Source organism: Actinomadura sp. NBRC 104425 (assembly GCF_030269545.1).
GTDB classification, from domain to species: Bacteria; Actinomycetota; Actinomycetes; order Streptosporangiales; family Streptosporangiaceae; genus Spirillospora; species Spirillospora keratinilytica.
Genome location: NZ_BSTN01000010.1, coordinates 170538 through 228208, shown reverse-complemented (window position 1 = coordinate 228208; position 57671 = coordinate 170538). Strand labels below are relative to the sequence as shown.

At 73.5% G+C, this 57671-nt stretch carries 47 protein-coding genes (2 of these 47 cut by a window edge); 21 read left to right on the top strand and 26 right to left on the bottom strand.

What is annotated here, in order from left to right; all coding sequences use genetic code 11:
* The 9 genes in view from QSK22_RS17950 to QSK22_RS17910 are tightly spaced (at most 17 nt apart) and all read right to left on the bottom strand, a layout consistent with a single transcriptional unit that may run on beyond the window.
* Positions 1–1408, bottom strand: partial view of a glycoside hydrolase family 43 protein gene (locus QSK22_RS17950; RefSeq protein WP_285495351.1) — the 5' portion only. Its footprint begins 182 nt before the window's first position; only the first 1408 of its 1590 coding nucleotides appear in the window; it begins with the start codon at positions 1406–1408; the stop codon falls past the left edge of the window.
* Positions 1393–2253 (bottom strand): DUF6807 domain-containing protein, encoded by an 861-nt coding sequence (locus QSK22_RS17945; RefSeq protein WP_285495350.1) that lies wholly within the window; start codon positions 2251–2253, stop codon positions 1393–1395. The genes QSK22_RS17950 and QSK22_RS17945 overlap by 16 nt, the downstream gene beginning before the upstream one ends.
* A complete protein-coding gene (locus QSK22_RS17940) occupies positions 2250–3395 on the bottom strand; it encodes a Gfo/Idh/MocA family protein (RefSeq protein WP_285495349.1) in 1146 nt (381 codons plus the stop codon). The genes QSK22_RS17945 and QSK22_RS17940 overlap by 4 nt, the downstream gene beginning before the upstream one ends.
* Entirely contained in the window at positions 3392–4699 is a 1308-nt protein-coding gene (locus QSK22_RS17935) for a pectate lyase family protein (RefSeq protein WP_285495348.1), read from the bottom strand. Before QSK22_RS17935 ends, QSK22_RS17940 begins: the two co-directional genes overlap by 4 nt.
* The gene (locus QSK22_RS17930) at positions 4696–5808 is read right to left on the bottom strand and encodes a mandelate racemase/muconate lactonizing enzyme family protein (RefSeq protein WP_285495347.1); all 1113 of its coding nucleotides are present in this window, start codon (positions 5806–5808) and stop codon (positions 4696–4698) included. Before QSK22_RS17930 ends, QSK22_RS17935 begins: the two co-directional genes overlap by 4 nt.
* The gene (locus QSK22_RS17925) at positions 5805–6713 is read right to left on the bottom strand and encodes a 5-dehydro-4-deoxyglucarate dehydratase (protein WP_285495346.1); all 909 of its coding nucleotides are present in this window, start codon (positions 6711–6713) and stop codon (positions 5805–5807) included. The genes QSK22_RS17930 and QSK22_RS17925 overlap by 4 nt, the downstream gene beginning before the upstream one ends.
* Before the next feature lies 1 nt (position 6714).
* Positions 6715–7662 (bottom strand): NAD-dependent epimerase/dehydratase family protein, encoded by a 948-nt coding sequence (locus tag QSK22_RS17920; RefSeq protein ID WP_285495345.1) that lies wholly within the window; start codon positions 7660–7662, stop codon positions 6715–6717.
* Between the two features lie 17 nt (positions 7663–7679).
* Positions 7680–8618: a carbohydrate ABC transporter permease gene (locus QSK22_RS17915; RefSeq protein ID WP_285495344.1), complete on the bottom strand. Its 939-nt coding sequence runs from the start codon at positions 8616–8618 to the stop codon at positions 7680–7682.
* On the bottom strand, positions 8615–9559 hold the full coding sequence (locus QSK22_RS17910) for a carbohydrate ABC transporter permease (protein WP_285495343.1): 945 nt from the start codon (positions 9557–9559) through the stop codon (positions 8615–8617). The genes QSK22_RS17915 and QSK22_RS17910 overlap by 4 nt, the downstream gene beginning before the upstream one ends.
* Before the next feature lie 389 nt (positions 9560–9948).
* Between QSK22_RS17910 and QSK22_RS17905 the strand changes: the two genes are divergently transcribed.
* The 6 genes from QSK22_RS17905 (at position 9949) to QSK22_RS17880 (ending at position 15556) form a co-directional block, all read left to right on the top strand.
* Complete coding sequence (locus QSK22_RS17905) at positions 9949–10974, top strand: LacI family DNA-binding transcriptional regulator (protein WP_285495342.1); 1026 nt, start codon at positions 9949–9951, stop codon at positions 10972–10974.
* Positions 10971–12002 carry an aldose epimerase family protein gene (locus QSK22_RS17900; RefSeq protein WP_285495341.1) on the top strand — a complete coding sequence of 344 codons (1032 nt, stop codon included), beginning with the start codon at positions 10971–10973 and terminating at the stop codon, positions 12000–12002. Before QSK22_RS17905 ends, QSK22_RS17900 begins: the two co-directional genes overlap by 4 nt.
* A 107-nt stretch (positions 12003–12109) precedes the next feature.
* Positions 12110–12955 carry an ABC transporter ATP-binding protein gene (locus tag QSK22_RS17895; RefSeq protein ID WP_285495340.1) on the top strand — a complete coding sequence of 282 codons (846 nt, stop codon included), beginning with the start codon at positions 12110–12112 and terminating at the stop codon, positions 12953–12955.
* Complete coding sequence (locus QSK22_RS17890; RefSeq protein ID WP_285495339.1) at positions 12952–13749, top strand: ABC transporter permease; 798 nt, start codon at positions 12952–12954, stop codon at positions 13747–13749. Before QSK22_RS17895 ends, QSK22_RS17890 begins: the two co-directional genes overlap by 4 nt.
* Positions 13707–14924 (top strand): sensor histidine kinase, encoded by a 1218-nt coding sequence (locus tag QSK22_RS17885; protein WP_285495338.1) that lies wholly within the window; start codon positions 13707–13709, stop codon positions 14922–14924. The genes QSK22_RS17890 and QSK22_RS17885 overlap by 43 nt, the downstream gene beginning before the upstream one ends.
* On the top strand, positions 14921–15556 hold the full coding sequence (locus QSK22_RS17880; RefSeq protein ID WP_285495337.1) for a response regulator: 636 nt from the start codon (positions 14921–14923) through the stop codon (positions 15554–15556). Before QSK22_RS17885 ends, QSK22_RS17880 begins: the two co-directional genes overlap by 4 nt.
* A 36-nt stretch (positions 15557–15592) precedes the next feature.
* Here QSK22_RS17880 and QSK22_RS17875 read toward each other — a convergent pair whose 3' ends face one another.
* Positions 15593–16585: an ArsR/SmtB family transcription factor gene (locus QSK22_RS17875; protein WP_285495336.1), complete on the bottom strand. Its 993-nt coding sequence runs from the start codon at positions 16583–16585 to the stop codon at positions 15593–15595.
* A 917-nt stretch (positions 16586–17502) separates the two neighbouring features.
* On the opposite strand from QSK22_RS17875, the gene QSK22_RS17870 reads away from it, so the two are divergent.
* Positions 17503–18048, top strand: a complete 546-nt coding sequence (locus tag QSK22_RS17870; RefSeq protein WP_285495335.1) for a GNAT family N-acetyltransferase — start codon at positions 17503–17505, stop codon at positions 18046–18048.
* A gap of 189 nt (positions 18049–18237) precedes the next feature.
* On the opposite strand, the gene QSK22_RS17865 is transcribed toward QSK22_RS17870, so the two are convergent.
* Genes QSK22_RS17865 through QSK22_RS17835 form a run of 7 tightly spaced genes read right to left on the bottom strand, consistent with a single transcriptional unit; the run spans position 18238 to position 25556 of the window.
* The gene (locus QSK22_RS17865) at positions 18238–18960 is read right to left on the bottom strand and encodes a cupin domain-containing protein (protein ID WP_285495334.1); all 723 of its coding nucleotides are present in this window, start codon (positions 18958–18960) and stop codon (positions 18238–18240) included.
* Positions 18954–19832: a DUF6807 domain-containing protein gene (locus QSK22_RS17860; protein ID WP_285495333.1), complete on the bottom strand. Its 879-nt coding sequence runs from the start codon at positions 19830–19832 to the stop codon at positions 18954–18956. The genes QSK22_RS17865 and QSK22_RS17860 overlap by 7 nt, the downstream gene beginning before the upstream one ends.
* Positions 19833–19849: 17 nt before the next feature.
* Positions 19850–20968: a Gfo/Idh/MocA family protein gene (locus tag QSK22_RS17855; protein WP_285495332.1), complete on the bottom strand. Its 1119-nt coding sequence runs from the start codon at positions 20966–20968 to the stop codon at positions 19850–19852.
* Entirely contained in the window at positions 20965–22413 is a 1449-nt protein-coding gene (locus QSK22_RS17850) for a glycoside hydrolase family 30 protein (protein WP_285495331.1), read from the bottom strand. Before QSK22_RS17850 ends, QSK22_RS17855 begins: the two co-directional genes overlap by 4 nt.
* A gap of 7 nt (positions 22414–22420) precedes the next feature.
* A complete protein-coding gene (locus tag QSK22_RS17845) occupies positions 22421–23281 on the bottom strand; it encodes a carbohydrate ABC transporter permease (RefSeq protein ID WP_285495330.1) in 861 nt (286 codons plus the stop codon).
* The gene (locus QSK22_RS17840; RefSeq protein ID WP_285495329.1) at positions 23278–24279 is read right to left on the bottom strand and encodes a carbohydrate ABC transporter permease; all 1002 of its coding nucleotides are present in this window, start codon (positions 24277–24279) and stop codon (positions 23278–23280) included. Before QSK22_RS17840 ends, QSK22_RS17845 begins: the two co-directional genes overlap by 4 nt.
* Positions 24276–25556 (bottom strand): extracellular solute-binding protein, encoded by a 1281-nt coding sequence (locus QSK22_RS17835; RefSeq protein ID WP_285495328.1) that lies wholly within the window; start codon positions 25554–25556, stop codon positions 24276–24278. Before QSK22_RS17835 ends, QSK22_RS17840 begins: the two co-directional genes overlap by 4 nt.
* 265 nt (positions 25557–25821) lie before the next feature.
* Between QSK22_RS17835 and QSK22_RS17830 the strand changes: the two genes are divergently transcribed.
* The 3 genes from QSK22_RS17830 (at position 25822) to QSK22_RS17820 (ending at position 30933) form a co-directional block, all read left to right on the top strand.
* Positions 25822–26844, top strand: a complete 1023-nt coding sequence (locus QSK22_RS17830; RefSeq protein ID WP_285495327.1) for a LacI family DNA-binding transcriptional regulator — start codon at positions 25822–25824, stop codon at positions 26842–26844.
* A gap of 184 nt (positions 26845–27028) precedes the next feature.
* Complete coding sequence (locus QSK22_RS17825; protein ID WP_285495326.1) at positions 27029–29395, top strand: beta-glucosidase family protein; 2367 nt, start codon at positions 27029–27031, stop codon at positions 29393–29395.
* The gene (locus QSK22_RS17820) at positions 29392–30933 is read left to right on the top strand and encodes a glycoside hydrolase family 43 protein (protein ID WP_285495325.1); all 1542 of its coding nucleotides are present in this window, start codon (positions 29392–29394) and stop codon (positions 30931–30933) included. The genes QSK22_RS17825 and QSK22_RS17820 overlap by 4 nt, the downstream gene beginning before the upstream one ends.
* Here QSK22_RS17820 and QSK22_RS17815 read toward each other — a convergent pair.
* Complete coding sequence (locus tag QSK22_RS17815) at positions 30911–31660, bottom strand: IclR family transcriptional regulator (RefSeq protein WP_285495324.1); 750 nt, start codon at positions 31658–31660, stop codon at positions 30911–30913. The genes QSK22_RS17820 and QSK22_RS17815 overlap by 23 nt on opposite strands.
* Positions 31657–32133, bottom strand: a complete 477-nt coding sequence (locus QSK22_RS17810; protein WP_285495323.1) for a cupin domain-containing protein — start codon at positions 32131–32133, stop codon at positions 31657–31659. The genes QSK22_RS17815 and QSK22_RS17810 overlap by 4 nt, the downstream gene beginning before the upstream one ends.
* Before the next feature lie 124 nt (positions 32134–32257).
* Between QSK22_RS17810 and QSK22_RS17805 the strand changes: the two genes are divergently transcribed.
* The 9 genes from QSK22_RS17805 (at position 32258) to QSK22_RS17765 (ending at position 43338) form a co-directional block, all read left to right on the top strand.
* Positions 32258–33361 carry an LLM class flavin-dependent oxidoreductase gene (locus QSK22_RS17805; RefSeq protein WP_285495322.1) on the top strand — a complete coding sequence of 368 codons (1104 nt, stop codon included), beginning with the start codon at positions 32258–32260 and terminating at the stop codon, positions 33359–33361.
* A 15-nt stretch (positions 33362–33376) separates the two neighbouring features.
* Entirely contained in the window at positions 33377–34351 is a 975-nt protein-coding gene (locus QSK22_RS17800) for an ABC transporter substrate-binding protein (RefSeq protein WP_285495321.1), read from the top strand.
* Positions 34348–35121, top strand: a complete 774-nt coding sequence (locus QSK22_RS17795) for an ABC transporter permease subunit (protein WP_285495320.1) — start codon at positions 34348–34350, stop codon at positions 35119–35121. Before QSK22_RS17800 ends, QSK22_RS17795 begins: the two co-directional genes overlap by 4 nt.
* Positions 35122–35155: 34 nt before the next feature.
* A complete protein-coding gene (locus QSK22_RS17790; protein ID WP_285495319.1) occupies positions 35156–36151 on the top strand; it encodes an NrtA/SsuA/CpmA family ABC transporter substrate-binding protein in 996 nt (331 codons plus the stop codon).
* Positions 36148–36888, top strand: coding sequence for an ABC transporter ATP-binding protein (locus tag QSK22_RS17785; protein ID WP_285495318.1), 741 nt, complete (start codon positions 36148–36150; stop codon positions 36886–36888). The genes QSK22_RS17790 and QSK22_RS17785 overlap by 4 nt, the downstream gene beginning before the upstream one ends.
* The gene (locus QSK22_RS17780) at positions 36885–39191 is read left to right on the top strand and encodes a molybdopterin-dependent oxidoreductase (RefSeq protein ID WP_285495317.1); all 2307 of its coding nucleotides are present in this window, start codon (positions 36885–36887) and stop codon (positions 39189–39191) included. The genes QSK22_RS17785 and QSK22_RS17780 overlap by 4 nt, the downstream gene beginning before the upstream one ends.
* Positions 39188–40303 carry an acyl-CoA dehydrogenase family protein gene (locus QSK22_RS17775; RefSeq protein ID WP_285495316.1) on the top strand — a complete coding sequence of 372 codons (1116 nt, stop codon included), beginning with the start codon at positions 39188–39190 and terminating at the stop codon, positions 40301–40303. The genes QSK22_RS17780 and QSK22_RS17775 overlap by 4 nt, the downstream gene beginning before the upstream one ends.
* 138 nt (positions 40304–40441) lie before the next feature.
* Positions 40442–42751, top strand: a complete 2310-nt coding sequence (locus QSK22_RS17770) for a WD40/YVTN/BNR-like repeat-containing protein (RefSeq protein WP_502872326.1) — start codon at positions 40442–40444, stop codon at positions 42749–42751.
* Positions 42752–42906: 155 nt separating this feature from the next.
* Positions 42907–43338: a pyridoxamine 5'-phosphate oxidase family protein gene (locus QSK22_RS17765; RefSeq protein ID WP_285495315.1), complete on the top strand. Its 432-nt coding sequence runs from the start codon at positions 42907–42909 to the stop codon at positions 43336–43338.
* 89 nt (positions 43339–43427) lie between these two features.
* On the opposite strand, the gene QSK22_RS17760 is transcribed toward QSK22_RS17765, so the two are convergent.
* Entirely contained in the window at positions 43428–46364 is a 2937-nt protein-coding gene (locus QSK22_RS17760) for a glycoside hydrolase family 48 protein (protein WP_285495314.1), read from the bottom strand.
* A gap of 153 nt (positions 46365–46517) precedes the next feature.
* Positions 46518–47564: a LacI family DNA-binding transcriptional regulator gene (locus tag QSK22_RS17755; RefSeq protein ID WP_285495313.1), complete on the bottom strand. Its 1047-nt coding sequence runs from the start codon at positions 47562–47564 to the stop codon at positions 46518–46520.
* A gap of 420 nt (positions 47565–47984) precedes the next feature.
* On the opposite strand from QSK22_RS17755, the gene QSK22_RS17750 reads away from it, so the two are divergent.
* Positions 47985–48821: a hypothetical protein gene (locus tag QSK22_RS17750; RefSeq protein ID WP_285495312.1), complete on the top strand. Its 837-nt coding sequence runs from the start codon at positions 47985–47987 to the stop codon at positions 48819–48821.
* A gap of 234 nt (positions 48822–49055) precedes the next feature.
* On the top strand, positions 49056–50765 hold the full coding sequence (locus QSK22_RS17745; RefSeq protein ID WP_285495311.1) for a glycoside hydrolase family 6 protein: 1710 nt from the start codon (positions 49056–49058) through the stop codon (positions 50763–50765).
* A 236-nt stretch (positions 50766–51001) separates the two neighbouring features.
* On the opposite strand, the gene QSK22_RS17740 is transcribed toward QSK22_RS17745, so the two are convergent.
* From QSK22_RS17740 to QSK22_RS17720, 5 genes are all read right to left on the bottom strand, one after another.
* Positions 51002–51466, bottom strand: a complete 465-nt coding sequence (locus QSK22_RS17740) for a hypothetical protein (RefSeq protein WP_285495310.1) — start codon at positions 51464–51466, stop codon at positions 51002–51004.
* Between the two features lie 60 nt (positions 51467–51526).
* Positions 51527–52522: a pectate lyase family protein gene (locus tag QSK22_RS17735; RefSeq protein WP_285495309.1), complete on the bottom strand. Its 996-nt coding sequence runs from the start codon at positions 52520–52522 to the stop codon at positions 51527–51529.
* Between the two features lie 26 nt (positions 52523–52548).
* Positions 52549–54414, bottom strand: coding sequence for a rhamnogalacturonan lyase (locus QSK22_RS17730; protein WP_285495308.1), 1866 nt, complete (start codon positions 54412–54414; stop codon positions 52549–52551).
* 262 nt (positions 54415–54676) lie between these two features.
* Complete coding sequence (locus QSK22_RS17725) at positions 54677–56203, bottom strand: alpha-L-fucosidase (protein ID WP_285495307.1); 1527 nt, start codon at positions 56201–56203, stop codon at positions 54677–54679.
* On the bottom strand, positions 56200–57671 hold the 3' portion of the coding sequence (locus QSK22_RS17720) for a beta-galactosidase (protein WP_285495306.1). 1414 nt of this gene lie beyond the right edge of the window; only the last 1472 of its 2886 coding nucleotides appear in the window; its start codon lies off the right edge, out of view; it ends in the stop codon at positions 56200–56202. Before QSK22_RS17720 ends, QSK22_RS17725 begins: the two co-directional genes overlap by 4 nt.

Here is a 57671-nt window from a genome sequence, read left to right as displayed (position 1 = left end):
ACTCGGCTCCGGCGCCCACGTGCACGGCCAGCCGGACCGGGCGCCCCGGGTCGGGCAGCGGGCGCCGCGGGGCCGCGTCCCGCTCCGGGCCGTCCGGGCGGGCGACGCGGTACACCAGGTCCACTCCCGCGGCGGTGCGTTCCAGGCCGATCCAGGCGTAGGCGTCGCCGAGCACCGTCAACCCGGCGCGGGCGCCCGGCTCGCCGGCGGTCAGGGTGAGGTCGGTGGCGGCGGTGAAGGTCTGCGCGGGCAGCCGCTGGCCGAGCACGCCGGGCAGGCGGCGCAGGTCGCCGGCGTCGGCGCTGCGCACGCAGGCCAGGCGGAGCCCGCCGCCGGGCGCCCGCCCGGTCCACGCCGGGTCGGGCACGCCCTGCCAGGTCCACTGCGGGCCGAACCGCCCGCCGGCGAAGTCGTCGCCGGCTGCGGGGGCCGCGGGCGGCTGGCCCGCCACGGGTTTGCGGTGCCGCCGGACGGGCGTGCCGTGCACGCCGATCTCGGGCCAGCCGTCCGCGCGCCACCGCATGGGCTGCAGGTGGACGACGCGGCCGTAGGCGCCCCGGTCCTGGAAGTGCAGGAACCAGTGCCCGCCGTCGGGGGCGTCCACCCAGGCGCCCTGGTGCGGGCCGTTGACGTCGCTGTCGCCCTGCTCCAGGACGACGCGGTGCTCGTAGGGCCCGAAGACGCCGGGCGCGCGGAAGGCGTACTGCCAGCCGGTGGCCACTCCCCCGGCGGGCGCGAAGATCCAGTAGTGGCCGCCGTGCCGGTACAGCTTGGGGCCCTCCAGGGTGCGGCAGCCGGGGATCTCGTCGCCGTCCACGACGACCGTGCCCTCGTCCAGCAGCCGGGTGGCGTCCGGGCTCATCCGGTGCAGGGTGAGCCGGTTGTTGAACCCGGCGCGGCTCTTGGCCCAGGCGTGCACCAGGTAGGCCGAGCCGTCCTCGTCCCACAGCGGGCAGGGGTCGATGAGGCCGCGTCCGGGCTTGAGCAGGCGCGGCCGCGTCCACGGCCCGGCGGGGTCGGCGGCGGTGACGACGTAGATCCCGCGGTCGGGGTCCGGGTAGAAGATCCAGAACCGGCCGGCGTGGTGGCGCAGCGCCGGCGCCCACACGCCGTGGCCCCGGCGCGGTGCCGCGTACGCCTCGGCCGGCTCGGGCTCGGGCAGCGCGTGCCCGATGATCGTCCAGTTGACCAGGTCGCGGGAGTGCAGCACGGGCAGGCCCGGCACGCGGTGGAAGCTGGAGGCGGTCAGGTAGTAGTCGCGGCCGACGCGGATCGCGTCGGGGTCGGACCAGTCGGCGTTCAGCACCGGGTTGCGGTACGTGCCGTCGCCCAGGTCGGCGGTCCACTGCAGCCGGGCCGCCGAGCCGGGCGCGTTCACCGAGCCGGGCGTGTTCACCGAGCCGGGCACAGGGCCTCCCGCAGCTTGCCGATCTCGGCGTCGGACAGGTGCCCGTCGGCGACGACCGTCACGATGCGCCGGGCCACGGAGCCGCCCGGGGGCACCTGGAGGGAGCGCTCCCAGGCCAGCGAGGACCCCACCCCCGGGTACTCGGCGACCCGCACGAACCACGGGTCGGCGGCGGTGGCGGCGTCGGCGGGCAGGAACGCCAGCGTCCAGGCGCGGCCGTCGGGTGCGGTGCCGGTCAGCGCCAGCCAGTCGGCGCGGGCGCCGTGCACGGCCTGCTCGCCCTCGGCGTGCGGCGTGCGCACCCGCAGGCCGGCGGACGCGCCGGGCGCCCGCCAGAAGAACCCGCCGTACCCGGCGCCGGGCCGCCCGTTGGTGGCGGGGCTGCCGATCCGCAGCGGCCCGCGGGTGGCGTTGGTGAGCGTGAACGCCACGTCCAGCGCCCAGTGGTCGCCCGCCGCGACCGCGCGCACGTCCCGCCGCTCCCGCAGGGCGGCCTCGCCGTCGGCGCCGATCCAGGCGAGCGTCTCGGTGAAGGCGCCGGCGGCGCGGCCCGCCCAGCTCAGGTGCCGCTGCACGCCGTGGTTGTCCAGCCAGGTCGGGCCGCGGCCGCGGACGAACGTGCGGCCGCCCCAGAAGTTGCGCCCGCCGACGTCGGGCACCGCGATGCTGACGCCGAGGTGGTGCCGGTGGTCGGCGGGCGTCAGCTCGGTGACCTCGGTCCCGGCGAAGGTGCGCACCGGGTGGAAGTAGGGGCGGGGCGACAGGGCCGCCGGCAGGTCCGGCCGGGTCACGTACTCGGCGACCACGCGTCCCGCGCAGGTCAGCTCCACCGGTCCGGCGGTCATCCGGGCACCTCCTCGCGGACCGCCCACGGCGCGCCCAGCTCCGAGAACAGGGCGAGGCGTTCGGCGCTGGCCGCGACCAGCGCCTCGACGCCGGGCAGCTCGCGCCGCTGCTGCCCGTCCGCGGTGGTGACGCGCTGCCGCCCGTCGGGGATGGGCAGCGGGTCCGGCGCGGTGCGCACGGCGTCCAGCACCCGCATGAACGCGGCGGTGCGCTCCGGCGGGACGAGCAGCTCGGCGTCGCCGCGCACGTGGGCGAGCAGGTTGTCCAGCAGGTCGGTGCGCGGGTGGACGGAGACGATCGGGTCGCGGCCGGGCCGTTCCAGGCGCACCTCGTCGCGGGTGTAGGTGAGCGCGATGCGCCCCTTTTCGCCGTGCACGATGAGGTACGGCTCGGTGCGCTTGGGCGCGCACAGCGTCGCCGCGACCGTGACGACCGTGCCGCGCGCGGTGCGCAGCCGCAGGCAGGAGGTGTCGTCGCTCTCGATCGGGAAGGCGTGGAACAGCTCCAGCTCGATGCCCGCGACGTCGCCGGGGCCCTCGCTGCCGTCCACCGCCAGGGCGGTGGCCACGGCGTGCGCGAACGGGTTGGTCAGCGCGCCGTCGACCACGTCGGTGCCGCCAGCGCGCCGCCGCCCGGCCCACGGGGCGCGGGCGAAGTAGGCGGACGTGCGCAGCCACGCCCCGGCGGCGCCGATCCCCCGCACCCGGCCGACCGCCCCGTCGGCGATCAGGGTGCACACCGCGGGAATCGCCGCGGAGCCCAGGCTCTGGAAGCCGATCTGGCAGGCGCGTCCGGCGTCCCGCACCCCGGCGGCGATGCGTTCGAAGTCGGCGTAGGTGGCGGCGGGCGGCTTCTCCAGCAGGACGTGCGCGCCGCGCGCCACCGCCGCCAGCGTCAGCTCCGCGTGGGTGGGGATGGGCGTGGCGACGATGACGACCTCGGCGCCGGTGCGGTCGATCAGCGCGGGCAGGTCGGGCGACTGCTCCGGCGCCGGGTCGAACCCGGCGAGCGCCGCCTCGTCCACCGGCCGCAGGTCGCAGACGCCGGCGAGGCGTGCCGTCCCGGCGGCGGCCGCCCGGCGCAGGTTGTCCAGGTGCCAGCGCCCGTGCCCGTGGGCGCCGACCAGGATGACGCCCGTCATGACACGCGGCCCGCTCCGGCCCGGGCGCGCACCAGGCCCGGGACGGCTGGGGCGGGGTCGATGCGGCCGTGCAGGGTGGGCGTCCAGCCGACGTCGCCCGACAGGTCGGGGTCGTTGGCGGCGTTGTAGGCGGCCAGGGCGTCGACGGGCCGGTTCCCCACGTAGGTGCCCTCGGCGTGGATCGCGGTCCCGCCCCAGTTGTAGATGATCTTCTCGGCGGGGGTGCCGGCGCTGAAGTGGTTGTTCTGCGCGTAGATCGCCGACTCCTTGCCCGCGCCCCACGCGTACAGCGACTGCGGCGACCACACGTAGGAGTTGTTGTAGACGTGCACCCGCCCGTACCGCACCCGCGGCACCCGCTGGATCAGGCCGCGGAACTCGTTGTGGTGCAGGGTGACGCGCAGCTTGCCGCGGTCGCCGGTGGCGCTGTCGCTGTTGCCCCACAGCAGCGACTTGTCATGGTCGGCGAACTTCGACCAGGAGACGGTCACCAGGTCGCTGCCGTTCACCACGTCGAGCAGGCCGTCGTGGTGCAGCCAGACCTTGCCGAAGTACTTGGGCTCGGCCGAGTCGGGGCGGTCGCCGTCGCCGAGGGTGACGTGGTCCACCCACACGTGCCGGGAGCCGGAGACGGTGATGTTGTCGAACTCGGTCTTCCAGTCCGCCCCCGACCAGCCGGGGAAGCAGTCGTAGGCGTCCTGCACGTCCAGGTTGCGGATGATGACGTTCTCGGCGTCCTGCACCATCAGGTTGATGCCGGTCAGCCGCGCGCCCTTGCCCACGCCGACGATCGTGGTGTTGGAGCCGACGCGGACGACGACGTCCTTGCGCTGGTTGTCGGTGGAGCGCTTGCGGGCCTCCTCCAGCGGCCCGGACGCGGGCCCGCTCCAGTGCGCCGGGTCGAACGCCTCCAGGTAGGCGTCGAGGCTGTATTCGGGGTCGGCGTAGGCGTCGCAGTCGTCGCCGCCCTTCAGGTGGCCCCGCACGTACACGATCTTCGGGGTGTCGCCGGCGACGGCGGCGGCCAGTTCCTGCCGGGTGCGGACGGTGACGACGTTCTCGGGGGCGGCCGCGGCGCCGCCGGTGGTGCCGCCCTCGGCGGCCGCCCACCCGTCGTTCGGCGCGAGCGTCTGGCGGCCCAGGTCGGTGCGGTGCCCCCCGCCCTGGGAGACGGCGCCCTGGGAGACGGCGGCCTGGGAGGCGGTGCGGGACGTGGCGGCGTGGGCGGCCGGCGCGGCGAGGGCGCTGCCGATGACGCTGCCGATGGTCAAGGCGGACGTGACGACCGTCGCGGTGAGCTTCACGAGTTTCCTCCGTCGTCGTCGAGCCGGGAGCTTTTCAGCAGGTCCGCGTCGAAGCGCAGCCCGAGTCCGGGGCCGTCGCCGGGACGCAGCAGGCCGTCGTCCCCGATCCGCACGGGCGGCGGGGCGGCGGTGTCGAGCAGGCCGAGCGCGGCGAACGAGGCGTCCTCCACGTCCTCGACCATCGCGGGCAGCGGCAGGCAGCACGCCAGCTGCCCGGACAGCTCGGGCAGCAGGTGCGGATGGACCGGCACGCTGAAGGCGCGGGCCAGCTCGGCGATGCGCAGGAACGGGGTGACGCCGCCGACCCGCACCACATTGGGCTGCAGGATGTCGCAGGCGCCCGCGGTGAGCAGGTCGCGGAACTGCCAGGGGGTGTGGGTGTTCTCGCCGAGCGCGATCGGCACGCCGGGCGCGCCCTCGCGCAGCCGCGCGTACCCCTGCACGTCGTCGGCGGGCAGCGGCTCCTCGATCCAGTACGGGTCGTGCGGTCGGAACGCCTCGATGGCGCGCAGCGCGCGGGGCAGGTCCCACAGCTGGTTGGCGTCCAGCATGAGCCGCACGCCGGGGCCGATGACGCGGCGGACGGCGGCGACGCGGGCGACGTCCTCGTCCAGATCCGCCAGCCCGACCTTGATCTTCACGGCGGTCAGGCCCCGCCCGACCCAGCGCCGGGCCTGGTCGGCCAGCTCGTCCACCGTGTAGTGGCGGTTGACGCCGCTGCCGTAGACGGGGGCGGCGTCGCGGCGGCGGCCGACCGCCTCGACCAGGCCGGCCGGGGCGTGCAGGTCCCACAGCGCCAGGTCGACGGCGGCCAGCGCGATCGTGGTCAGCCCGCCGCGCCCCGCCTCGTGCAGGTGCCACCACAGCCGGTCGTAGGCGACGGCCGGATGCGCGGGCAGGCCGATCGCCGCGTCGCGGATGTCGGACTCCAGCAGGGCGTGCGCGGCGCGCCCGCCGACGTTGGGCGCCCAGGTGAACCCGGTGCCGGCCCGCCCGTCGTCGGTGATGACGCGGGTGACGACCAGGTGGATGTGCGTGGTGTCCGGTCCCCACGGCCGCACCAGCGGGATCCGGTGGACGCTGCTGCGCACCTCCGCGATGACGCTCATGAGCCCGCCCCCACCAGCGCGAGCCCGGTCTTGACCAAGCGGGCCAGCTCGTCCAGGTGCTCGGGCGCGGGTTCGACCAGCGGCGGCCGCACCGCGCCGGCGTCCAGGCCGCGCAGCCGCACGCCCGCCTTGACCAGCGACACCGCGTAGCCGGGGACGCGGCTGCGCAGCTCCACCAGCGGCGTGTAGAACTCGGCGAGCAGCCGTTCGGCCAGTTCGGGGTCGTCGTGCTGGGCGCGCTGGTAGGCGGCGGCGACCTCGGGCACGAACCCGAACGCCGCCGAGGAGTACAGCTCGACGCCGATCGCCCGGTAGGCGGGCTGGGTCAGCTCGGCGGTCGGCAGCCCGTTGAAGAACGTGAAGTCGGGGCCGATCTCGCGGCGCACCGCCCGCACGATGCGCGCCATCCGGTCGATGTCGCCGACGCCGTCCTTCAGGCCCGCCACGCCCGGCACGCGGGCCAGCTCCACGGCGGTGTCCGGGTCGAGCACGACCCCGCCGCGCTGGTACACGATCACCGGGATGCCGGCGGCCCGCGCGACCGCCTCGACGTAGGCGCGCAGCCCGTGCCGCGGCCCCTGGGCCAGGTACGGCGGCATGAGCAGCAGCCCGTCGGCGCCGGCCGCCGCCGCGGCCCGGGCCTGGTCGAGGGCGGCGCCGAGCGGTCCGCCCGCCCCGGCGACCACCGGAGCGGCCCCGCCGGCGACCCGCACCGCCGTGCGCACCGCGCGGTCGTGCTCGGCGGGCGACAGCGACGGGAACTCGCCCGTCCCGCACGCGACGAACACCCCGCCGGGCCCGTGCGCGAGCCCGGCGCGCAGGTGCTCGGCGAGCACGGCCTCGTCCAGCGCGCCGTCCGCGCCGAACGGCGTCACCGGGAAGAACAGCACTCCCTGCAGCCGCATGTCATACCTCCGTGGACAGTTCGGTGCGCCAGCTGCGCTTGGGCCGCCAGCCGAGCAGCGCCTCGGCCTTGGCGGAGGAGAACGCGGGGGCGGTGCCGGCCAGAGCCGCGCAGTGCGGAGCCGCGGCGGGCAGGTGCCGGGGCAGCAGTTCGGCGAGCGGCTCGCGGGCCAGCGCGTCGGCCGCCCCGGCGAAGAACACCTCGCCGTTGGCCAGCGTGGGCAGCCCGTCCAGCAGGCACCGGACGAACTCGGCCGCGTCCCGCGCGTCGATGTAGTTGAACAGCGACATCCCGCCCAGTTCGGGGCGGTCGAGGCGTTCGTCGATGCGGTGGCCGCTCTGCGTCGGCGCGCCGTGCCACTCCTCGGGCGCCACCACGAAGCAGGGCCGCAGCGCCGCGTACCGGACGCGGTCGCCGTCAGCGGCGGCGAACATCCGCATGGTGTGCTCGGCGGCCAGCTTGGACAGGCTGTAGGCGTTCCACGGCGCCACCGGGTGCTCCTCGTCGAGCGGCAGGTACGACGGCGCCCACCCGTGCGGGGCGCCGTACCCGATGACGGTCGGGCTGCTGGCCAGCACGACGCGCTCCACGTCGCCGCAGTGCGACGCCGCCTCGCACACGTTGAACGCCAGCTGCGTGTTGACCCGGTAGGTGTAGGCGTCGGTGCGGCTGAACGGCGTGGCGATCGCGGCCAGGTGCACCACCGCCCGGGGCCGGAACCGCGCCATCGCCTCGAACGCCTCGCCGAGGTCGGTGAGGTCGGCGGGCAGCACGGCGGCCGCGTCGGCCGGGGTGCCGGGCGCCGGGTCCACGCCGATCACCTCGTGCCCCGCCTCGGCCAATGCCGTCACCACGCTGCGTCCCAGCCGCCCGGCGCTGCCGGTGACCAGGATCCGCGTCCCCGGCTCCAGCGCGCTCTCGGCGATCGCCGCCGTCGTGTTCTCGCTCACCGCTTCCCCTCGCACGCTCATCCCTTCACCGCGCCCGCGCTCAGCCCCTGGACGAGGTAGCGCTGGATGACCGCGAACACCAGCACGACGGGCAGGGCCGCCACCACGCCGCCGGCGGCCAGCGCGCCGAAGTCGGCGCCGTACTCGCCGATCATGTAGTTGAGGCCGACGGGGACGGTGTACTTCTCCTGCTCGCTGAGGAACATGAGCGCGAACAGGAAGTTGTTCCAGGAGTGGATGAAGGCGAACGAGCCGACCGCCACCAGGCCGGGCCGCAGCAGCGGCAGCACCACGGTGAGGAAGCCGCGCAGCCGCGAGCAGCCGTCCACCCAGGCGGCCTCCTCCAGCTCCACCGGCACGTTGCGGACGAACCCGCTGATCAGGATGAGCGACAGCGGCAGCTGGAACACCGTCTCGGCGATCACCAGGCTCCACAGCGAGTTGACCAGCTGCAGCTCCCGGAAGATCTCGAACAGCGGGATCAGCATCATGGCGCCGGGGATGAACTGGGTGCACAGCATGGCCACCAGGAACAGCGTCCTGCCGCGGAACCGGTAGCGGGCCAGCGCGTACCCGCCGGCCAGCGCGATCACCGTGGTGGTGATCAGCGCGACCACCCCGACCTTGAGGCTGTTTTGGAAGTAGACGCCGAACCCGACGCTGTTCCACACGGTGCTGAAGTGCTCGAACGTCAGCGGCCAGGGCAGGAAGCCGGTCCGGCCCGCCGGGCGGAAGGCGTACAGCAGCATCCAGTAGAACGGGATCAGCGTGAACGCCAGGTACAGGCCGAGCGGGAGGTAGATCTCCCACTTGCGCGGGCCGCCCGCGCCACCGCGCCGCCCGCGCCGGGCGGGGCGGCGCCGGGCCGGCTCGTCCGGCCCGCCGTCCGCCGGGGACGCCGCCGGGGCGCCGGCCGCGCGCTCGTCGTCCAGGGTCATGGTGGGACGGCGGCTCAAGACCGCTCACCTCCGAACTTGCTGAGGCGCAGGTAGAGGATGGAGAAGAACAGCAGGATCAGGAACGCCGCCGTGGTCAGCGCCGATCCGTAGCCGAACTCGTGCGCGACCGTCGCCTTCTGCGCCACGTACAGCGGCAGCGTGGTGGTCTGGTGCGCCGGGCCGCCGCCGGTGAGCGTGTAGAGCAGGTCGACGTTGTTGAACTCCCACACCGCCCGCAGCAGGGTCGCCAGGATGATGGCGTCCTTGAGGTGCGGCAGCGTGATGTGCCAGAACCGGCGCAGCCGGGTGGCGCCGTCCACCGACGCCGCCTCGTACAGGTCCTTGGGGATGCTCTGCAGGTCGGCCAGCAGGAGGATGGCGAAGAACGGCACCCCGCGCCACAGCTCGGTGAGCACGGCGGCGGGGAAGACGCTGCCGGTGTCCGACAGCGGCGACGAGCCGTGCTCGACCAGGCCGAGGTCGGCCAGGTACGGGGTGAAGCCGGTGGTCGGGCTGTAGAGCAGGATCCAGATGCTGGTGGTGAGCACGCCGGAGATGGCCCACGGGGAGAACACCAGCGCCCGCGCCAGCGCGCGGCCGACGAACGTCTCGTTCACCAGCAGCGCCAGCGCCAGCCCGAGCACCAGCTGGAAGCCGACGGTCGCGGCGACCCACTCGGCGGAGAAGCCGAGGCTCTGCCAGAACAGGTCGTCGCCGAGCATGTCGCGGAAGTTGCCGAGCCCGGCGAACCCGTTGTCCCACGGCTTGGTGATGTTGTAGCGCTGCAGGCTGTAGTAGAAGACGCCGGCCACCGGATAGACCAGGAAGCCCAGCATCAGCAGCACCGACGGTGTGATCAGCAGGTACGGGGTGCGCGGCCCGCGGGCGGGCCGGCGGCGCCGTCTGCGCCGGGGCTGCGGGGTGCCGCGCCCGGCCGTGGTCGCCTCGGCGATGGCCACGAGCGCCTCCTTACGGGTCGGTCGTTCGGGTCGTCGGGTTCGGTGGGACGGGTCGGGGGCCGGGGTGCGGGGTCGGGGCGGGGACGCGCAGGCGGGCACTGAAAGCGCTTACCGCCGGTATGTGCGCCTCCGCCCGCCCCGAGCCGCAAGGGGGGCGGGTCGCCCGGGGGTGTGCCACCGGTCACACAGCAACCGGTTGCAGAAACATTCGCGTCATCCGAGCGAAACGTCAAGGGGTCGGCGTGACCCAGATGCGTCACGCCTGACAAAACGCAGACGGACCGGGCCGATCCCGGAGGACGCCCCGCGATCTCCCCCCGTCGGCGCGGTTGACGGAGCTGCAATCGTTTGCATTAATGAGGCGTTCCAACGCCCAGGAAGGGGAGAGCGTGGCCGTAACGATCCGGGACGTCGCGCGTGCCAGCGGCGTTCACGTCTCCACGGTGTCGCGCACCTTCTCGGCCCCCCACCTGGTCAACGCCGAGACGCGCAACCGCGTGCTGGCGGTGGCCGAGCAGCTGGGCTACCGGCCCAACCGCGCGGCGCGCGGGCTGACCACGGGCCGCACCCACAACCTCGGCCTGATCGTCGCCGACATCGCCAACCCGTTCTTCCCGCCGCTGATCAAGGCCGCCCAGGCGCACGCCCGCGCCCGCGACTACCACGTGTTCGTCGCCGACACCGACGAGGACCCGCGGGTGGAGGAGGAGCTCATCCGGGCGTTCACCAAACAGGTGGACGGGGTGCTGCTGTGCGCGCCGCGGCTGGGCGACCGGACTTTGGCCAAGCTCCGCCGCCAGGTGCCGTTCGTCCTGGTCAACCGGCGATTGGACGGGCTGCCCGCGGTGCTGATGGACGTCGGGCACGGCGCCCGGCTGGCGGTCGAGCACCTGGCCGGACTCGGCCACCGGCGGCTGGCGCTGCTGTCCGGGCCGGAGGGGTCGTGGAACAGCCGGCGCATCCGCGAGTCCGCGGCCGACGCCGCCGCGGCGGCCGGCGCCGAGCTGACCGTGATCGGCCCGAACTCCCCCACCGAGCAGGGCGGGCAGATCGCCGCGCCCGAGGTGGCGCGCGCCGCGGTCACCGGCGTGCTCGCCTACAACGACCTGGTCGCGATCGGGCTGGTCGAGGGGCTGGCCGAGCTGGGCGTGCGGGTGCCCGACGACGTCAGCGTGGTCGGCGTCGACGACATCATGCAGGCCCGGCTGAACCGGCCCAAGCTGACCACGGTGGCGATGCCGACGGTCGCCGCCGGCCGCACCGCCGTGGACATGCTGCTGCAGCTGGTCGGCACCGAGGAGCCGGGGCCCGCCGCGCTGACCGTCCTGGAGACCACGCTCGTCGTCCGCGAGTCCACCGCGGCGGCCCCCGTCGAGGAACGGCCCGCCCGCCTGCCATCCGGTGAGGTCACATGAACGAGGAGAGGTTCGGCGTGCTGCCCGACGGCACGCCCGTGCACCGCTACACGCTGACGGGCGGCGCCCTGCGCGTGCGCGTTCTGACATACGGCTGCGTCGTGCAGACCCTGGAGGCGCCCGACCGCGACGGCGCCCCGGCCAACGTCGTCCTCGGCTGCGCGACGCTGGACGACTACGTCACGCGCAGCCGCTACTTCGGCGCCGTGGTGGGGCGCTACGGCAACCGCATCGCGGGCGGCCGGTTCCGGCTGGACGGCCGGGAGTACACGCTGCCGCGCAACAACGGCGCCAACAGCCTGCACGGCGGCGAGCAGGGGTTCGACAAGCGCGTGTGGGACGTCGCCGACGCCGGCGACAGCTCGATCGTCCTCACCTACGTCAGCCCCGACGGCGAGCAGGGCTACCCGGGGACGCTGCGCGCCACCGTCACCTACACCGTTTCCGACGACGCGCTGCGCATCGACTACCACGCCACCACCGACCGCCCGACCGTGGTGAACCTGACCAACCACTCCTATTTCAATCTCGCCGGGGAGGGCTCCGGCACGGTGTACGACCAGCGGCTCGCCATCGACGCCGACCGCTACCTGCCGGTGGACGCGAACCAGATCCCGCTCGGCGAGCCGGCCCCGGTCGCGGGCACCCCGTTCGACTTCACCAAGCCGCAGCCGATCGGCGCCCGGATCCGCCAGACGCATCCGCAGCTGCTGGTCGGCAAGGGCTACGACCACACGTTCGTGCTGAACGGCGGCGAGGTCGCCGCCCGCGCCGAGGACCCGCGGTCCGGCCGCGTGATGGAGGTGCTGACCAGCGAGCCCGGCGTGCAGTTCTACTCGGGCAACTTCCTGGACGGCTCGCACATCGGCACCGGCGGCCTGGCCTACCGGCAGGGCGACGCGTTCTGCCTGGAGACGCAGCACTTCCCCGACTCCCCCAACCAGCCGTCGTTCCCGTCCACGGTGCTGCGGCCCGGCGAGGAGTACCGCTCCACCACCACCTTCCGCTTCAGCACGCTCCCGGACTGAGCGCCGCCGCGGCCGAGCACGCGCACCCCCGTGTCCACCGATCGGTTGACACGGGGATGACCGACGCGCCGATCCCGCGGCGGCCGCCGCGGGAAGACGCTTGAGTCATGACGGACACAGCGGTGCGGGTGCGCGGACTGCGCAAGCGGTACGGGGACGTCGACGCGGTGAAGGGCGTCGACCTGGACATCAGGCGCGGCGAGGTGTTCGCGCTGCTCGGCCCGAACGGGGCGGGCAAGAGCACCACCGTCGAGATCCTGGAGGGGCACCGGCAGCGCACGGCCGGCGAGGTGTCCGTGCTCGGCGCCGACCCCGCCAAGGCGGGCCGCGGCTGGCGGGCCCGCATCGGGATCGTCCCGCAGACCTCGAACGAGGACCCCCAGCTGACCGTGCGGGAGATGGTGCGGCACTTCGCCGCCTACTACCCGCGGCCCCGCGACCCGGACGAGGTGATCGAGGCGGTGGGGCTGGCCGAGCAGGCGACACGGCGGGTCGGGCGGCTGTCCGGCGGGCAGCGCCGCAGGGTCGATGTCGCGCTCGGCATCATCGGCCGGCCGGAGCTGCTGTTTTTGGACGAGCCGACGACGGGGTTCGACCCCGACGCCCGCCGCCGGTTCTGGGACCTGATCCAGGGCCTGGCCGGCGACGGCACCACGATCCTGCTGACCACCCACTACCTGGACGAGGCCGAGGCGCTGGCCGACCGGGTCGGCGTGATCGCCGCCGGCCGGGTCGTCGCGGTGGACACCCCCGGGCGGCTGGGCGGGCGCGCCACGGCCTCCGCGCGGGTGAGCTGGCGGGGGCCGGAGGGCCCGCAGCGCATCGACACCGACTCCCCCACCCAGGTGGTGGCGGAGCTGAGCCAGCGGTTCGGCGGCGAGGTGCCCGAGCTGACCGTGACCCGGCCGTCCCTGGAAGACGTCTACCTGTCCATGATCGGAGCGACGAAATGACCCTCGCCCTCAAGCTGGGCTTGGCGCGCGGCGCCTTGGAGCTGAAGACGTTCGTGCGGGAGCGGGAGGCCGTGGTGTTCTCCTTCGGCCTGCCGATCGTGCTGCTGCTGATCTTCGGCACGATCTTCGAGGGCGAGGTGGGCGACACGGGCGTGGACTTCCGCCAGTACTTCGCCGCCGGGATCATCGCCGGCGGCATCATGTCCACCACGTTCATCAGCCTGGGCATCAGCATCGCCAACGAGCGCGACGACGGCACCCTCAAGCGGCTGTACGGCACGCCGATGCCGAGGGCGTCCTACTTCATCGGCAAGACGGTCTCGGCGCTGGTGCTGTCGGTGGCCGAGACGGCGGTGCTCTTCGCGGTCGGCGGCGCGCTGCTCGGCCTGGAGCCGCCCGCGACGCCGCAGCGGTGGTTCACGTTCGGGTGGGTGTTCGTGCTCGGCGTGGCGGCGTGCACGCTGCTGGGGATCGCGGTGAGCAGCGTCCCGCGGTCGGGGCGCAGCGCCGCAGCGGTGCTCAACCTGCCCTATCTTGTGCTGCAGTTCATCTCCGGGGTGTTCTTCGTGTTCGGGGACCTGCCCTCCGGCGTGCAGCAGGTCGGCGCGCTGTTCCCGCTCAAGTGGATGTGCCAGGGGCTGCGGTCCGCGCTGCTGCCCGACGTGCTGCTCGCGGCCGAGCCCGCCCGCTCCTGGGAGCACGGCAGGATCGCCCTGGTGCTGGCGGCCTGGTGCATCGGAGGGTTGGTGCTGTGCCTGACGACGTTCCGCTGGAAGCGGCGCCACGAGCGGTGACCCGCGAGCCCGACGCGTGGCGGTGGGGCGTGGGGCGCTGGGAGGCGTACTTCGCGCTCGTGCTGGTCTCCACGGTCATCTACGTGCTGGCCGGGGGCGAGGCGTGGAAGCGCGACGCGGTCGCGGCGGTGCTGCTGGTCGCGCTGGCGCCGTGGTACCTGCTGCTGGGGCGGCGGTCCGCCGACCGGGCGGCCCCGCCCCCGGCGACCCTGGCCTACCTGACAGGGGCGGTCGTGCTGTCGGGGGCCGCGTCGATCGCGGCCCCGGAGAGCTCCCTGGTGCTGTTCGCGCTGTGCCCGCAGGCGTTCATGATGCTGGACTGGCGCGGCGCGATGCTGACGGTGCTGGCCCTCAACGCCACGCCGGCGCTGCGGTTCCTGTGGGAGTCCACGACGGTCGGTGCGGTGGTGTCGTTCGCCCTGTGGGCCGCGGTGACCATGGGCTTCTCGGCGTTCTTCGGGTTCTGGGTGGACCGGATCATCCGGCAGAGCCGCGAGCGCGCGGAGCTGATCGCCGAGCTGCGCGCCACCCAGGCGGAGCTGGCCGCGGCCAACCGCCGGGCGGGCGCGATGGCCGAGCGGGAGCGGCTGGCGGCCGAGATCCACGACACGCTGGCGCAGGGCTTCACCAGCATCCTGATGCTGCTGCAGGCCGCCGACTCCCATCTCGACCAGGACCCGCAGCAGGCGCGGCGGCAGATCTCGCTCGCGGCCAGCACCGCCCGGGAGAACCTGGCCGAGGCGCGGGCGCTGGTCGCCGCGCTGCCGCCGGCGGGGCTGGAGTCGTCGTCGCTGGAGGAGGCCCTGGAGCGGCTGGCGGAGCGGGTCGGCGAGGAGATGGGGATACCGGTGGAGTTCACGACGTCGGGGCCGCCCCGGCGGCCGGCCGCGGGCGCCGAGGTGGTGCTGCTGCGGGCCGCGCAGGAGGCGACGGCCAACATCCGCAAGCACGCCTGGGCCGGGCGCGTGTCGGTGCGGCTGGCCTACGGCGGCGACACGGCGGTGCTGGAGGTCCGCGACGACGGCGCGGGGTTCGATCCGGACGCCGCCGCCGCGGCGGGCCGCGGCTTCGGCCTGCGCGGCATGCGGGAGCGGGTGATGCAGGTCGGCGGGCGGCTGGAGGTGGACAGCGCGCCCGGTGAAGGTACGGTCCTGACCGTGGAGGTGCCGGCATGAACGCGGACGCGATCACCGTGATGCTCGTCGACGACCACCCGGTGGTGCGGGAGGGGCTGCGGGGCATGCTCTCCGCCGAGGACGGCATCGAGGTGGTGGCCGAGGCGGGCGACGCGGCCGAGGCGGTGGCGGCCGTCCGCAGGCACGAGCCCGACGTCGTGCTGATGGACCTGCGGCTGCCCAACGCCGACGGGGTGGAGGCCACGGCGCGGGTGCTCGCGCAACGGCCGGGGACCCGGGTGGTGGTGCTGACCACCTACGAGACCGACCGCGACATCCTGCGCGCCGTGGAGGCGGGCGCCACCGGCTACCTGCTCAAGGACGCCTCCCGGCAGGAGCTGGCGCAGGCGGTGCGGGCGGCGGCGCGCGGCGAGACCGTGCTGGCCCCCTCGGTGGCGGCCAAGCTGGTGACGCGGATGCGCTCGCCGGTCGAGCTGTCGCCGCGCGAGATCGAGGTGCTGCGGCTGGTCGCCCGCGGCCGGACCAACGCCGAGATCGGCCGGGAGCTGTTCATCAGCGCGGCGACGGTCAAGACGCACCTGCTGCGCGCGTACGGCAAGCTCGGCGTCTCCGACCGCACGTCCGCCGTGACGACCGCCCTGGAACGCGGCATCCTCCGCCCCGGCGAGTGACGTCTGACCTTCCGGGCTGGCGGCCGGCGACCGCCTTTACCTGACAGAAGAGACGAGCGGGGCTGTGCTGCTCGCTCCCGAGAGCAGGTCCAGGCCGAGCGGGGTCAAGGTGTGCAGGACCGCGCTGCCGTTGCGCTGCGTGGTGACCAGCCCGGCCTCGCGCAGGACGGCCGTGTGCTGGCTCGCCGAGGCGATCGACGTGCTCGCCCTGCGGCTGAGTTCCGTCGTGGTGCAGCCGTCCTCGATCGACCGCAGGATCGCGGCCCGGGTCCGGCCGATCAGCGCGGCGAGGGGCTTCCCTCCGGAACCGGCGACACGGTCGCGGACGTCCTGGGCGACCGGGTAGACGAGCACGGGTCGCAGTTCGGGATCGACCAGGGTCACGGGGGTGCGGCAGCAGAAGAACGACGGCTGCAATAACAGGCCCCGTCCTCCCAGCACCAGTTCCTGGGAGACCGGGTAGTCGGCCTCCAGGTACGGGGGCTTCCACCGGAACAGCGGGCTGTAGCTGCGCAGCAGTCCCTCGATGCCTCCGTCGGCGAAGGCGCGCATCCGCTTGGTCCTGTCCGCCTCGATGAGTGCGCGCACCCGGGGCCAGTCCGGCTCCAGCACGGTTTCGTGATAGGAGCGCAGTGCCCGTCCCAGCCCCTCGAAGACCCGGATGTCCCCGTCGGCCAGCCCGCGGGTCCACGTCGGCAGCGGACGCTGGGCGCCGAGCAGTTCCAGCTCGGCCCGCAGCCGGGTGCGCGGGGTGGCCAGGACGGACTCGATCCCCTCGTCCAGGGAAGCCGCCGGCCCGGCCGGAGTGAGGAAGTCCGGAAAGTAGGGGGCGTGCGGCGCCAGGGTCATCAGCGGCCGAATCCAGGGACGCAGCTTGCCGCGGATTTCTCGGCGCCAGCCGTCGAACAGCAGTGCGCCTTCACGGTTCTGCAGCAGCTGGACGCTGAGCACGATCTCCCACATGGCGTCGGGACCGGCACGGACGCGCGTCCGGGCAAGATCATCGAAGCTGAAATGAATCCGCAGCATGACGTCCCCGCGAAGTGACCTCAGCCTGCCGTGGCGACTGCACCTTAGGCTCTCCGAGGACACCGGTTCCGACATCCAGGAAAACTCTGAACAGACCCGTATATATCACGACACCCGTTACGGCCTCAGGAAAGAACAAGTCGCTTCCAGGCCCCCGTGCACACCCGGAAACGTCACTCGGCGAAGCCTTCGCCTCACTCTGGGCCCGCCCCGATCCCGCACCTACCGCGGCACCTTCGGATCGACCGATCCGGCATTCCGGTTCCGAAATGACACCGAAGCGACTCAGTCAGAAAACGATGGTCAGGTACGTCATCAATAATCAGCGGGAGCGGCTGCGTGAAGCGCACGACCACAGCGGCTCTGGTTCTCCCCGCCCCCCACTGACGGTCGCATACGAGCCGCATCAACACCGACCGGCCAGTCGCCACGATGATCGGCCGCAAGCCACCGCCCCCGGTCAGCCACCCACCTCACGCACTCGGGAGGCGCCTCGTTCAGGCCGGGCAGTCATGTTCGCCGCATCGCCGGTGAAGTGACTGGTGCGGAACGAACTGCGCGAGCTGTTCCAGCGGATGCTGCCGCCGTCCCCGCCCCCCACCGCAGGGCGGCGCCTCTCCGGACCTGCCGCACCTGTTGACGAGCGTCGCACGGAGTGCGGACGGGCGGCCCGCGCCGCCTTGGTCGCGTCGGCGGTTTCGGGTGGACGCTGATGACGAATCCGCCCGACGGCCACGTCCACGTGCAGCGGGACGTCGATGCCCCCCAGGCGGTCCAGCTCGGCGGCCGGCTCGTCGATCGGGTCGTACCGGCGGGCACTCGCCGAAGTCCGCCGCGCCGGGCCTCCTGCGGCCGCCCGCCGCCGGTCCCCGCGGCAGGCGGCGACTCACATGATCGACGGCTGCTACAGTCACCTCGTGACCGGCCGTGCTCCCCTCCAGATGCGCCAGATCGTGCGGCCGCAGCAGATCGGCGACGACCTGACCCGCGAACTGATCGACTGCTGGGTGACCGTCAGCAACGCCGGCGGCGCCGTCGGTTTCCCGTTCCCGCCCGTCACCGCCGCCGAGATCGCCCCGGTCGCCGAGCAGCTCATCGCCGGCCTCGATGGCATGCGCAGCCGACTGGTCCTGGCCATGGCCGACGGCGTCCTGGCGGGCTGGCTCAACATCCGCCGCGACCCGCACCCGCTGGTGGCGCACTGGGGAACCCTGCACCATGTCCAGTCTCACCCCGCCTACCGAGGCCGCGGTGTCGGGACGGCGCTCATGCGCCATGCCCGGCGGGTGGCCCGGGACGAGATGGGCCTGGAGCAGCTGCATCTCGCCGCCCGGTCGGGCATGGGACTGGAGGAGTTCTACGGTCGGCTCGGCTACAAGGAGATCGGCCGCCGCCAAGGCGCCTACCGGCTGGGGCCCGGCGACGACCGCGACGAGGTTCTCATGGCCCTCGCCCCGCTGTGACCGGTGATCGCCCGGGCCTGACTGGGGAGTGATCCCGCCGCCCGGCCGGGCCGGGCGTTCTCGCAAGGACGTCGCGCACTGCGGAGGCACCGGCGGAACCGCTCGCAGCCGGAAAAGCCGTGGCCGCCGGAAGGCGGGGCCGGATGTACCTTCCGGCGGCCACGGGGCCGGGGTGGCCGGGAATGAGGGTCAGGTGAGGTCGTAGACGTCGAGGCGGCCGCACATGCCGAGGCGGCGGTCGCCGGGGGCGGGGGCCGGGCGGTGGTGCAGTTCGGCGTCGCGGAGGTGGGTGAGGTCCCCCGCGCGCAGGGCGGCGAGGTGGTCGCCGGTGCGTTCGGCGGACGCCAGGGCGCCCGTGCGCCAGCGGCGCTCCCACTCGTCGAACCGGTCGGACTTGAGGCGGACGGCGGCGGCGTAGAAGTCGTCCAGGGCCGTCCGGTCGCCGGACTCCAGCCGGCGGCGCAGGTCGCAGAACCCCTCGACGGCCAGGTCGCGGCGGCGCCGGGCCGCCTCCTCGCCGGCGGCGTGCACGTGGGCGCCGTCGGCGAGCGCGGCGGCCTCGTCGTAGGCGGACCGGTCGGCGAGCACCTCGGCGGGGAAGGTGAACACCGCGTCGCCCGCCTCGGGCAGGCCGCTGTTCTGCATGACGACGACGATGCGCAGGCCGCCGTCGTTGACGGCCCGGTGGATGGTGCCGGGGGTGAACCACACGACGGTGCCCGGGGTCAGCGGCGTCTCGGTGAAGCCCTTGTGGTTGAGGGTCTGCACGCGTCCGGCGCCGCCGACCACCACGTACGACTCGGCGCACGTCAGGTGGACGTGCGGGGAGCCGCCGCACAGCCCGTCCGCCGCGGCCCAGTCGTAGACGCTCAGCCCGGAGACCCCGACGCCGCCGGGATAGGTGCTCACCATGTCTGTTCCCTCGCGTGTGCCTCGATGCGGTCGCGGTCCCATGCAGTGTCGGCGATCACGATCCGATGTGCGAGGTCCAGGGTGTCCCCCGGGTCGAGGACCACTTCGTCGTGGAAGGCGAACGACGGGTTGACGGCGGGGAACGGGTTCGACCGCACGAACCAGCGGGTGCGCGCCCCGGGCGGGTCCACGAACAGCAGCGTGGAGGCGCGGTCCACCTCGTCGTGCCGGCCGACGAAGGCCAGCCACGGGCCCGGTTCGCCCATCATCGCCTCGCCGCCCCGGCCGCCGGACGCGACGATCTCACCGCCGGTGAACGAGCGGGGGCCGCGCCAGAAGAACCCGGTGTATCCGGCCAGTTCGCGTCCGTTGGTGGTGGGGCTGCCGAAGACGAGCGGGGCGTCGCGGACGTTGCGCAGGGAGGTGAGGAAGGTGAGCGTCCACGCGCCGTCGGCCACGTCGTGGACGGTCAGGGTGCGGTTCTCGTCGATCCAATGGGCGCCGCCCTGGGTGTGCCAGGTGAGGCGTTCGGCGATGCGCACCCGGTCGCCGTCGGCGGTGACCTCGGTGAACTCCTCGTGCCGCATGGTGCCGACGTTGGGCAGGTCCACGTAGCCCTTGCCGCGGACGTAGCTGCCGCCGCCCCAGAAGTTCTCCCCCGACACGTGCGACGCGGTCATCTGGATGCCCTTGTGCCAGCGGTGGTCGTAGGGGCGGTAGGCGGTGACCACGTCACCGGCCAGGGTGCGCACCGGGTGCAGGTAGGGTTTGGGACCCTCGAACGGGTCCATGACGGGCCGGAAGACGTAGCGCAGAAGTTCCACGTCTCCCGCCAGGACGGACAGCGCGTCGGCCGAGTGCTCCAGCTTCACGGCAATGCCTCCCGTCGTCACGGCACCGCCTCCGCCGCCGAGGGCGCCCAGCCCGGCACGTCGCCGTGCAGGCGGTGGTAGAAGGGGTCGTCGGGGGTGAGCTCGTCGCGGGTGACGGGCCGCGCGGTGAACGCCGACTTGTACAGGCCGGTGACGAACTCCAGGGTCCGGCGGCCGCCGGGGCCGCTGGTGGGCGGGCGTTCGCCGCGTTCGTAGCAGTCGAGCAGGGCGCTGAGCTGCGCCAGGTGCGAGCTGGGCACCTCGGCGCCGGGGGCCGTCCAGGCGGCGGCGGTCTCGGCGGGCACGTGCGGCGCCGGGGTGTAGACCCAGTCGCCGTCGCCGTACCCGTACAGGTGCCGCAGCTCGACGGTGGCGTCGGTGAAGTCGAAGCGCAGGTAGCTCTCCTCACGCGGCGACAGGACGCTGTTGAGCACCGTCGCCATGGCGCCCGACGCGAACCGCACCATGGCCGCGGACACGTCCTCGGTCTCCACGCGGCGGTCCAGGCGGCCCGCCATGGCGCGTATCTCGGCCCAGTCGCCGAGGACCTCGAGCATGAGGTCCATCTGGTGGACGCCGTGGCCGAGGGTGGGGCCGCCGCCCTCGGTGTCCCACCGGCCGCGCCACGGGACGTCGAAGTAGTCGTGGTCGCGGTACCAGGCGGTGACGCACTGGGCGACGAGGGGGCGGCCCAGCGCGCCGGCGTCGACGAGGCCGGCCAGCCGCCGCGCGCCCGACCCGAACCGGTGCTGGTAGACGATGGCCGCGTACGGGCCGTCCGGCCCCTCCGCCGCGGTGATCTCGTCGTACTCGGCCAGCGACAGGCACGGCGGTTTCTCGCACAGCACCCACGCGCCGGCGCGCAGGCAGGCGACCGCCTGGGCGGCGTGCGCGAACGGCGGGGTGCAGATGTGCACCAGGTCGGGCCGGGCCTCCTCCAGCATCCGGTCGAGGTCGGTGTAGGCGGCCGGGATGTCGTGCTCGGCGCAGAAGGCGGCGACCCGGGGGGCGTCCACGTCCATGGCCGCGACGACCTCGGTGCGGGCGCGTTCGGCGCGCAGCGCGGGCATGTGGCAGATGCGCGCGATGCCGCCCGCCCCGGCGATCGCGACCCTGATCCTGCGGCCGCCGCTCACCGGATCACCACGGTGGTGAGGGAGCGCGGGGCCAGCTGGACCGACAGGCGGCCGGCCTTGACGGCGGCGACGTCGGCGGGGGCCAGCGAGCGGGCCGCGTCGGTGACGTAGCCGGCGGCGCGGCGGGCGGACTGGTCGAGGGCCAGGTCGGCGCGGGTGGCGGCGCCGGTGTTGAGCAGTTCCACCACGCGCGAGCCGTCGGCGTTGCGGAACGCGGTGATCTTCACCGCGGGGTCGGCGACCGCGGCCTGCACGCGGTGCGCGCCGGGGCGGATGAACCGGCTGTAGGCGGCCATCGCCCACAGCCGCTTGGACACCCGGTAGGAGTCGGCCCCGTCGGCGAGCTGGATGAACGCGCGCGTGGCGCCGAGGGACGCGCCGAGCCAGTACACGTATCCGTTGGCGTTGCCGCTGGTCAGGGTGTGGTGGATGTCCTCGGCGACGGTCATGCCGTCATAGCCGCTGCCGTCGTCCCAGTTCTCGTTCCAGGTGTCGCCGTTGGGCGACCACTCCGACATCCAGGTGTGCTTGGCGGTGGGCATCGGCTCGTCGGCGGCGCTGGAGTAGCGGTGCCCGGTGTACGTGGTGATCCACTTGCGCGCCTGCGGGTCGGCTTCGATCGCCCTGGTGTAGTCGATCTGGCCCATCCATCCGGTGTGCTCGCAGCAGATCACGCCGAGGCCGGCCCTCCGGGCGATCGGGCCGAGGATCTTGGTGAACTCGACCGCCTGGGCGGGGGTGAACCGCATGGACGCGTAGGTGGCGGTGTAGTCGGGTTCGTTGGTGAAGGCCAGGTCGCTGATGCGGATGCCCTCCTGCCTGTAGAACCTGGCGTACTGGACGAGGTAGTTGGCGTAGGCGGCGCGCCAGTCGCCGCTCGCGCAGTTCGTTCCGGACAGGCCGCACAGGGTGCCGCCGTTGGCGTCGTCGCCGTTGTCCTTCATGTAGGCGGGGGCGCTCCAGGCGTTGGCGTAGAACCGCTTCACGCCGTACTTGGCGGCCTCCTTGGCCAGCCACACCTGCCCGCCGTCGTCGCCGTCCCACACGTAGCGGGGCGGCGCGTCGGGGCCGCCGGGGTCGACCGGCTGGATCGACTTCATGTGGTCGTAGACGTCGTCGGCGGACGAGCCGATGCCCAGCCGCAGGATCGACAGGCCGGCGCCCTTGTCCCTGCCGAACAGCAGGTCCAGCACCTGGCGGCTGTTGGCCGGGGACAGGCCGCGGGCGCCGCGGATCAGGGCCGCCCGCTGGAACGCCTGGGAGACGCCGAATCCGTCGATCGGCTGCAGCCGCGCCGAGAAGCGGACGCTCCCCGCGGTGTCGGCCGCATGGGCGGGGACGGCGGTCGCGGCGCCCAGGCAGACGGCGGCCGCGACCAGGGTGGCGAGGCGGCGCGCACGCCCGGTCGGCAGGCGCCGGGCGGTCGGGTCCGTTCGTTCGGCCATCGCAGGTTCAGCCTTTCGTCGCACCGGCGGTCAGGCCGCCGATCAGCTGGCGTTCGGCAACGGTGTAGAAGGCCAGCGCGGGCGCCATGGCGAGCACCACGTAGGCCAGGATGCGGGCTGTGTCCTGGGCGTACTGCCCCTGGAACTGCTGGACGCCGACGGGAATGGTCCACCAGTCCGGCTGGGTGAACACCAGCAGCGGGAGGAAGAAGTTGTTCCAGCTCGTCACGATCGCCAGCACCGAGACGGTGGCGAGCGCGGGCCGGGCCATCGGCAGCAGGATCCGCCAGAAGAACCCGAAGGCGGAGCAGCCGTCGATGATGGCGGCCTCCTCCAGCTCCGCGGGCACGTTGCGGAAGAAGCCGCGCAGCACGATGACCGTCATCGGCAGGCCGAAGGCGGCCTGCGGCAGGATCACGCCGAGCGGGTTGTCCAGCAGCCCGAAGGTCCGCAGCAGGATGAACAGCGGCAGGATCGCCACCGCGAACGGGAACATCAGCCCGATCGCGAACAGCGTGAACACCACCTCCCGGCCGCGGAAGGCGAAGCGCGCGAACACGTACGCCGCCAGCGCCGACACCGCGACCGTCACCAGCATCGTGGCCAGCGCGATCACCGTGCTGTTGGCGACCTGCCGCCAGAACGTCCCGGAGGCCAGCAGCTCGGTGTAGTTGGCGGTGACCCACTGCCTGGGCAGGCCGAACGGGTTGCCGGACAGCTCGCTGGTGCTCTTGAAGCCCGACACCAGCGCGTACAGCAGCGGGACGACGATCATCGCCCCGACCACCCAGATGATCGCGTGCATGGACAGCCCGCGCAGCCGGGACCGCAGCCGCACGGCGCTGGACGGTGCGGTGGTCGGGGTCATCGGCGGCCTCGCATGCTGGTGACGGCGCCCTCCAGGTCGCGGCGCAGCACGTAGCGCTGGTAGAAGAGGGCGAACACGAAACTGATCAGGAACATCACGACGCTGATCGCGCTGGCGTAGCCGACCTGGTAGCGCTTGAAGCCGAACTGGAACATCGTCACCGCCATGGTCTCCGAGGAGTGCACCGGCCCGCCCGCGGTGGTCACCCAGATCAGGTCGAACAGCTGGATCGCACCGATCACCGACAGGAACGCGCTGATCCGGATGGTGGGGCCGAGCAGCGGCAGGGTGACGTACCGGAACCGCTGCCAGGCGCCCGCGCCGTCGATCGAGGCGGCCTCCAGCACGTCCTTGGGGATGCTCTGCAGGCCGGCCAGGTAGAGGATCATGTGGAAGCCGAAGTACTTCCACGTCATCACCAGGAACACCGTGGGCAGCACGGTGGAGGACGAGGCGAACCAGCCGATGCCGAGGCCGCCCAGCCCGACCGCGTCCATGATGTGGTCGGCCAGCCCGCTGTCCGGAGCGAAGATCATGGTGAACAGCACACCGGTGATGACCTCCGACAGGACGTAGGGCGCGAAGAACAGCAGCCGGTAGAACGCCCGGCCGCGCAGCCGCTGGTTGAGCAGCACGGCCATGGCCAGCGCGAACGGCAGCTGCACGCAGACCGACAGCGCGATGAGGACGAACCCGCGCCACAGGTCGCCGAGGAACACCTCGTCCTGGAACAGCCGGACGAAGTTGTCCAGGCCGACGAACTCGTCCGGCCAGCCGAACCCGCCCCAGCGGAACAGGCTGGTGTAAAGGGCGAAGACGACCGGCAGCAGGACCAGCGCGGCGAACAGCACCAGCGCGGGCAGCAGGAACGCCGCGATCGTCGCCCGCTCGCGCAGGCGCCGCCGGCTGCGTGCGGCGCGGCGGTGCCGGGCGGGCGCCGACGCCGCGTCCCGGCCGGGTGCGGACTTGCGGACCGAGACGGCCATCGGCTCGCTCACTGCCCCTTGGCGGCCTGCGTGACGGCCTGCGCGACCTGCTCGGGCGCGGCCTTGCCGGCGATGAGGGCGGCGACCTGGTCGTTGACCTCCTGGCCGACGGCGGGCGGGAACGCCTGGTCGAAGAACTGCTGGAAGCCGGTCGCCTTGTTGAGGGTCTCCCAAACCGTCCGCAGGTTGGGGTCTGTGAGCGCGCTCTCGGCGCCCTTGGCGATCGGCAGGTAGCCGCCGGACGCGACGCGCTTGCGGTCGTTGTCCACCGAGGCGAAGAACTTCAGGAAGTCGATGGCGATGTCGGGGCCGTCGCGGCCGACGGCGTTGCCGCCCCCGCCGCCGAACACCTCGGTCACCGCGCCGCTGCCGCCCTCCACGGCGGGGAACGGGAAGAAGCCGAGGTCGTCGCCGATGCCCTCGCCCATGTCCCTCTGCACGCTGGGCGCCCACTGGCCCATCAGCTCCATGGCCGTCTTGCCGTTGCCCATCTGCGCGGCCTGCCCGTCGGTCGACGAGTAGCTGGCGCCGAGGAAGCCGTTCTGGAACGGCTGCAGGTCGACCAGCTCCTTCAGGTGCCGTCCGGCCTGCACGAACGGATCGGTCGTGAAGTCGTTGGTCTTGCTGGCCTCCTGCACGGCGGCCACTCCCCCGACGCGGATGGCCAGGTACGCCCAGTAGTAGTGGCCGGGCCACTTCTCCTTGCCCCCGAGCGCGATCGGGGTGATGCCGGCCGCCTTGAGCTTGCGGACGTCCTCCAGGAACTCGGCCCAGGTCGCGGGCGGCTTGTCGATCTTGGCCTTGTCGAAGTGCGCCTTGTTGTACCAGAACCCGACCATGCCGATGTCGTAGGGAATGGCGTAGGTCTTGCCGTCGAACTCGTACGCCTGCCGCGCGATCGGCGACAGGTTCCCGATCCAGGGCTTGACGTCGTCGGTGATGTCCCGCACCAGCCCCGCGTCGACCTGCTGCTTGAGCACGCCGCCGCCCCAGGTGTGGAAGAGGTCCGGCAGCTTCCCGGAGGCGGTCTGCGCGGTCATCTTCGACTTGTAGGCGTCGTTCTCCATCGGGTTCTGCTTGATGGTCACGCCCGGGTGCGCGGCCTGGTACTCCTTCACGGCCTGCGGCCACAGCGTCTTGCCGGGGTCGGTGGTGGCGATGTTCCACCATTCGATGGTCTTGCCGGACGAGCCGTCGGAGCCGCCGCAGGCGCTGAGCAGGGGGGCGGACAGTCCGGCGAGTCCGGCCGCGGCCAGGAACGTGCGACGCGAAAGGGGTGCGGTGCCCATCGGAGTCCTCCTGGGCTCGGGGTGGGTCGGGTTCGCGGTCTGGTGCGACGGGCGGGTCGGGACGGACGAGCCCGGCGACTCGCCACCACCCGTCTTCGAAACTTTTCGAAAATCTGCGGTAGGTGTTGTTGCCGTGGAACTCTAAGAAAGCCCCCTCTTGCGGTCAAGGCCTCATTCAGACCCCAGCGACAAACGTGTTAATGGGGCTATCGACTTCCGAAAGATTGCGATACTGTTCGCAATCGTTCATCGGGGAGGAGCGTCCATGTCCGACCAGCCGTCCCGTCCGACCCTCGCGCTGATCGCGTCGGAGGCCGGGGTGTCCCCCGCCACGGTCTCCAAGGTGCTCAACGGCCGCACCGACGTGGCGCCGGCGACCCGCGAGCGGGTCGAGGAGCTGCTGCGCTCGCACAACTACGCCGGGCCGGGCGGCGGGCGGCGCGCCCGCCGGTCCGGGCTGATCGACCTGGTGCTGGCCGGGCTGGACAGCCCGTGGGCGGTGGAGATCCTGCGCGGCGTGGAGGCCGAGTGCGCCGAACGCGGCATCGGCGTGGTGGTCTCCCTGGTGCGCGACGACGACGCCCGCCCGCCGAGCTGGCAGAACCTGCCCGTGCTGCACCACAGCGACGGGGTGATCCTGGTGACCTCCCGGATGACCCGCCAGCAGCGCCGCCAGCTGGAGCGCGCCGGGGTCGGACTGGTGCTGGTCGACCCGGTCAACCTGCCCGACCCCGACATCGCCAGCGTCGGCGCGACCAACTGGGCGGGCGGCCTGGCCGCGACCGAGCACCTGCTGGAGCTCGGCCACCGCCGGATCGCGATGATCGGCGGCCCGGCCGACATGCTGTGCACCCAGGCCCGGGTGGACGGCTACCGCACCGCGCTGGAGCGCGCGGGCGTCCCGGTCGACCGGGAGCTGATCCGCTACGGCGACTTCCGGCACCGCGGCGGCTTCGCGCGCACCCGCGAGCTGCTGGCGCTGCCGGACCGGCCGACCGCCGTCTTCGCGGGCAGCGACGAGCAGGCCATGGGCGCCTACGAGGCCGCCCGCCAGGCCGGGCTGCGCATCCCCGAGGATTTCAGCGTGGTCGGCTTCGACGACCTGCCGACCTGCGAATGGATGTCGCCGCCGCTGACCACCGTCCGCCAGCCGCTGGAGGAGATGGGCCGCACCGCCGCGAGCACGCTGCTGCAGCTGCTGGACGGGCGCCCGCTGCTCAGCCCGCGCGTGGAGCTGGCCACCGAGCTGCGCGTGCGGCACTCCACCGCCCCGCCCCCGACCGCCTGACCGCGCAGTGGCGACCGGCCGGCCGCCCGCCGCCTGCGCGGACCCCGTCCCCCCGCCCGTCCCCCGCCCGTCCGACGCGTTCGACCGCCGCCGTTCGAGCGCTTCCACCGACCGTCCCCGACCGCCGCAGCCCGCACCGGCGCGCCCGCGGGCACCGGCGCGCCCCCTGCATCCTGGAGGACTCATGACCGAAGCGCTGCCGCAGCACGCGCCCGTAGCCGACCCCCCGTGGCGCGACCCCCGGCTGCCGGTCGCCGAACGCGTCGCCGACCTGCTGGCCCGGATGACCGTGGAGGAGAAGGCCGGCCAGCTCGGCTCGTTCTGGGCGCAGGCCGCCGAGCCCGGGGAGCCGGTGGCGCCGCGCGAGGACGACGCCGACGAGCCCATGCCCGGCGACCGGGCCCTGGCGCTGCACGAGCAGGCCCGCTGGGGCCTGGGGCACCTGACCCGGGTGTTCGGCACCGCCCCGGTCGCCCCGGCCGAGGGCGCCGCGAGACTGCGCGAGCTGCAGCGCGTGGTCCGCTCCGCCAACCGGTTCGCTCTGCCCGCCATCGCGCACGAGGAGTGCCTGACCGGCTTCATGACCTGGCGGGCCACCGTGTTCCCCAGCCCGCCGGCGTGGGGCGCGAGCTTCGACCCCGGGCTGGTCGGCGAGATGGCCGCCGCCATCGCGGCGTCCCTGCGGCGCGCCGGCGTCCACCAGGGGCTCGCGCCGGTGCTGGACGTGGTGCGCGACGCCCGATGGGGCCGGACCGAGGAGTGCATCGGCGAGGACCCGTACCTCGTCGGCATCATCGGCGCCGCGTACGTGCGGGGCCTGGAGAGCGGCGGCATCGTCGCGACGCTCAAGCACTTCGTCGGCTATTCGGCGTCGCGGGACGCGCGCAACATGGCGCCCACCGCCGCCGGGCCGCGCGAGGTCGCCGACGTGCTGCTGGAACCGTTCGTCATGGCGCTGCGCGAGGGCGGCCCCCGGTCGGTCATGCCGTCCTACACCGACGTCGACGGTGATCCGGTCTCGGGCAGCGAACGGCTGCTGACCCGGGTGCTGCGCGAGGAGCTGGGGTTCACCGGCGTGGTGGTGTCCGACTACTTCGCGGTGTCGTTCCTGCAGTCGCGGCACGGGGTGGCCGGGTCCCGGCGGGAGGCGGCGGCGCGCGCGCTGGCCGCCGGCGTCGACGTGGAGCTGCCGTCGTCGCGCTGCTACGGCGAGCCGCTGGTGGAGGCGGTGCGCAGCGGCGACGTCCCCGAGGAGCTGCTCGACCGGGCCGCGGCGCGCGTCCTGACGCTCAAGGCGGAGCTCGGCCTGCTGGACGGGCCCGAAGACGGCGGGCCGGCGGACGGGGGCGGGAACGGGGATGCGGACGGGGCGCCCGTGTTCGACCCGCCCGCGCACCGCGAGCTGGCGCGGCGGCTGGCCGAGGAGTCGATCGTCCTGCTGGCCGACGACGGGACGCTGCCGCTGCGCCCGGACGCGCGGACCGCCCTGGTCGGGCCGCTGGCCGACGAGCGGTACGGGATGATGGGCTGCTACGCCTTCCCCAACCACGTCGGCCGCTTCGACCCGGACCTCCCGCTGGGCGTGGAGTTCCCGACGCTGGCCGACGCGCTGCGCGGCGAGTTCGCCGACCTGCGGGTCGTGCCGGGCGGCGACGTGCTGGGCGCCGGAGACGGCGACATCGCCGCGGCCGTCGCCGCAGCCCGCGAGGCCGAGGTGTGCGTGCTGGCGCTCGGCGACCGGTCCGGGCTGTTCGGGCGCGGCACCTCCGGCGAGGGCTGCGACGCCGAGACGCTGGCGCTGCCGGGCCGCCAGGCCGAGCTCGCCGAGGCCGTCCTGGCCACGGGGACGCCCACCGTCGTGGTGATGCTGTCGGGGCGCCCCTACGCGCTGGGCGCCGTCGCGGATCGGGCGGCGGCGGTCGTGCAGGCGTTCTTCCCCGGGCAGGAGGGCGGCGCGGCCCTGGCGGCGGTCCTGACCGGGCGGGCCGAGCCCCGGGGGCGGCTCCCGGTGAGCATGCCGCGCAGGCCGTACGGCACCCCGGTGGTGTACCTGCGGTCCCGCCTGGACTCCCCGCACCCGTGGAGCACGGTGGACTCCACGCCGCTGTTCCCGTTCGGGCACGGGCTGAGCTGGACGACGTTCGCCTATGAGGAGCTGACCGTCGACCCGGTGGCGGCGACCGACGGGTCGGTACGGGTCCGCGCGGTGGTCCGCAACGTCGGGGAGCGGGCCGGCACGGAGGTCGTCCAGCTGTACCTGGCCGACCCGGTGTCGTCGGTGGTCCGGCCCGTGCGCTGGCTGGCCGGCTGGGCGAAGACGCGCATCGAGCCGGGGCGGGCCGTACGGGTGGAGTTCACCGTGCACGCCGACCGCACCTCGTTCACCGGGGGCGATTTGACGCGCATCGTCGAGCCGGGGGTCGTGGAGGTGCTGGTGGGGCGTTCCAGTGAGGACCTTCCGCTGCGGGGCTCGTTCACCCTGGAGGGGCCGCGGCGCGTGCTCGGCGCCGACCGCGTGCTGACCGTCCCGGTGGAGGTGACGCCGCTGTGAGCACGCTCAGGAGGTTCCGCAACCCGATCCTGCCGGGGATGTACCCCGACCCGTCGGTCTGCCGGGTGGGCGGCGACTTCTACCTGGTGACGTCCACGTTCGAGTGGTTCCCGGGCCTGCCGGTGTTCCACAGCCGCGACCTGGTGCACTGGCGGCAGCTCGGGCATGTGCTGGACCGGCCGTCGCAGCTCGACCTGGACGGGATCCGCCCGTCGGCCGGGCTGTACGCGCCGACGATCCGCCACCACGACGGCACGTTCTACGTGGTGTGCACGCTGGTGGACGGCCCGGGCCACTTCGTGGTGACCGCGACCGATCCGGCCGGGCCGTGGTCGGAGCCCGTCTGGCTGGAGGGCGCGGGGATCGACCCGTCGCTGTTCTTCGACGACGACGGGCGGGCGTGGTTCACCGAGACCCGGCCGACGTCGGCCGTGCGGCCGGACAGCGGGTGCCGGATCCTGCTGCGGGAGTTCGACCCCGCCGCGCTGCGCACGACCGGGCCCGAGCATGTGATCTGGGAGGGCGCGGCCAGGAACGCGGTCTGGCCGGAGGCGCCCCACCTCTACAAGATCGACGGGCGGTATCTGCTGGTGACGGCCGAGGGCGGCACCTTCCACGACCACGCGGTGGTGGTCGCGCGCGCCGACTCCGTCACCGGCCCCTATGAGGGCGACCCGCGCAACCCCGTGCTGACGCACCGGCACCTGGGGCGGGACCACCCGATCGTGGGGACGGGCCATGCCGACCTGGTCGACACCCCCGACGGGCAGTGGTGGATGGTGCTGCTGGCCTGGCGCCCCTACGGCGGCTACTACTGCAACCTGGGCCGCGAGACGTTCCTGACGCCCGTCCGGTGGGAGGACGGCTGGCCCGTGGCGGGGCCGGTGGAGGCCGTCCACGACGCGCCCTCGCTGCCGGAGCACCGCTGGCCCGCCGTCCCGGCATGCGACCACTTCGACGCCCCGGAGCTGGCGCCGTACTGGAACATGCTGCGCACCCCCCGCGAACGGTGGTGGAGCCTGACCGACCGCCCCGGGCACCTGCGGTTGCGGCTGCGCCCCCACACGCTCGCCGACCTGGCCAACCCGTCGTTCGTCGGGCGGCGGCAGCAGCACATGGACTTCGCCGCGTACGCGGCCATGGAGTTCACGCCCGAACGCGAAGGAGAGCAGGCGGGCATCGCGCTCGTGCTCAACCACGACTTCCACGTGCTGCTGGCGTCCACCGCGCACGGGCTGCGGCTCGTGCGCCGCGAGCGGGGCCGGGACACGGTGCTGGCCGTGCACGCCTCCGTCCCCGACCGGCTCTGGCTGGGGTTCGAGGCGCACGGGCAGGAGTACCGGGCGCGCTTCGCCACCCGGCCCGGGGCCTGGGAGCCCCTCGGCGAACCGTTCGACGGGCGGTTCCTCAACACCCAGACGGCGGGCGGGTTCACCGGCGTGTACGTCGGCATGTTCGCCTCCGGCCCCGACACCGGACGGTTCGCCGACTTCGACTGGTTCGAGTACTCGGCGCTCAGCGGCGCTGCAGGGCGGTGAGGCGCTCGGCCGCCGCCAGCACCGCCTTGGCCAGGTCGGGCAGCCGGTCGTCGCCGAAGCGCACGGCCGGGCCCTGCAGCGCGACGGCCGCGAACGCCCGTCCCGCCGAGTCGCGGACGGGCGCGGCCACCGCGCGCACCCCGACGATCCGCTCCTCGTCGTTGACGGCGTAGCCGCGCTCGCGGACGCGCGCGAGGTCGGCGGCCAGCTCCGCGCGGGTGGTGAGCGTGGCGGGGGTGAAGCGGCGGAACGGCTCCGGCATCGCCACGCGCCCGTCGTCGAAAGCCAGCAGCGCCTTGCCCATCGCGCACACGTGGATCGGGTTGCGCGCGCCCGGCTCCTGGTCGTACCGCAGCGGGTGCACCGACGGCAGGTGCAGCAGCACGGCCACCTCGTCGCCCACCCGCACGCCCAGGCTGACCGCCTCGCCGGTCTCGTCGCGCAGCGCGGTCAGCTCGGGCTGCAGCAGCGTGGTGCCCATCCGCTCCAGCGCCAGCCGGCCGAGGATCGCGGCGGTGGGGCCCAGGTGGTAGCGCTCGGTGCGGGGGTCGCGGCCCAGCATCCCGGACGCGTGCAGGGCGCGGACGATGCGGTGCGCGGTGCTCACCGTCAGCCCGAGCCTGCCCGCGATCTCGGTGGGGGTCTGCTCGGCCGCGCCCTCGAACGACCGCAGCACGGCGATGGCCCGGTCCACCGACTGCGTCCCGCTGCGCGCGGCCCCGGTCATGCCGGCCCTGGTTCGGGCCGCTCGACCTCCGCCCACAGACTGGGCAGGTTGACGACGATGCCCTCCTGGGTGCTGCGGGCGATCACCACGACCGCCTCCTCGTCCGGCGAGGGGTTCTCCTCGCGGTGCGGGACGTAGGGCGGGACGAACACGTAGTCGCCGGGCTCGGTCTCGACCCGCACCTCGGCGTCGCCGTCGGCGAACACGAAGACCGGGTGCCCGGACACCACGTAGATCGCGGTCTCGGCCTCGCCGTGGTGGTGGTCGCCGGAGTTGGTGGCCGGAGCGACGTGGGTGCGGCCCATCCACAGCCGCCGGGAGCCGACCGTCTTGCCGGAGACGGCCTCGAAGCGGCGCATGCCGGACGTCTGCGCGGTGTCGGTCCCCAGCTCGGCGCCGCGGATGTGCTCGATCCGGCCGTGCCAGGCCGCCGTGCCGCGGGCCCGTACGTCCGTTTCGATGTCCTTCGTCACGGTCCCATCCTCGCATTCTTTAGAATCTTGACCTGTTTAGTAGAGATTACTACAGTGCGGAATAGATCATCCACGATGTGGTGACAGGGGTGACCGAAGGGCGACTCGCCCGGGGAGGACGGCGATGACGGTCGAGTTCATCGGCATGATCCGGACTGCGGACACGTCCGAGATCAGGCCGCGGCGGGGTCCGGCGATCGACCCCGACTACACCGCCCGGTTCGCGCGGGCCCACGAGGAGGCCGGGTTCGACCGGGTGCTGATCGGCTACCACTCCTGGGACGCCGACGGGTTCTCGGTCGCGGCGTACGCGGCCGCGCACACCGAGCGGCTGGGCCTGCTGCTGGCGCACCGGCCCGGGTTCGTGGCCCCCACGCTGGCCGCGCGCAAACTGGCCACCCTCGACCAGTTCACCGGCGGGCGGCTGGCCCTGCACGTGATCAGCGGCGCCAGCGAGACCGAGCAGCGCCGCGACGGCGACTACGCCGACAAGCCCGCCCGCTACCGGCGCACCGACGAGTACCTGGACATCGTCAAGCGGGTCTGGGCCGCCGACGAGCCGATCGACCACGAGGGCGAGTTCTACCGGTTCCAGGGTGCCCGCTCCGATGTCAAACCGGTGCACGGCAGGCTGCCGATCTACTTCGGCGGATCGTCGGCCGACGCCTACCGGGTCGGCGGCAGGCACGCCGACGTGTACGCGCTGTGGGGCGAGCCGCTCGCCGAGACCGCCGAGCAGATCAGGGCGGTGCGCGAGTCGGCGGCGAGCCACGGCCGCGACCCGGACGAGGTGCGCTTCTCGGTGTCGTTCCGGCCGATCCTCGCAGACACCGACGAGCAGGCGTGGGAACGCGCGCACCGCATCCTGGAGACGATCAACTCCCGGACGTCGCCGGACGGCGCGATGCTCGCCTTCCCTGCGAACGAACGCGGTGTCGGCTCGCAGCGGCTGCTGGCCGCCGCCGAGAAGGGCGAACGGCACGACCGCGCGCTGTGGACCGCCACGGCCAAGGCCACCGGGGCGGCGGGCAACTCCACCGCGCTGGTCGGCAGCCCCGAAACGGTCGCCCAGGCGCTGCTCGACTACGTCGACATCGGTGTCACCACGCTGCTGATCCGCGGTTACGAGCCGCTGGAGGACGCCGTCGACTACGGGCGGCGGCTCATCCCCTTGGTCCGCGCCGAGCTGGAGCGCCGCGACCGGACCGCCGCGACCGCCGCCCGCTGAGATCGGGAGAGGTCCATGTCGCACCGGTTTTCCCGCCGTGCCGTGTCCCGGCTGGTCGCGCCGCTGCTCGCGGTGGCGCTCGTCTGCGCCGCCGCGGCGTGCTCCGCCGGCGACGACCGCGTCACCCTGCGCGTGGGCGACCAGACCGGCATGACCGAGTCGCGGCTGAAGGCGGCCGGGCTGCTCGACGACGTGCCCTACCGGATCGAGTGGTCGCAGTTCCCGGCCGCGCTGCCGCTGCACGAGGCGCTGCGGGCGGGCGCGGTGGACATCGGCGGGGCGGCCGACTCGCCCACCGTGGCCGCCATCGCCGGCGGCTCGAAGATCAAGGCCGTCGCGGCCTGGAGCAACGGCGGCACCGGCACCTACATCCTCGTCCCCCGCGACAGCACGATCCGCACCGTCGCGGACCTCAAGGGCAAGCGGGTCTCCCCCACCACCCGCGGCAGCGTCGCCCACTACCTGCTGCTCGGCGCGCTCAAACAGGCCGGGCTGAAGCCGGACGACGTGCAGATGAACTTCCTGGCGCCCGCCGACGCCAACGCCGCGTTCTCCACCGGGCGGCTCGACGCGTGGGTGACGTGGGGCGTGTTCGCCGCACGGGCGCGCGGGCAGCAGGGCGCCCGGGTCCTGCTCGGCGGGCAGGGCATCAACGCGGGCCTGAATGTGCTCAGCGCCACCGACGCCGCGCTCGGCGACCCTGAGAAGGTCAAGGCGATGGCCGACTTCGCCGACCGCGTCGACAAGGGCTTCGCCTGGGGCAGGCGCAATCCGTCCGCCTACACCGACTGGTTCGCGAAGTTCGCCGGGCAGCCCAGGTCGGTGGCCGCGCAGGTGCAGCCGGAGGACGCGGCCTACCGGCGCATCCCGATGGACGACGCGTTCGCCGCCGAGCTGCAGAAGACCCACGACACCTGGGTCGAGGTCGGCCTGTTCACCGGCCGCCACGACTTGCGGCGCTTCGTCTACCGGGGGTTGGGCGAGCGATGAGCCGGTTCCCCCACCGCACCGTCTCGTGGCTGGCGCCGCTGGCGTTGCTGGCGCTGTGGGAGGGCGCCGCCCGCGGCGGACTGCTGTCCGACCAGGTGCTGCCCGCACCCAGCACCGTCGTGGCGACCGCCGCCGACCTCACCGCCGACGGCGAGCTGCCCCGGCACCTGCTGGCCAGCCTGCGGCGCGCCGCGACCGGCTTCGCCCTCGGCGCCGCCGCCGGGCTGGGCCTGGGCGTGCTGGTCGGCCTGTCCCGCATCGCCGAGTCCCTGATCGACCGCAGCGTGCAGATGGTGCGGGCCGTCCCGTTCCTGGCCGTGCTGCCGCTGGTGATCGTGTGGTTCGGGGTCGGCGAGGGCGGGAAGGTCTTCTTGATCGCGCTCGGCACCGGTTTCCCCCTCTACCTCAACACCGTCCTCGGCATCCGGCAGATCGACCCCAAGCTGCTGGAGATGAGCCGGGTCGTCGGGCAGGGCCGGCTGGAGCGGGTCCGGTGGGTGATCCTGCCGGGCGCGCTGCCGTCCATCCTCGGCGGGCTGCGGCTGGCGCTGACCCACGCCTGGCTGGCCCTGGTCATCGCCGAGACGATCGGCGCCACCGAGGGCATCGGCTTCATGGCCACCAACGCCCGCGAGTTCCTGCAGGTCGACGTGATCGTGCTGGTCGTCCTGCTCTACGCGCTGATCGGCATCACCTGCGACCTGCTGGCCCGGTTCCTGGAGCGGCGCCTGCTCTCCTGGCACGCCTCCTACGCCCCCGGCTCCCCGTGACCCCCGACCCCGCCTTCCGGCCTTGGAGTCGATCGTGACAGAGTCGATCGTGACAGACCATCTCCTCTCCCGGCGTTCGCTGCTGGCCGCCACCGGGCTCGGCGCGGCCGCCGCGCTCGCCGGCTGCTCGTCCGCGGGCGGTGCGACGGACGGCGGATCCGCCGACACGGTGCGGCTGACGCACGGCCCCATCTCCGTCCCCAAGATCCGCGGCGAGCTCGACCGCGCGCTGCAGCGGCGGGGCCTCAAGGTCCGCTGGATCGGCCCCTTCCCCAACCACGCCCCCACCCTGCAGGCCGTGGCGACCGGCACCGCCGACTTCAGCTTCGGCGGCAGCAGCACCCCCGCCGACCAGGCCATACTCTCGGGCGCGGACGTGGTGTACGTGGCGTGGGCGACGACCTGGCCGCGCACCACCGCGATCCTGGTCCGGCCGTCGTCGGGCATCGCGAAGGTCGCCGACCTCGCCGGCCGGACGGTCGCCGTCAACAAGGCCGGGCTCGGCGAGTTCCTGCTGGTGGCGGCGCTGGAGAAGTACCAGGTGCCGCGCGAGCGCGTGAAGATGCTCTACATGAACCCGACCGAGGCGGCGTCGGCGTTCGCCTCCGGGAAGATCGACGCCTGGGCGATCTGGGAGGGCTTCCGGGAGATCGCCGAGGTCCGGTACGGCGCCCGGGCGATCTTCGTGGAGGGCGACGAGCTGGACCGGCAGATCGACTTCCGCACCTATCTGGTCCGCCGCGACTACGCCCGCGAGCACCCCGACATCGTCCGCGCCGTCATCGCGGCCTACCAGGCCGACCAGGAATGGCAGAACGCCCATTTCCGGGAGGCGATCGAGCTCGGCAACGGCGTGTCCAAGTACCCGCAGGAGGTCATCGACCGGCTCGTGCAGCACCGCACCACCCAGAAGCTGCGGCTGATGGACGACGAGGGCATCGAGCAGCTGCAGTACGGCGCCGACTGGTTGGCCGAACGCGGCATCCTCTCCGACCGCATCAAGATCGCCGACCACGCGGTGAAGCTGTGACCGCCCCCGCGGCCGCGCCCGGCGGCGCCGAGGTGCAGATCCGGGGCCTGACCCGCGTGTTCGGCGACCGCACCGTGCTGACCGGGCTGGACCTGGACATCCGCCGGGGCGAGTTCGTCGCGCTCATCGGGCACAGCGGATGCGGCAAGACCACGCTGCTGCGGCTGCTGGCCGGCCTGGACCGGCCCGACGGCGGCACCGTGCGCGTCCCGCCCGCCCGCATGGTCGTCTTCCAGGAGCACCGGCTGCTGCCGTGGCGGCGGGTGTGGCGCAACGTGGCGATCGGGCTGCGCGGCAAGGACGCCCGCGCCGCCGCCGTGCGCGCGCTGGCCGAGGTCGGGCTCGCCGACCACGTGGACTCCTGGCCGCGCACCCTGTCGGGCGGTGAGGCGCAGCGGGTCGCGCTCGCCCGCGCCCTGGTGCGCGAGCCGCAGCTGCTGCTGCTGGACGAGCCGTTCGCCGCGCTCGACGCGCTCACCAGGATCAAGATGCACGCACTGGTCCGGCGGCTGATCGCCCGGCAGCGCCCGGCGGTGCTGCTGGTCACCCACGACGTGGACGAGGCGATCCTGCTCGCCGACCGCGTCGTGGCCATGCGCGGCGGCCGGCTGGCCGCCGAGCATCCGGTGCCCGCCGAGGCGACCCGGCGCGGCTCCCCCGAGTTCGCGCGGCTGCGCGCCGCGCTGCTGGCCGAACTCGGCGTCGAAGAGGCCGCCGACGACGTCACCGTGCCATGACCTGGACGACGACGACATCGCATTGGGGCGCCCACCGGGTGCGGCCCGTGCCGGGCGGCGGCCTGCAGGTCGCGCCGCACCCGGCCGACCCGGCGCCGTCGCCGCTGCTCGGCAACGTCCCCGGGGCGCTGCGGCATCCGACGCGGGTGGCGGCGCCGGCGGTCCGGCGCGGCTGGCTGGAGCGCGGGCCGGGCCCGTCGGCCGGACGGGGCCGCGAGCCGTTCGTCGAGGTGAGCTGGGAACGCGCGCTCGACCTGGTCGCGGGCGAGCTGGAGCGCGTGCGCCGCGGGCACGGCAACGAGGCGATCTTCGGCGGCTCCTACGGATGGGCCAGCGCGGGGCGCTTCCACCACGCGCAGAGCCAGCTGCACCGGTTCCTCAACACGATCGGCGGCTACACCGCCTCGCGCGGCTCCTACAGCCTCGGCGCCTCGCTGGTCGTGCTGCCGCATCTGGTGGGGGACGCCGACGCGGTGCTGCGCCGGGGCTCGTCCTGGCCGACGATCCTCGAGCACACACGGCTGCTGGTGGCGTTCGGCGGGCTGCCCGCCAAGAACGTCGGCGTGACGCCGGGCGGTGTGACCCGGCACACCACGGCGGCGGCGCTGGCCGCGCTGATCCCGGCGGGCGTCGAGATCGCGCTGGTCAGCCCGCTGCGCGACGACGCACCCGCGGGCGCCCGCTGGTACCCGGTCCGGCCCGGCACCGACGTGGCGCTCATGCTCGGCCTGGCGCACACGCTGCTCGCCGAGGACCGGCACGACCGCGCGTTCCTCGACCGCTACTGCGCCGGCTTCGACGAGTTCGCCGCCTACCTGCGCGGCGCGTCCGGCGACGGCACGGCCAAGGACGCCGACTGGGCCGCGGCGATCTGCGGCATCCCGGCCGGCGACATCCGCGACCTGGCCCGCCGCATGGCGGCGACGCGGACGCTCGTCACCGTGAGCTGGTCGCTGCAGCGCATCGAGCACGGCGAGCAGCCGGTGTGGGCGGGGCTGGCGCTGGCGGCGATGCTCGGGCAGATCGGCCTGCCGGGCGGCGGGTTCGGGCACGGCCACGGCTCGATCGGCGACGCCGGCGCCACCGGCCCCGACCTGCGCCTGCCCTACCTGCCCCAGGGCGTCAACCCGGTGTCGGCGTTCATCCCGGTCGCCCGCGTCGCCGACATGCTGCTGCACCCCGGCGCCCGGTACGACTACGACGGCCGGCGGCTGACCTACCCGGACGTCCGGCTCGTCTACTGGGCGGGCGGCAACCCCTTCCACCACCACCAGGATCTGGCCCGGCTGCGCCGCGCGTTCGCCCGCCCCGACACGATCGTCGTGCACGAGACGCACTGGACGGCCACCGCCCGCCACGCCGACATCGTCCTGCCGGCCACCACCGCGCTGGAACGCGACGACATCGGCGGCGGCCGCCGCGACACCCACCTGATCGCCATGCGGCGGGCCGTCGCGCCCGTCGGCCGGGCCCGCGACGATTACGCGATCTTCGCCGGCCTGGCCGAGCGGCTCGGCGTCCGCCGGGCGTTCACCGAGGGACGCGACACCCGGGCCTGGCTGGAGCACATCTACGGCGTCTGGCGCGACCGGCTGCGCGCGCAGGGCCACGACGTCCCCGAGTTCGCGCGGTTCTGGGAGCAGGGCGAGTACGAACTGCCGCCCGGCCCCTCGCACACCACCCTGTTCGCCGGGTTCCGCGCCGACCCCGACGCGCACCCGCTGCCGACGCCGAGCGGGCGCATCCAGATCACCTCGCCGACCGTCGCCGGCTTCGGCCTGCCCGACTGCCCCGGGCACCCCGCCTGGCTGCCGCCCGCCGAGCGGCCCGACGCCGCGCATCCGCTGCTGCTGATCGCCAACCAGCCCGCCACCCGCCTGCACAGCCAGGGCGACATGGGCGCCACCAGCCAGGCCGCCAAGGTCGCCGGGCGCGAACCGCTGCGCATCCACCCCGACGACGCGGCGCCGCGCGGCATCGCCGACGGCGACGTGGTGCGGGTGTACAACGACCGGGGCGCGTGCCTGGCCGGGGCCGTGCTCAGCGACGCGCTGCGGCCCGGCGTCGTCCAGCTGCCGACCGGCGCCTGGTTCGACCCGGTCGACGACCCCGAGCGGCCCGGCCGGGTGCTGTGCGTGCACGGCAACCCCAACGTCCTCACCGCCGACCGTCCCACCTCGCGGCTGGCGCAGGGCTGCACCGGCCAGCACGCGGCCGTGCAGGTCGAGCGGTACCGCGGCGCGCCGCCGCCGCTGCGCTGCACCTCGCCGCCGCCCATCTTCCGTCCCAGGAGTGAACCATGACCATCGCATTGGCCGACGTGCTGCCCGGCATCGCCGCGCGGGCGGCCGAACACGACCGCGACGGCTCGTTCCCGCACGAGGCGTTCGCCGACCTGCACAAGGCCGGGGTGCTCAACCTGACCGTCCCGGCGGAGCTCGGCGGGGGCGGCGCGACGCTGGCCGAGGCCGTCGAGGTCGTCGGCGCGGTCGGCGCGGCCGACCCGGCGGTGGCGCTCGTGCTGGCGATGCACCTGATCAACCACGCCGTGCTGCGCGCGCCGGACTGCCCGTGGCCCGCGGAGGTGCGGCGGCGGGTGCAGCGCAGTTCGCTGGACGGCGTTGCGCTGATCAACGCGCTGCGCGTCGAACCCGACCTCGGCACGCCCGCGCGCGGCGGGCTGCCCGCCACCGTGGCCGCACGCGGCGGCGACGGCTGGACGCTGCGCGGCCACAAGATCTACTCCACCGGTGCGCCCGGGCTGAGCTGGCTGCTGGTGTGGGCCCGCACCGACGATCCGCGGCCCCGCGTCGGCTCCTTCCTGGTGCCCGCGGACGCGCCCGGCATCCGCATCGAACCCACCTGGGACCACCTGGGCATGCGCGCCACCCGCAGCGACGACGTGATCCTGGACGGCGTGCCGGTCCCGGCCGACCACGCGGTGGACGTCAGGCCCGCCGAGGAGCAGCCGCCCCGCCCCGGCGGCGCGTTCCCGGCGTGGAACGCACTGCTGATCAGCGCGATCTACGACGGGGTGGCGCGCGCCGCCCGTGACTGGCTGGTGGGCTACCTCAACGAGCGCACCCCCGCCAACCTGGGCCGGCCGCTGGCCACGCTGCCGCGCTTCCAGGCCGCCGTCGGCCGGATCGAGGCGCTGCTGTCCGCCAACCGCACCCTGCTGGCCGCCGCCGCCCGCGACGAGCGCGACGCCGGCGGCGCCGCGCTGGTCAAGCACACCGTCACCGGCAACGCCGTGCGGGCCGTGGAGACCGGGCTGACGCTGATCGGCAATCCCGGCCTGTCGCGGCGCAACCCGATCGAGCGGCATTACCGCGACGTGCTGTGCGCGCGGATCCACACCCCGCAGGACGACACCATCCTGACCGGGGCGGGGACCGCCGCCCTGGCCCGCTGAGCGTCCCCGCGCCGGCCGGGCGGTGCGCCGGGCCGCGCGGGACGGCGTGAAAGATTCCGCCGGGCGGGCGTTTTCCTTGACCACGTCGAAGCGCTTCGACCACCCTCCGGGGGCAACCGCGTCACGAGGAGGCCCCCGATGCGAGGAGACCGACGCAGACCCCGCAGCCCCCGCCGCGCGGCGGCGCTGCTGGCCGCGCTGGCGCTGAGCGCCGCGCCGCTGGCCGCTCCCGCCGCGCTCCCCGCGGCGGCCGCCGCCGAGACCTACACGTGGCGGAACGTGCAGATCGCGGGCGGCGGGTTCGTCCCGGGCATCGTCTTCAGCCGCAAGGAGCGCAACCTGATCTACGCCCGCACCGACATCGGCGGCGCCTACCGCTGGGACCAGTCGTCCCGGCGCTGGATCCCGCTGCTGGACTGGGTGGGCTGGGACCGGTGGGGCTACAACGGCGTGGTGAGCCTGGCCGCCGACCCCGTGGACGCCGACCGCGTCTATGTCGCCGCCGGGATGTACACCAACAGCTGGGACCCCAACAACGGCGCGATCCTGCGCTCCTCCGACCGGGGCGCCACCTGGCAGGTCACGCCGCTGCCGTTCAAGCTCGGCGGCAACATGCCCGGACGCGGCATGGGCGAACGGCTCGCCGTCGACCCCAACGACAACCGCGTGCTCTACCTCGGCGCCCCCGAGGGCAACGGGCTGTGGCGCAGCACCGACCGGGGCGCGACCTGGTCGAAGGTGTCCAGCTTCCCCAACCCCGGCAACTACAGCGACGACCCGTCCGACCCCAACGGGTACGGCAGCCACCGGCCCGGCGTGGTGTGGGTGACGTTCGACGAGAGCACCGGCACCTCGGGCAGCCCCACCCGCACCATCTACGTCGGCGTCGCCGACAAGGACAACACCGTCTACCGCAGCACCGACGCGGGCGCCACCTGGGAGCGCGTCCCCGGGCAGCCGACCGGCTACATCGCGCACAAGGGCGTGCTGGACGCGGCCGGGCACGCCCTCTACATCGCCACGTCCGACACCGCGGGCCCCTACAGCGGCGCCAAGGGCGACGTGTGGAAGTTCGACACCCAGACCTCGGCGTGGACCCGGATCAGCCCGGTCCCGTCGACCAGCTCGGACGCCTACTTCGGCTACAGCGGCCTGACCGTCGACCGGCAGCGCCCCGGCACCCTCATGGTCGCCACGCAGATCTCCTGGTGGCCCGACGTCATCTTCTTCCGCAGCACCGACGGCGGCCAGACCTGGACGCGCATCTGGGACTGGACGAGCTACCCCAACCGCAGCTTCCGCTACACGATGGACATCTCGTCGGTGCCGTGGCTGACGTTCGGCACCAACCCGTCGCCGCCCGAGGTCACCCCGAAGCTCGGCTGGATGACCGAGTCGCTGGAGATCGACCCGTTCGACTCCAACCGGATGATGTACGGGACGGGCGCCACCATCTACGGCACCGAGGACCTGACCCGGTGGGACTCCGGCGGCCAGATCACCATCCGGCCCATGGTGGCGGGGCTGGAGGAGACCGCCGTCCTGGACCTGGTCAGCCCGCCGTCCGGGGCGCCGCTGGTCAGCGCCCTCGGCGACATCGGCGGCTTCCGGCACGACGACCTGGGCACCGTGCCGTCGACCATGTTCGTGCGGCCGAACTTCACCAGCACCACCAGCCTCGACTACGCCGAGAACAACCCGTCGGTGATGGTGCGGGCGGGCGACTTCACCGACTCCGACCGGCCGAACGACTCCCACGTCGCCTTCTCCACCGACGGCGGTGCGAACTGGTGGCAGGCCGCCGAGCCGGGCGGCGTCAACAAGGGCGGCACGGTCGCGGCGGCCGCCGACGGCAGCCGGTTCGTGTGGGCGCCGGGCGACAGCGGCCAGCCGGTGGTGTACTCGGTGGGCTTCGGCAACTCCTGGTCGCAGTCGTCGGGCGTGCCGGCCAACGCCGTCGTCGAGTCCGACCGGGTCAACCCGCAGAAGTTCTACGCGTTCTCGGGCGGCCGCTTCTACGTCAGCACCGACGGCGGCCAGTCGTTCACCGCCACCGCCGCGTCCGGGCTTCCGTCGTCGGCGAAGTTCAAGGCCGTCCCCGGCCGCGAAGGCGACATCTGGCTGGCCGGTGACAGCGGCCTGTACCACTCCACCGACTCGGGCGCCTCGTTCACCAGGGTCTCGGCGGTGACCAAGGCCGTGAACATCGGCTTCGGCAAGGCCGCGCCGGGCCGCTCGTACCAGGCGCTGTACCTGGTCGGCACGGTCGGCGGCGTCACGGGCGTCTTCCGCTCCGACGACACCGGCGCCACCTGGGTGCGCGTCAACGACGACCAGCACCAGTACGGCAACATGGGCGAGGCACTGACCGGCGACCCCCGCGTCTACGGCCGCGTCTACCTGGGCACCAACGGCCGCGGCATCGTCTACGGCGACACCTCCGGCTGACCGGCCGACCGACCGGCGCCGCCCCGGCCCGATCGCCCTCCCCCGGCGCGGCCGCGGACGATCAGCGACGCCACCGGGCACCCCCGGAGGCGTCGCTCACCGCATCGGGGGAAAGCTGGATCTGGTACCACAGATCGCGTGATCGAGGGAGATCCATGAACACGGCAACGGGCGGGGGCGGCGGCGCCGTCCTGGAGGAGCTGGACCGCGAGGAGTGCCTGCGGCTGATCACGCCGGGCGGCGTCGGCCGGGTCGCCTTCAACGACGGCGAGGGCCCCGCCGTGATCCCGGTGAACTACGTCGTCGAGGACGGCACGGTGGTGTTCCGCACCGATCTGACCAGCCGCCTCAGCCAGGCGCTGAGCACCGCGCTGGAGGGCGCGCAGGTGCGGATCGCCTTCGAGGTCGACCGGTTCGACGAGGCGCGGCACGAGGGCTGGAGCGTGCTGCTGCGCGGGGGCGCCCGGCAGCTGTCGGAGGACGAGTCCGCCGGCGCCGCGCCCGTGGAGCCGTGGCCGGGCGGCGAGCGGGGCGCGCACATCCGGATGGTCCCGGCGGAGATCAGCGGCCGCCGCGTCCACCACTGATCCGCGGGCCCGCCGGGCCGCATCGAAAACGCGACGGGCGGGGGCCGCGCGGCCCCCGCCCGTCTCACCCCCTCGGGTGGTTCAGGGCGTCACTCGTTGAACAGGCTCCCGTAGTCGGCCATCGCCATCGCCACGTCGGCCTGGGCCCAGAAGCGGTGGTAGTTGAACACCGGCGCCGTGGAGCTCGCGCCCGTGGCGTACGCCCACACGCGCTGGTAGTCGGGGTCGTTCTGGTAGAAGGACCGGATGGACATGAACGTGGAGCTGGAGTTGATCGGGTCGCCGTTGGGCATCGTGCCGGTCCAGCCCGCGGGCACGTACACCGGGTCGGCGACGCGCTTGTAGTCGGCCTTGGTCTCCGGCACCGACACGCCCTTGGCGTCCTGGTGCCGCCACAGCGCGTCCAGCAGGTCCTTGGCGGTCTGCTTGGCCTGCGCGTGGCCCGCCTTGGCCGCGTAGTAGGACAGCGCCCTGGCCAGCGCCGCGGTCACGCCGACGTCCTGGGTGCGGTCGACGACGGTGACGTGCAGCCCGGTGTTGGCGGGCGGCATGCCGCTGGTGCTGGACCAGTCGGCGTCCGGCTGCCCCTCCCACCGCAGCGTGGAGGGGATCTGGTAGTCGCCGGTCGACGGGTCGGCCGTGGTGTTGTCCAGCACCCAGCCGACCCACTTGTCCAGGATGGTCTTGGCGTCGGCGCTGCCGGTGACGTAGTAGTACTCGGCGACGCGCTCCATCGACCACGCCTGGAACCCGAACCACTGGTTGCTGGGCGGGTCGTGGTAGACGGGCTGCCAGTCGTAGGCCATCCCGAAGAACTTGGTCAGGCCGGACGGCGGGGTGCTGTAGCTGCCGTCCCAGCTGTTGGTCACGCCCCCGGCGATGCCGCCCTCGGCCGACTGCAGCCACTTGTACAGCTGCAGCTGCCGGGTGAGGCTGGTCGACCAGTCCGTCTTGGCCGTCGCACCCTTGGGCTCCAGGGCCGGGTCGTTGACCAGGGCGTAGGCCGCCATCGGGTTCTGGTAGCCGAAGTGGGACGCGCCGTCGCCGATGCGCCAGGCCCAGCCCGCGCTGGTGTCCAGCGCGCCGCCCCAGGCGTAGTACCACGACAGCAGGTAGTGGGCGCTGTCCTTGCCGGAGCCGCCCGGGCAGGTCGACGCCGGGTAGCAGTTGCCGATCTTCTTGAAGTACTTGTCGAAGAAGGAGTACCTCAGGTAGTCGCCCAGCTTCCCGGCCTTGGCCACCGTGGCGGACACGTCGCCGCCCTTGTTCTGCGCCTTGGCCCACACGTCGGCCCAGTACGCGGCCTGCACCGCGCGCGCGTCGGCGTCGGGGGCGTTGGTGAACTTCCACTGCCGGGCGTAGCTGGCGTCCCCGGTGAACAGGTCCAGGTAGCCGTTGGGACCGCCGTACTTGAACGCGTCGCAGGTGGGCTGCGGGATCGTCTCGAACACCGACTCCTGCGAGCCGCGCTGGTAGGTGTTGATGTAGGACGGGCCGTCGGCGGACGGCCCCTCCTCGCAACCGCCGCCGGGGGTGTTGCCGTAGCCGTAGACGTTGTCGACGTCCTGCAACCAGTGCATGCCGTAGATGTCGTCGGTGCCGTAGGCCGACTTCAGCTCGCCGGCGATCGGGTCCTGCCCGACCGGGATGCTGCTGTCCAGCTGGGCCGGGTAGCTGCTCGGGTCGGGGTGCTCGGGCGCGTAGGTGGCGGGCTTGCCCGCCTGGTAGAAGGAGTTGGTCGGCTGGTCGGCGTGGGTGGGGATCATGTACTTCTCCATCAGCGCCCACGCGGCGTTGAACGGCGCCCAGTTCTGGGTCACCCTGCCGTACATCGCCTCCAGCCAGATCAGGTAGCTGTACGCCTCGGAGGTCGTCTCGTGCCCGTGGTCGGGGGCCTCCACCATGAAGGTCTCCACCGAGTGGTACGGGATGCCCTCGGGGCTGAAGTACCCGTTCGCCGGGTCCTTGATCTTGTTGTACTGGTCGAGGAAGCGCTGCTGGTAGACACCGCCGCCGGCGTCGACCTGGGTGACGGTGACCTCGGCCGGGGCGTAGCCGGTGGCCGTCGAGGTGAACGTGGCCGCTCCGGTGCCGGTGTCGGCGGCGCTGATCTCCACGTTCTGCGCGGTGGACCAGTTCTGCGGGGTGAAGGTGAGCTGCCCGCCGGCGGTGACGCTCAGCGCGCTGTTCCCGGACGTGCGGGTCGTGGTGACGGTGACGTTGGATGCCGGCGCCCTGGACAGCTTGACACCGTAGGTGACCTTGCCGCCCTGGGTGACCGTGAGCGTGGTCGGGCCGGCGACGATGCTCGCCTCGTCGGTCACCGTGATGCCGACCGGTGCCGACTCGGCGGTCGCGCCGGTGCTGTCGGTGACCTTGGCGTAGAGCGAGTAGTCGCCCGCCTCGGTCGGCGTCCAGTCCAGCGTGTACGGCGCGGTGGTGTCACCGGGCGCCAGCAGGCCGTCCTGGCTGTAGAACTCGACCTTGCTCACCGTGGCGCCGGTCCCGGCGGTGGCGGTGGCCGCCAGCGGAACGGAGGCGCCCACCGAGTAGGTGGCGCCGGCGGCCGGGCTGGTCAGCGTGACGGTCGGCGCGGCGGCGGTGTCGTTGCAGCGGGTGCCGTTGAGGAAGAACGCGGTCGGGTCGGCGTTGCTGCCGGAGTAGGTGAACTGGGCGCCCACGTTGACCGTCGCGCCGGAGGCCAGCGAGCCGTTCCAGGCGGCGTTCTGCACGCTGACCTGCTGCCCGGTCTGCGACCAGGTGCCGTTCCATCCGCTGGTCAGCCGCTGGTCGCCGGTATAGGAGTAGGTCAGCTCCCAGCCGGACAGGGCGTCGCCGGTGTTGGTGATGTCGATGCTGACGGTGAAGCCGTTGCCCCAGTCGTTCTTGGTGTACACCACCTTGCAGCCCGCGGCGGCCTGCGCCGGCGCCGCCACGGCGGTGAGCAGGCCGCCGAGCAGCACCAGCACGGCGCCCACCGCGGTGAACGGGCGCCTTCGGTCGCGCCATCGCAATCGTCGTCTCACAGGGGTTCCTTTCGGGCAGGGCGGAGCCCGCCGCCGGCGCGGCGGCGCCGGCGGCGTGCGCACTCGTGGTGAGCGGGGTCGGACGGGCGCCGGTACGGCGCCGACGGGGGCGGACTCCGCCGGGCCCGGGCGGGGCGGCGGGGAGTCCCCCCGCTAGGCGGAATCTCGGACGATCAGCTTGGTCTTGAGCACGACGCCGCGGTCGGTCAGGCCCTTGCCGGCCATGCAGGCGCGCAGCTCGCGCACGCAGCGGGCGCCGAGGTCCTCGATCGGCTGGCGGACGGTGGTCAGCCGGGGCCGCACCCGCTGGGCGATCGGCGCGTCGTCGAACCCGACGACCGCGACGTCGTCGGGCACCCGGCGGCCGGCGCGGCGCAGCGCCCGCAGCGCGCCCACCGCCATGGGGTCGGATGCGCACAGCACGGCGTCCAGATCGGGGCGGCGGTCCAGCAGCCGGTTCATGGCGTGCTCGCCGGACAGCTGGCCGAAGTCGCCGCGGCCGATCAGGCCGGTGGTGTCCAGGCCCGCCTCCTCGGCGGCGGCCCGGTAGCCGGCGAGCCGGTCCACGCCCGCGGCCATGTCGGACGGCCCGGCGATGGTGGCCACCGCGCGCCGCCCGGAGGCGGCCAGGTGCCGCACGGCCGCGCGGGCGCCGCCGCGGTTGTCGGCGTCCACGTACGGCAGCGGCACGTCGGTGAGCGGCCGCCCGGCCAGCACGACCGGGGCGCCGGCGGCGGCGTGCACCAGCGCCGCCGGATGGTCCCGGTGCGAGCTGATCAGCAGCACTCCGGCGGCGTGGCCGCCGCGCAGGTACTCGGCGGTGCTGCGCCACTCCTCCGGCCGTCCGGCCATGAGGATCACCAGCGGGGCGCGGCCGTCCAGCTCGCGCTTGACGCCCCACAGCACCCGGGCGAAGAACGGGTCGGCGAAGACGCGGGCGCTGTCCTCGCAGAAGACCACGGCGACGGCGCCGGAGGTGCGGGGCTCGCGGGAGGCGGGGCGGCGGCGCACGTAGCCGAGCCGCTGCACCGCCTCCTCGACCTGCATGCGCGCGGTGCGGCTGACCCGGGTGGAGCCGCTGAGCACGCGCGAGGCGGTGGCGGGGGAGACACCGGCGAGCTCGGCGACGTGGGCCAGGGTGGGGGTTCGGCCGTCGGCCGGGGGGCAGGCCGGGCCGGCGGACGGTTCGGTGATCGTCACGCGTGCACTCCCTTCGGATTCCCGGCCCGCGGGGGTGGCGGCCGGGAGGGGCGGGGGGTGTAGTGGGAGCGCTCCCAAGAATCCGTTCGCCGGTCAGCGCTGTCAAGGGAAATGTGGCAATCAGGTTAAGGCCCGATTTCCGTCCCATTGCCGATCTTGATGATCGGCTTGCGGATCGGCGCTGATCAGCCGGAATGCGCCGCACACCCGTTCCGGGTCGCCGTGAAAGCCGTGAAAGGCCGTGGAAGAACGCTTCTCGCCGCGCCGCCCCCGGTTTAGGTTCGGCGTCGAAATCGAACGTGTGGGAGCGCTCCCATCACGGCATGAGGAGGTCGGATGCGGGCACGGCCGACCAGCCCCGCAACGAGCCCCGCGGCGAGTCCCCCGACGCGCCCCCCGACGAGCCCCGCGGCGGGCCGCGTGCTCAAGGCGCTCGCGGCGCTGGCCGGGGCGTCGGCGGTCGCGCTGGCGGTGGCCGCCGCGTGCACCGGCGGCGACGGCCACCGGCACCACGGCCGGCACGGCGGGTCCGCGGCGCGCTTCCCGCACGACGCGGCCACGCTGCTGGCCGCCGGCGCCGGCAACCTGGAGGGCTCGGCGTCGTTCCGGCTCACCATGCGGGTGGCCATGCCCGGCGGCGACGGCCGCACCGCCCCCCGGATGGACATGACCGGAGTGTGGGACGCCAGGCGGCCCGCGGGCCGCATGGACGGCGTCCTGCGCGACGCCCGCGTCACCGTGCTGTCGATCGGCGGCACCGAGTACGTCTCGCTGCCGCCCGAACTGCGCCGCCGGACCGGCCGCAGCTGGCTGCGGGCGGCCCGCGGCACCCGCACCTTCGCCGGGTTCTCCGACGTGCACCGCGTCGCGATGGTCCTGCGCGCCGCGGCGCGTCCCGCCGCCTCCGGCACGCCGGGCGGCATCTGGCACGTGCGGGGCGAGATCGACCGGGACGCGGCGCTCAAGGCGAGCCCGGAGCCGGCCTGGCAGGAGTTCGTGCGGCTGCTGCCGTCCCGCACCGGCTTCGACCTGTGGACCGACGACGCCGGACGGCCCGGCCGGGTGCGGCTCACCCTGCCCGCCGATGGGCAGGCCGGGGCCGGATCCGCCGGGACGTCGGGGAAGAAGGCGTCCCGGGCCGAGAAGGCCGAGACCGTGCACGGGACGGTCGAGCTGTCGGCGTTCGGCGCCCGGCCCCAGGTCACCGAGCCGACGGCCGCGGAGATCCTCACCTCCCTTCCCGAGGAGACCAGGTGACGGCGCCCGCGGCCGTCCCGGGGACCGCGCCGCGCGCACCGCGTCCGGCGGTCCGCCCGGGCGCACCGGGCGGACCGCCAGGCCATCGTCCGCCCGGACCGCGTCGCTCCCACTACGGACGGCCGGCGGCGGCCGTGGCCTTTGACTCTGTGTCGTCCCACCCACCCAGAAAGGTTGCCGAACACCGATGACCCGCCCCTGTACGCCCATCCCCCGCCCCCGAGGAGGAGCCCGATGAGATGGACCGCGCGCCGCGGTGTCGCCTCCGGAGCCGCAGCGCTGCTGCTGGCCTCCGGTGCGGTCGCCGTGGCCAACACCCAGGCCGCCGCCGCCGCGGGCTGCAAGGTGTCCTACACGGTCAACGACTGGGGCACCGGCTTCACCGCGAACGTGGAGATCACCAACCTGGGCGACCCGCTGAGCAGCTGGACGCTGGAGTGGGACTTCTCCGGTAACCAGCGCATCACCGGCAGCTGGAACAGCAGCTACACCCAGTCCGGGCAGCACGCCACGCTGAGGAACGCCTCCTACAACGGGTCCCTGGCGACCGGCGCCACGGTCACGCCCGGCTTCCAGGCGGTCTACTCGGGCACCAACGAGATACCGACCGAGTTCACGCTGAACGGCACCGCCTGCACCGGCTCGACCACACCGACCGACCCGACGGACCCGACCGACCCGCCGACGGACCCGCCGGCCGGCGACCGGGTCGACAACCCGTACGCGGGCGCCAAGGTCTATGTGAACCCCGACTGGGCGGCCAAGGCCAACGCCGAGCCCGGCGGCAGCCGCATCTCCAACCAGCCCACCGGCGTGTGGATGGACCGCCGGGCCGCGATCACCGGCACGTCCGGCGCCCGCGGCCTGCGCGCCCACCTCGACACCGCGCTGGAGCAGGGCGCCGACCTCATCCAGGTGGTCGTCTACGACCTGCCCGGCCGCGACTGCGCCGCGCTGGCGTCCAACGGCGAGCTCGGCCCCGACGACCTGGACACCTACAAGACCGAGTTCATCGACCCGATCGCGGAGATATTCGCAGACCCCAAGTACGCGAGCCTGCGGATCGTCACGGTCGTCGAGATCGACTCGCTGCCCAACCTGATCACCAACGTGTCGCCGCGGCCGACCGCCACCGAGAACTGCGACCGGATGAAGGCCAACGGCAACTACGAGAAGGGCATCGCCTACGCCCTGCAGAAGTTCGGCGCCATCCCGAACGTCTACAACTACCTCGACATCGGCCACCACGGCTGGCTCGGCTGGGACGACAACTTCGGCCCGACGGCCGAGCTGCTCGCCCAGGTCGCCCGCGACTCGGGCTCGATGTCGAACGTGCACGGGTTCATCACCAACACCGCCAACTACGGCGTGCTGACCGAGCCCTACTTCTCCATCAACGACACCGTCGGCGGCAGGTCGGTGCGCGAGTCCACGTGGGTGGACTGGAACCGCTACGTCGACGAGCAGTCCTACGCGCTGGCCATGCGGCAGCGGCTCATCCAGGCCGGCTTCGACGGCGGCATCGGCATGCTGATCGACACATCCCGCAACGGGTGGGGCGGCTCGAACCGCCCGACCGGCCCGGGCCCGCAGACCGACGTGAACGCCTACGTCGACGGCGGGCGCCTGGACCGCCGCATCCACGTGGGCAACTGGTGCAACCAGTCGGGCGCCGGCCTCGGCGAGCGCCCGAAGGCGGCCCCGGTGGCCGGGATCGACGCCTACGTGTGGATGAAGCCGCCGGGCGAGTCCGACGGCTCCAGCACCGAGATCCCCAACGACGAGGGCAAGGGCTTCGACCGGATGTGCGACCCCACGTACGAGGGCAACGCGCGCAACAACTACAACATGTCCGGTGCGCTGCCCGACGCCCCTCTGTCCGGGCACTGGTTCTCCGCCCAGTTCCAGGAGCTGATGCGCAACGCCTACCCGCCGCTCGACTGACCCGGTGAGCGCCTGACCGAGGGCCCGACGCGTGCGACGCGTCGGGCCCTTCGCGTCCGCCGCCGGTGGATGGCGCGTCGCCGGTCCCGGCGAGCCGCACGATTCAGTCCGCCGTCGGTCTTGTCGGCGGTGCCGCCCTCCCCCGCGCCGGGCGCCGCGGCCGACTCGACCGGATGGCCGGGCAGGTGCCCGCGCGCCGTGTCACGGACGTTGCGCCCGCACCGTGCCGCCGTCCGTCAGCCGGGGGCACCGACGCCGCGCAGGAGGGTGTCGACGATGCGGGTGGCGAGCGCGTCGATGTCGCTGTCGGAGGCGGCGCGGGTGTCGGAGGCGGTGCCGCCGTGAGTGACCTCGCCGACGAGCGCGTAGTAGCAGCGGCGCGCCCACTGCGGGTCGACGTCGGCGCGCAGCAGGCCCTCGGCGCGGGCGCGCCGGAAAGAGCGGTCGCAGCGCTCGACCACGTCGGCGTGCACGCGGGCGATCTCGGGGTTGGCCGAGGCGGCGGCCCGGGCCATCGCGTAGTTCCAGTCGAGCTTGATGCGCAGCACGTTGGCGGTGACCCGGTGCAGCACGACCAGCGGCGGCGCGGTGTCGGAGATGTCGACCTCGCCTCGCCGCTGGCGGCGAGCATCGCCGGCGCCGACGTGGCCATCGACGGCGGCGCCTGGAAGACCGCCTGCCCCGGCCGGCGCCCCGGGCATGTCCCCCTGGCAGGGGCGTGCCCCCTCGCCGCGATGGCGAGGGGGCACGCCTGGGCGGGGTCAGATCTTGCCGACGCCGGCGCCCGCGGTGACCGTGGCCTTGACGTTGGCCGCGTTCTCAGCGGTGTAGGAGTACGGGATCGCCGCCACCGAACCGGGGTTGCGGGTGACGATCGAACCCGAGTTCACCAGGTAGTTGCCAGACGCGCGGATGTTGCCCTCGGGCGAGGAGCCCTCCTGGATGGAGGTGGGCCGGCTGACGTTCTCGAAGTAGTTGTTCTCGACGAACACGCCCGCGTTCGTGGTGGACGCGGCGCCGTAGCTGCCGATGTTGCTGTAGTAGTTGTTCAGCACGTGCACCGGGTTGGCGAACCGCACCCGCGGGTGCCGCTGGTTGGTTCCCTGGAACCAGTTGTGCACGTAGGTGACCCGCAGGTGGCCCTGGTCCTGGGAGCCGTTGTCGTCGGAGTGGCCGACCAGCGAGGTCTTGTCGTGGTCGTGGAAGCGGTTCCACGACACGGTGATGAAGTCCGACCCGCGCTTGATGTCGACCAGGCCGTCGCTGGCGTCCGACAGGTCGTTGTGGTCGATCCAGATGTTGGTCGAGCCGTCCTGCACGTTGATGGCGTCGTCCCCGGCGCCGGTGAACGTCAGGTTGCGGATGATGACGTTGCGGACGCCGTCGATGTCCAGGCCGCCGCCGGTGATGCGGCCGTTGGTGCCCACACCGATGATCGTCTTGTCGGATGCCACGTCCTGCATGCCCGACAGCGAGATGGTGCCGTTCACCTGGATGACGTACCGGCCGGACGCCTGGGCGTACTGCAGGAACTGCGAGGCGTTGGTGACGGTCACCGTGGTGCCGCCGGCGCCGCCGGTGGTGCCGCCGTTCTGGGATGCGTAGCCGACGGGGCTGCTCTCCGCGGCGACGGCGACGGGCGCGGCGTCCTGCTGCGCCTCGGCCGAACCGTAGGAGCCGGTGGCCACGGTGACGCCCGCGGCGACGACGGCCGCGGCGGCGAGACCGAGCACGGTCCTTGCCTTGGGATACGTCATGGGAATACCTCCTTGGAGCGGGATGCTCAGCGGACGTAGACGGAGGGCTGAGCAGGGGCGGACATGCGGTCGCCGATGAAGAAGCTCGGGTGCGGCGGCTGGTTGTAGGCGGTGTTCTGCCAGGCCAGCGCGACGCGGTACTGGGTGTCGTGCTGCAGGGTGTAGATTTTGCGGTCGGTCACGTCCCGGGTGGTGTAGATGCGCAGCCGGGTGTTGTCGGTGGTGCGCCAGACGACCTCCTCGCGCCAGTCGCCGAACAGGTCGCCGGACAGCGACGGGGTGGCCTTGGTGCCGTTGTTGGACGCCACGCCCGCCCCCGTCAGCAGGCGGGTGTCGGCGTCGGGGCCGTACTTGTCGATGTGGGTGCCGTCCAGCAGCTCGCGCACCGGGTCGGCGTCCCACCACACCAGGAAGTTGATCGACGAGGGCTTGCGGCCGGCGTTGTTGCCGGTGACGCTGCGCAGGTTCGAGTCGGCCGCCGACCAGAACTCCGCGCCGAGCCGCCCGTTCCAAATGTCCCCGGCCACGCCGCGGCCGTTGTCGCAGCACGCGGGCGTCGACCACAGGATCTGGCCGGTGCGGGCGTCGGCGTACCAGGACGACGGCTTGGAGGAGTCCTCGTCGACCTTGAAGTACTCAAGGCCCGGACGCGCCGGGTCGAAGTCGCCGAGGTGGGCGGCGTCGCCGTGGCCGTTCCTGGTGGTCCACAGGCCGTAGCCGTTGTCGTCGACCGCCATCGCGCCGTAGACGATCTCGTCGCGGCCGTCTCCGTCGACGTCCCCCACGGCCAGCGAGTGGTTGCCCTGGCCGTCGTAGCCCTTGCCGACGTTGGTGGAGCTGTTGGTGTCGAACGTCCAGCGGCGGGTGAAGTGCCCGTCGCGCCAGTCCCAGGCCGCGATGACCGTGCGGGTGTAGTAGCCGCGGGCCATGATGAGGCTGGGCCGGGAACCGTCGAGGTAGGCGGTGCCCGCCAGGAAGCGGTCCACGCGGTTGCCGTAGGAGTCGCCCCACGACGAGACGTCGCCGCGCGGCGGGACGTAGTCGACGGTCTGCATGGCCGCGCCGGTCTGCCCGTTGAACATGGTGAGGTACTCGGGCCCGGACAGGATGTAGCCGCTTGAGTTGCGGTAGTCGGCGGACGCGTCGCCGATGACGCGGCCGGTGCCGTCCACGGTGCCGTCGGCGGTCTTCATCGCCACCTCGGCCTTGCCGTCGCCGTCGTAGTCGTACACCTGGAACTGGGTGTAGTGGGCACCGGCGCGGATGTTGCGGCCCAGGTCGATGCGCCACAGGCGGGTGCCGTCGAGGCGGTAGGCGTCGATGTACACCGGGTCGGTGAAACCGGACTGGGAGTTGTCCTTGGAGTTGGCGGGGTCCCACTTGAGGACGATCTCCTGCCGCCCGTCGCCGTCCAGGTCGCCGACGCTGGCGTCGTTGGCGCTGTAGGTGGACGACGGCGGCTGGATCGGCACGTCGAGGTAGCCGTCGCCGAACCGCAGCGACGTCTCCGACGCCGGCCCCTCGACACCGTTCACCACCGGCCGCACCGTGTAGGTCGCGTCGGCGGCGGCCCCCGCGTCGTAGTAGTTGGTGGAGTCGGTGACCGTCGCGATCCGCGTGGAACCCCGGTACAGGTTGAAGGTGGTCTCCACCGGGTCGGTGCCGAGCAGCCGCCACCCCACGTAGTTGCCGTTGCCGGAGCGGACGCTGATCAGCCCCCGGTCGAGGTCCTCGACCTGCCTCGCCGCGGCGGCGCGCGGGTCCGGACGGACCTCGGTCCCGCCGGGCACCGCCACGGCGGTGGCGGCGGCCGCCGCGGCGGCCAGGGCGATCGATGTCAGCGGGGTGGCGACGCGACTGCGGGCGTGCCGTCCGCGGGGTGGACGAGTCACGGCTCCTCCCTTGCGGTGGCCCCGGGCGGCGCTCGCGCCGCCCTGTGGGAAAGGGCTTTCCCGAAGGTAGTCCCCGAGCCGCCGTACGCACCCGCCGTTTTCACGCTTCTTTCACGACCACCCCGCCGACCTGCCCGAACGCCCGAAATTTTTCGATCCGCGCACCGCAAGGCACGGGGACGCGCGCCTTTGACCGCGCGACGGCGCCTCCGGAGCAGGAAGGGGGGTGAGGGCCGAACACGGCCCTCACCCCCCTTTGCGGTTACAGCGGGCGGGGGCGGGTGGTGATGCCGCCGCAGCCGATCTCGCTGGCGATCGCCGGGCCGCCGCCGGAGGCGGACAGGGCCTCCAGGCGCAGGTAGCGGGCGGTCGCCGGGCGGAAGGTCACCTGTTTGAGGGTGTGGTCGGGCGCCCAGTCGCCCCGGGCGACGGGGCGGAAGGTCCGGCCGTCGGCGCTGACGGCGATCCGGTAGGACGTGATGTTCCCGTCGGTGCGGAAGTCCTCCAGGACGAAGTCCGTGCGGGTGTCCTGCCGCGGCAGGTAGGTCAGCACGTCGATACCGGAGTACACGCGGCCCAGGTCGAGGGTCACCGACTGCGGGGCCGTCCCGCTGGGCGCGGCGTCCGACGTCCACAGCGTCTGGTCGGCCTGGCCGTTCCAGCCGAAGTCGCTGTGGCCGTCCACGGCCAGGGCGGCGTCACCGCTGGTGGCGGTGGCCGCCACGGGGGTGAGCGGATGCGTCACCACGTCGGGCTGCGGCGGGAGGGGCCGGCGGGTCCGGTCGGGACGCCAGCGCCTGCCCACCTCGCGCAGGGTCTGCACGACGGTGTCGTCCAGCAGGCCGCGGGGGTTCGGCGGGCAGTTGAGGATGAAGGTGCAGTACCGGGGTTCGAGCACCTTGAGGTGGCCGTCGACGATCTCGTCGGCGCTCAGCAGGTTCCCCGGCGTCGACGGGTGCCAGAACCAGCCCGCCGGGGCGATCGTCTGCCCCTGCGAGGCGGCGTAGCCGTTGCCGGGCGGGCAGAACACGCCGCCCTTGGTCTCCTCGACGAACAGCACCTCCGAATGCCACGGCACGCTCAGCCCGTTCAGGTCGAGGACCAGGCAGTCGGGCTGCAGCGCCGCCACGTGTTCGCGGATCTCGTGGAACGGCACCGACCGGTGGCCGAACGCCCAGTGCCAGGCCCATCCGTCGAAGATCAGCAGCGGGATGGGTCCGTACCCGGTGAGCAGCTCGGTGAGCTGGTCCTTGACGAACTCGATCGCCTCGCGGGTGATGGGCGGGCGGTCGTCGAACCCGGCGGGCCCGACGCCGTTCGTGCGGTCCCAGATGGAGAAGTACAGGCACGGGGCCAGGCCGCGCGAGCGGAACGCCCGCACGTACTCGCCGACGATGTCGCGTCCCCGGGCCGGGCTGGACGCCACCGAGTAGTCGGTGTGCCGGGACGGCCACAGGCAGAAGCCGTCGTGGTGCTTGGCGGTGAGCACGCCGAACTTCATGCCGGCGGCCTTGGCCGCGTCCGCCCACTGGCCGCAGTCCAGGTCGGCGGGGTCGAAGGTCTGCGGGTCCCGGTCGGGCTCCACCCATTCGGCGTCGTGGTAGGTGCCCATGTTGAAGTGCAGGAACATGCCGAAGCGCCAGTCGACGAACCGCTTCTGCAGGGCGTAGCGGTTGCCGTGCGCCGGCGGCGCCGCCCCGGCGGCGGGGGCGCCGCCGAGCAGCGCGGCCGCCCCGGCGGTGGCGGCGGCCGCGCCCAGGAGGCCGCGGCGGCCGATCAGGTGCGTCATGAGGTCCTCCCGGGCGAGGGGACGTCGGAGACGTGGACGCCGCCGCGGTGGACGGCCACGGCGTTCAGGCTGACCGGGCCGACCGCGGCGCGGCCTTCGGCGACCACGGCGAGGGCCAGCGTGTTGTCGCCGTCCTGGCGCAGGATCCCGGCGGGCAGGGTGAAGTCGCGCTGCGGTCCCCCGCTGACGTACTCGCCGAGGTTCCAGCCGTTCAGGTAGATCAGCACGCGGTGGGCGGCGCCGCTGCCGCCGCCGAAGCGCAGCGTGAGCGGCACGTCGTGGCCCTCGGGCAGGTCGAGCCGGAACCCGGTGCGGTACCAGGTCACTCCCGCGTCGACCTCGCGGGCGGCCGGGGACGCCGGCGTCCACGAGCGGTCGGGGTAGCCGGGCAGGTGCCGGCCGGTGCGCTCGCCGTACAGGCCGCCGTTGTTGAGCGGGCCGCGCACCCGGTCGGTGCCGGACGCGCCCTGGATCTTCCAGGTGATCGGGCCGGACGCGCCGGTCACCGACGCGCCGACCAGCCCGCGCGGCTGCTTGTGCCGCACGTCGTCGGCCGTCCAGTCGTCGTTGTGGCCCATGTTCTCCACCAGGACCGACAGCACGGCCGTCTGGCCCTTCTTCAGCAGCCCGGAGGGGATGGCGAAGTTCCCCGGACCGGGGTCGGGGTTGACTGGGGCGTCGGAGTCCTTCTGCTCGCCGCCCGCCGCCGAGCCCAGGTAGCGGCCGTTCAGCCACACCTGGTAGATGCCGCCCTTGCCGGTGATCGCGTTCAGCCGGACCTCGCTCTCCTCGCCGGTGGCGGTGAAGCGGCCCCGGTACCAGACGTGGCCGTGGTGGAAGCCGTAGTCGTCGGCGTACAGGACGGGCAGGGTCTTCGGCTTGATCGGGCTGACGGTGGTGGTGCGGTCGGCGACCGTCCAGTCCCGGTCGTCGAAGCCGGGCCGGGCCTCGGGCGCCCCGGTCGCGGTGCGCCAGCCGGTGAGCTCGGGCAGCCGCACCCGGGCGGGGCCGGGGACGCGGCCGGTGAGCGTGCCGGCGGCGGTGCGCCGGGCCGCGACGGGCGCGCCGTTGACGGTCATGCGGGCGGCGCCGGAGAAGACCTCGATGTCGGAGGCCTCGTCGGTGTCGGCGCGCAGGTGGACGGTGTCGCCGGTGACGCGGGCGGACCGCACCAGCGAGCCGCCGTGCACCAGGACGTTGCCGTCCTTCCAGAACTCGGCGGCCTCGGCGTCGGTGCCGAGCAGGAGCAGCAGCGGCCGCCGTCCCCCGCCGGTGACCAGCACGCGGGCCAGGCCCCGGTGGGTGTAGTCCAGCCGCAGGTTCCCCTTGCCGTCGTAGCTCGCGCGGACGTCGCCGTCCAGCACCTTGACGGTCGGCTTGGACGTGTAGCGCAGCACGGTCATGCCGGGGACTCCCTCGGTGCCGTACAGCACGGCGACGTCGCGTCCGTCCGCGGCGGTGTGGGTGA

Coding starts and splice junctions, on each gene's coding strand:
- QSK22_RS17945 (WP_285495350.1), bottom strand. CDS start 2,253: ATGACCGCCGGACCGGTGGAGCTGACCTGCGCGGGACGCGTGGTCGCC.
- QSK22_RS17940 (WP_285495349.1), bottom strand. CDS start 3,395: ATGACGGGCGTCATCCTGGTCGGCGCCCACGGGCACGGGCGCTGGCAC.
- QSK22_RS17930 (WP_285495347.1), bottom strand. CDS start 5,808: ATGAGCGTCATCGCGGAGGTGCGCAGCAGCGTCCACCGGATCCCGCTG.
- QSK22_RS17925 (WP_285495346.1), bottom strand. CDS start 6,713: ATGCGGCTGCAGGGAGTGCTGTTCTTCCCGGTGACGCCGTTCGGCGCG.
- QSK22_RS17900 (WP_285495341.1), top strand. CDS start 10,971: ATGAACGAGGAGAGGTTCGGCGTGCTGCCCGACGGCACGCCCGTGCAC.
- QSK22_RS17895 (WP_285495340.1), top strand. CDS start 12,110: ATGACGGACACAGCGGTGCGGGTGCGCGGACTGCGCAAGCGGTACGGG.
- QSK22_RS17890 (WP_285495339.1), top strand. CDS start 12,952: ATGACCCTCGCCCTCAAGCTGGGCTTGGCGCGCGGCGCCTTGGAGCTG.
- QSK22_RS17880 (WP_285495337.1), top strand. CDS start 14,921: ATGAACGCGGACGCGATCACCGTGATGCTCGTCGACGACCACCCGGTG.
- QSK22_RS17875 (WP_285495336.1), bottom strand. CDS start 16,585: ATGCTGCGGATTCATTTCAGCTTCGATGATCTTGCCCGGACGCGCGTC.
- QSK22_RS17865 (WP_285495334.1), bottom strand. CDS start 18,960: ATGGTGAGCACCTATCCCGGCGGCGTCGGGGTCTCCGGGCTGAGCGTC.
- QSK22_RS17850 (WP_285495331.1), bottom strand. CDS start 22,413: ATGGCCGAACGAACGGACCCGACCGCCCGGCGCCTGCCGACCGGGCGT.
- QSK22_RS17845 (WP_285495330.1), bottom strand. CDS start 23,281: ATGACCCCGACCACCGCACCGTCCAGCGCCGTGCGGCTGCGGTCCCGG.
- QSK22_RS17835 (WP_285495328.1), bottom strand. CDS start 25,556: ATGGGCACCGCACCCCTTTCGCGTCGCACGTTCCTGGCCGCGGCCGGA.
- QSK22_RS17830 (WP_285495327.1), top strand. CDS start 25,822: ATGTCCGACCAGCCGTCCCGTCCGACCCTCGCGCTGATCGCGTCGGAG.
- QSK22_RS17825 (WP_285495326.1), top strand. CDS start 27,029: ATGACCGAAGCGCTGCCGCAGCACGCGCCCGTAGCCGACCCCCCGTGG.
- QSK22_RS17815 (WP_285495324.1), bottom strand. CDS start 31,660: ATGACCGGGGCCGCGCGCAGCGGGACGCAGTCGGTGGACCGGGCCATC.
- QSK22_RS17805 (WP_285495322.1), top strand. CDS start 32,258: ATGACGGTCGAGTTCATCGGCATGATCCGGACTGCGGACACGTCCGAG.
- QSK22_RS17800 (WP_285495321.1), top strand. CDS start 33,377: ATGTCGCACCGGTTTTCCCGCCGTGCCGTGTCCCGGCTGGTCGCGCCG.
- QSK22_RS17795 (WP_285495320.1), top strand. CDS start 34,348: ATGAGCCGGTTCCCCCACCGCACCGTCTCGTGGCTGGCGCCGCTGGCG.
- QSK22_RS17780 (WP_285495317.1), top strand. CDS start 36,885: ATGACCTGGACGACGACGACATCGCATTGGGGCGCCCACCGGGTGCGG.
- QSK22_RS17775 (WP_285495316.1), top strand. CDS start 39,188: ATGACCATCGCATTGGCCGACGTGCTGCCCGGCATCGCCGCGCGGGCG.
- QSK22_RS17770 (WP_502872326.1), top strand. CDS start 40,442: ATGCGAGGAGACCGACGCAGACCCCGCAGCCCCCGCCGCGCGGCGGCG.
- QSK22_RS17765 (WP_285495315.1), top strand. CDS start 42,907: ATGAACACGGCAACGGGCGGGGGCGGCGGCGCCGTCCTGGAGGAGCTG.
- QSK22_RS17745 (WP_285495311.1), top strand. CDS start 49,056: ATGAGATGGACCGCGCGCCGCGGTGTCGCCTCCGGAGCCGCAGCGCTG.
- QSK22_RS17740 (WP_285495310.1), bottom strand. CDS start 51,466: ATGCCCGGGGCGCCGGCCGGGGCAGGCGGTCTTCCAGGCGCCGCCGTC.
- QSK22_RS17735 (WP_285495309.1), bottom strand. CDS start 52,522: ATGACGTATCCCAAGGCAAGGACCGTGCTCGGTCTCGCCGCCGCGGCC.
- QSK22_RS17725 (WP_285495307.1), bottom strand. CDS start 56,203: ATGACGCACCTGATCGGCCGCCGCGGCCTCCTGGGCGCGGCCGCCGCC.